Here is a 57,671-nt window from a genome sequence, read left to right on the forward strand (position 1 = left end):
TTTTCAGATCATTCAAACCAAAGCTCAAACAACCCGGAAACCGAAACCACTAAACTCAAAATTTCTTTTGTTTTCAGTGACTTGCTTCGTTGCCCGCCGCCGTCTGGCGCCGCGCTCTGAAGCGATGACCGGGTTCTAGGGCCACCCATCCATTCTGTAAAGCCCCCAAAGCGACAGAACTGTCATTTTGTGCAAAATCGTCCAGCGAGGCTGTGCGGAACCGATGAAAAAGCCCGGACTTCCGGGCTTTCGTCAGCCCAACATTTTTCCACGCGGTGCATCCAGGTCGGCCGGCGCGAACCTCGCCCTGACCGCACATATGGGATTGAGGGGATTATAGAAGGCTCGTCACTGGAATCGCTCTCTTCCTCTCTTCCTCTCTTCCTCTCTTCCTCTCTTCCTCTCTTCCTCTCTTCCTCTCTTCCTCTCTTCCTCTCTTCCTCTCTTCCTCTCTTCCTCTCTTCCTCTCTTCCTCTCTTCCTCTCTTCCTCTCTTGCTAAGTCCCCTCCTTCCCCGGTTCCCACAAAACTGCGCCCGGCCTTTAACGTGATTGCAATGGCGACTGCGTAGCTTGGGGATTGGGGGCTAAGGCATGACTTCTCATAGTGCAGATGGATCGGCATCACTGACGACGACGAAGGGTCGGCATGTCGGCGCATATGAGCGATTCAAGCTGGGTGAGTTTTTGCCCGCGCTGGCGCTTTTGCTGGTCGGCATGACCGCCCTCGTCATCGCCACCCTCTCTCCTTCTGGTGACAACGGCCAATATGCCGTCATCGCGCCGCCCTGGTCGCGCCTCGTCGACACCATCGCGCTGATTCAGAAAGCGGACGGCCGCATCGTCGATATGGGCGGGCCGCCCAATGTAATCATCGCTCACTCCACCAATCCGGACTTCGTACAGGCGCTTTATGGCGCCGGCGCGTGGCTGGTCATCGATCCAATGACGCTGCGCGGATGCGCTGGTCTAGTGCAGGAAACTCTCTGATGTCAGAACTCGACAAGCTCCGCGCCCAGTTTGGCCAGCTCCTGGTCTATCTATTCTGGGCGCATGTTCCGCTGCTGGCGCTCGTCGCCGTGCTTGTCGGCAAGTCGCCGATTGGCGCGGCGCTGGCGGGGGCGGCGCTGGCAGGGGCCTATCACCTGACATGGTGGCGCAGCGGCATTGCGCCCACGACGCGATATCTGTCCGCGGTTGCGTTAATGGGCGAGCCGGCGCTGCTGGTGTTTCTGCTGTCGGGCAATCCCTGGCAGATGGACATGCATATGTACTTCTTCGCCACCCTGGCCCTGACAATTGCCTGGTGCGATCGCCGCGTGGTGTTGATGGCCGCAGCGGCAATTGCCATTCACCACCTGCTGCTCAATCTGGTGCTGCCTTATGCCGTGTTCCCCGGCGGCGGCGATTTGGCGCGCGTTGTCCTGCACGCGACGATTGTCGTTTTCCAAACCGCCGTCCTGGTCTGGCTCAGCAGCATGCTGGTTTCCAGCTTTGATCGCATTGGGGTGATGCGCGACGAAATCATGGCCAAGAACGCAGCGCTGGAGGAGCGCACACGGGAGGCAGAAGCCGCCAACCGGGCCAAAAGCATGTTCCTCGCCAATATGAGCCATGAGATCCGCACCCCGATGAACGCCATTATCGGCTTTTGTCATATTGTGCTGCGCACCGAACTGACGCCCAAGCAGCATGATTATGTGTCAAAGATCAGCGGCGCCGGTGCCTCCCTGCTGCGCCTGATCAATGACATCCTTGATTTCTCCAAGAATGAAGCCGGCAAGCTCTCGCTGGAGCGACGCTCGTTTGATCTGCGCGCCGCGCTCGAGACGCAGATGCGTCTGGCGGCAGGCGAGGCCGACAAGAAAGGCGTGGCCTTGCACACGGTCATCAGCGATGCCGTGCCGACGACACTGGTGGGCGACGACCTGCGGTTCAATCAGGTTGTGCTCAACCTGGTCAGCAACGCCATCAAGTTCACCCAGAGCGGCTCGGTGACCCTTGCGGTCGATCTGCTCGGCCAGCCCACCGATCAGGTGACGCTGGAGGTTTCGGTGACCGATACCGGCATTGGCATGACCGAGGAACAACTGGCCGCCCTGTTTACCTCCTTTGCGCAGGCCGACAGCTCGACCACGCGCCGCTTTGGCGGCACGGGGCTGGGCCTGGCGATCAGCAAGCAGATCGTCGAACAGATGGGCGGCGCAATTCGCGTAGAGAGCATTCCCGGCGCGGGCAGCACCTTCACCTTTACCGTCGTCATGCAGATCGACGAAAGCGGGGCCGCGCTGCCGCTCGAACCCTCAAGGGATATCCAACAGCTGCGCGTCCTTGTGGCCGACGACAATCCAGCATCGCGGGAAATCCTGCGCGAGATTTTCGCGTCCTGGTCCATGAGCGTCGATCTTGTGGTGTCCGGTGCCGAAGTGCTGGGGGCACTGGACGCGGCCGGTCAGACAGGCATGCCCTATGACCTTGTGCTGCTGGACTGGAAAATGCCGGGGCTCGATGGCATCGAGACCGTCGAGGCAATGCGGGCAAACAAGCGCCTCGCCAAATTGCCGATCGTGCTGTTCGTCACGGCCTATGGGCATTCCGAATTCAAGGCAGAGGCGGAGCGCGCCGATGTTGCCGCCTTCCTCACCAAGCCGGTCGACCCCAAGACCCTGCTCGAAACCATAACCACGCTCTTTGCCAGCGATGACAAGGCCAGTGCGCGCCCTGTGCCGGCCATCGCGGCGATCCCCATGGTTGCCGAGCCCCTGCGCGGCCTCCACGTGCTGCTCGCCGAGGACAATGACATCAACCGCGAGATCGCCATCGCCCTGCTGACCGACGCGGGCCTGACTGTCGACATTGCCGAAAATGGACGGCTCGCCTGCGAGCGCATTGCGGCAGCGCCGATTCTCTATGACGCTGTGCTGATGGACGTGCAAATGCCGGAGATGGACGGCATCGAGGCAACGCGGCGCATCCGCGAGGCCTGGTCTGCACAGGACCTGCCGATCATCGCCATGACCGCTCATGCCTATGAGGTGGAGCGCCAGCGGTGCCTCGCGGCTGGCATGAACGACCACATCGCCAAGCCCGTTGACCCGACCGTGCTGGTGCAGACGCTCGATCGGTGGCTAAAGCCGCGGTTGGTCAAGGCCGCCATCACGCCGACTGCGGCTCCCGCGCCGAAGCCGCTTGACGATCTGCCCGATAGCCTGCCCCCGTTTGACATTGAGGCGGGTCTCAAGCGCGTCAACGGTAAGCGCGCCCTGCTGCGCAAGTTGATCACTGGGTTTGGCGAGCAGTTTGCGGACGTGGTGCCTACCTTGCGCCGCCAGATCGCCGAAGGCGCATTGAACGATGCGCGCCGCCTCGCCCACACCCTCAAGGGCGTGGCCTCCTCACTCGAGCTGGTCGCGGTCTCAAGAACCGCGGCAGATGTCGAGGCCGCCGTGGCCAATGAGGACCTGGACCTGATTAGCGGACAGCTGAACGCGCTGGAGCAGGCTCTGGCGCCCGCACTGGCGGCAGCAAAGCGCCTCGCTCCGCCGGAGATTGCCGCCGCCGTCCCCAAGAAGGGTGCCGCTGATGCCTTTACGGCTGTGCTGGAAAAAGACGAATTCCGGGCTTTGCTGAAGCGGCGTAGCCTTGGGGCGCGAGCTGGCTTTGAAAAGCTGGTCGCGGCCTCGGTTGTTATCGGCGACACCAGCCGCATGCAGGCCATCAAGGCGGCGCTCGACCGGCTGGATTATGATCGCGCTCTGCTGCTACTGGATGAAGCGGACGGTGTGGCAACACCACAGATGGAACCCAGCTCATGATCAAACGCTCAGTCATCCTGATCGTCGACGACGAAATCTCTAATATCGAGATCATGAACGCGACGCTCGAAGACACCTATGAAGTGTGTTTTGCCATGTCTGGCGAGCAGGCGATCGACGTCGCCCGCAAGGTGCTGCCCGACCTGATCCTGCTCGACGTGATGATGCCGGAAATGGACGGCTATGAAGTGTGCCAGACGCTCAAGAATGACCGGATGCTGGCCGACGTGCCGATCATTTTCACGACCGGGCTGAACGATCAGGAGGCCGAAGCGCGCGGCCTGTCGCTGGGCGCCATCGACTATATTACCAAACCCATCCAGCCCATCTCCCTGCGCGCGCGCGTGCGCAACCATATCGAGCTCAAGCTGCTGCGCGATCAGCTGGCCGAGCTGGCCGTGACCGACGCGTTGACTGGGCTCAGCAATCGTCGCCGCCTCAAGCAGACGCTCGATATCGAAACGGCGCGGTTGGCGCGGACGGGCGACTGGTTGTCGGTCATCATGCTCGATATCGACTTCTTCAAGGGCTTCAACGACACCTACGGTCACCCGGCGGGAGACCGTTGCCTGGTCCTGATCGCGGCTGCGCTCAAACGTGCGGTCAATCGCGCTTCCGATCTGGCAGCACGCTATGGCGGTGAAGAGTTTGCCTGTGTCCTGCCCGGTGCTGATGCCGAGACCGCGCGCAAAGTGGCCGAAGACATTCAGGTTCAGGTCCAGTCCCTCGCCATTCCCCATCGAGGCTCCACCGTCAGCTCCTATGTGACCGTCAGCGTCGGCATCACGACGGCGCGCTGCCTGCCCGGGCTGACTGCCGACCTGCTGATGTCCCACGCCGACCGCCAGCTTTACCTCAGCAAGACCGGCGGTCGAAACCGCATCGTAGGCGGCAATTTCACCGTCGGCGAGGCCTCTGAACCCGGCCATCTGGAAGAAGGGCACGCCGACGCATAGCGCGAACGGCCCCCTTTGCTCACGTTAACCGCATCGGCACGTTTACAGCGGCCGAGCGGCGTGAAGTTATTAATGTGATCGCGTTTATCAGCTAAATGCGCCCCACGAATCCGTTTGAGCCTGCCCTGATGCCGTTATCCGCCTATCGCGACCTGACCCTGATTTCCCATAGCGCTGCAGGTGTTCCCGCGCTCAAGGGACTGCAGGTGTGGCACGCCCGAGCCGATGGACAACCGCTGCCTGACCAGCTGGAGGACGGCGTGTCGCGCGTGTTCCAGGGCGGGCGCAACTGGCTGGCGGAATTTGTCCACGAAGGCGATCGAGCTCGGGTGACAGAACTCTGGCGCCAAGCTGTCGCAAACGGAACCGATTTCGAGGCGCGCTACCGTTACAGCCAGGATGGTGATGGCTACCGCTGGGTCCTGGGGCGGGGAAGCCCGCTCCGTGATGCGTCGGGCACCGTGTCCGCCTGGGTTGGCACAATTCTCGACATTGATGGACTAGCTGCGGCAGAGGCCTCGGTGGAGATTGCCGAACGGCAGCTCGCCCTTTTGCTGGACCAGGCCGATTACGGCACCTGGGAATACGACCTTGCCTCTGGACGGGTCCGCACCCGAATCGCCGGGAACCGCGACACGCAATCCCTGACTGAATCGGCATACTCGGCACTGCTCGCCGGCATGGATGACCAGGCAGCCACCGCCATGCAAAGCGTCGTCGCCGATATCCTGCATTCAACCGTGCCGACAAGCTTCTCCATGACCTTCCGATGGCAGGATCCCGACCGCCGTGAGGTTTGGTACGAAAGTAGCGGCACCTCGATTCTCGACAGTACCGGCAAGACGACTTTGCTGGCCGGCGTGTATCGGCAGGTCAATAGCGGCGTGCTCGAGCGCCCGTACCCCCACTTCAAGTTTGAGCGTCAGCCGCAAAACCGGATGGCGTCGTGGGAAAGCCTGGAACCCCTGCTCGCAGGCGCAGACGCTGCGGCGCTCGGGCTCATCGTTGCCAACGAAGTCCCTGAAGTGCTGGCAACGTTTGGTCTCGAGACGGTTGAGGGCCTGCTCGACCAGATGACGGCGCGCCTGCAGGGTGCCTGCCCCAACGGATTTCACCTCTGCCGCTGGGAGGCAGGTTTTGTCGTGGTGCAGCTGGGAGCCATCGAGCAGACGGGCATAACCAAGGTCACCGGATGCCTTCAGGACATCTTGCGCGCGCCCTACCGGATCGGCGGTCACGATGTCGCCCTGACCGTTCATGCCGGCACGGTGTCTGCCGCATCCCCCATCTCGGCGAGAAGCCTGCTGGTCTGCGCGGATCTGGCCGTGATTGAAGCGCGGCAGGAGAAAAGCGACTGTCCCATCGCGTTCGAGCCACGCATGCGCGAGGCGGTGCAGCGCAAGCACAATCTGCTGGCAGAGATCAGCCGGGCGACCTCCAGGAACGAATTTACACTCTTCTATCAGCCGCAGGTTCGCCTGAGCGACGGGCAGATCGTTGGTGTCGAAGCCTTGCTCCGTTGGCAACACCCGGAGCGCGGCCTGCTCACCCCCGCCGATTTCCTGGCGCCACTCAAACAAAGCAGTCTGGCCATTGAAGTTGGCAATTGGGTGCTCGGCACGGCGATCGCAGACGCCGCCAATCTGGCGCGCCAGTTCGGCGACATCCGAACTGCCGTCAATCTGTTCTCCAAACAGTTTCGCGCCAGCAATCTGGCCGAGGAGATCAGCCAGCACCTGACGGCGACCGGGCTGCCCCCGACGCTTCTGGAGCTGGAAATAACCGAACAGGTGATTCTCACCGGCGACGACGTCGCGCTCGGGCCGACCTTGAGCGCCATCCGTGCGCTGGGCTGCACGCTCTCCTTTGATGACTTCGGCACTGGCTATGCGTCCCTGTCGGCGCTCAAGCAATACCCGATCGACCGCCTGAAGATCGACCGCAGCTTTGTGCAGAGCTTTTCCGAGAACGCCCGCGACGACGCCATTGTGGACATGATCCTGTTGCTCGGCGAGAAGTTCGGTCTCTCCGTGATTGCCGAAGGCATCGAAGACGAGACACAGGCCCAGGCCCTTCGCGACAAGGGATGTACCGAGGCGCAAGGCTACCATTTTGGCCGCCCCATGCCGTTCGAGGACCTGGTCACCCACATGCGCAATCAGAGAGCGGCAGTGGCAGTCTAGTCCGCTGGTAAACCCATCACGCATGTGCGCGTTGGTGGAGCGGCGACTTTTTGATAAGACGTGGCTGTCCAAGCACTCTGGAAGACCGCCGTGTACCAATCAGCCGCTTTCGATCACACCACGCTCAGCAAATCCGAACTCTATGAAGATGTGCTCCTCAACCTCAGGGGCCTGCTGGACGGCGAAACCGACCGCATTGCCAATGCGGCAAACTTCGCGGCGCTGATTTTTGATCGCCTGCCCGACCTCAACTGGGCGGGATTCTACTTTTTGAACGCCAATGGCGACGAACTGGTCGTGGGCCCATTCCAGGGCAAACCCGCCTGTGTACGCATCGCGGTCGGCAAAGGCGTCTGTGGCAGCGCGGTGCAGGAAAAACGCACAATCGTCGTGCCCGACGTTCACGCTTTCCCCGGCCACATTGCCTGCGACACGGCATCCCGGTCGGAGATCGTTGTCCCCGTCTGGCGCGCAGGCGCCATTGTTGGCGTGCTCGACCTCGATAGTCCAACCCCTGGCCGTTTTGACGATGTGGACAGTGTTCACCTCGAAACGCTCGTCGAGGTATTTGCGCGCAGCTGGTAAGCGCCGCGACATGGCACCCAGCGAATTATAAGGAAGGCGACCGCTTGGTGGAGCGGCCGCCTTTTTGTTATCGGCTGGCGAAATAGGGTTGAACCAGCGGCGTGATGCGGCGGACCGTGACGCGGCGGTTTTGCGGCTCGGCATAGGGCGTGTTGATGCGCAGGTAGCGCTTGCCATAGCCCTGCGTCGCCAGATTTTCCGGCGGCACACCATAGAACCGCGTCAGGATACGGGCGACTGTGCTAGCCCGCTTGTCCGAGAGCAGCAAATTGGATTGATCCGACCCCACCGCGTCCGTATGCCCTTCGATCAGGAAGGTCTCTCCAGGATTCTCGTCCAGCAGCGTGTTGATCGCGTCTGCCAAGCGCTCAAGGCTGCGCACCTGATTGCGCGACAGCTCGGATGACCCCGAGGCGAAGCTGAGATCGGTGACCTCAAGGCGCCGCACGCTGTCGCGCAGGCGCGCGGAGCGCTTGACCTCGTCGATAGAATAGACGCGGCGGGCCGTTTCGACCGGTGGATGGCCAAGGAAAATCGCGATGGCATCCGCATTGGCATAGCGCCAATCCAGCACGTAATCGCCCAGCGAGATCGTCAGGCGCAGCGCCGGCAGATAGTAGCCGGGATCACCCCAATACTGCAGGTCGTCGTAATAGTCGGGGTCGAAATAGGCCAGCACATAGCTGCTGCCATCGGCATTGACGACGTAGCGCTCCAGAATGTTGCCATAGCGATCGCGCGTGGTGACAACAGTGCTGCCATCGGCGCGATAAACGCTCTCGCGAAACTGATTGGGGCCGATCTGGTCGAACCAGTAATGGTCATCCCCACCAAAAACCCGGTAGCGATCCTCGTTGTAGTTGTTGATGATCGTCTGGTTGTTCACCTGATAAATGTAGGTGTTCTCGACGGTGTTGATGATCGTGATGTTCTGCGGCGTCACCACCTCGGGTGCGGCGGCCAACACATTGGTTTCGGGTGGGGCGGCGGCGACAATTGCAGCGGCGGAGAGTGGCGAGGTAACTTGCGCGCTTTCGTCATCCTCAGGCATGACGGTGTCTTCGCCGTCAGCTTCCGTGGCATATTCGCCATCCTTGGCGCTATCGAGCAGAGGCGCGGCTTCGTCTTCCAACATGCCCTCCGCCAACGGTTCGCGGGCGTCCCAGAGGTTTTCCGGCGGCAAGTCTTCGAGTGGGTTGTTATCCTCGATCTCTTCGACATAGGGCTCGTCCTCGACGCTCTCATCGATCAGCCCGGTGCCGTCCACGTCTTCGGCGTCGATCGTGGCGTGATCGGTCGCGTCATCCTCGGGCTGAACCGCCAACTCCTCTTCGACCGCCTGCTCGTCCTCAACGACCTGTTGGTCGTCCGTCACAGCTTCGTCTTCGATGGCCGCGTCATCCTGCTCAACGGCCTCGTCTTCGATGACGTCGTCGGCAGCCTGCTCGTCGTCATAAATCTCTTCATCGTCGCCCGGCACAAGCACGGCTTCATCCTGCTCGTCCTGAGCCGGATCTTCGTAGAGCGGCTCCTCCTCTTCTGGAGCCTCGTAGACAGGCTCATCGTCATCAGGCGCTTGATAGTCTTCCTGCTCTGGCTCCTCGTAGAGGGGCTCCTCATAGGCCGGTTCTTCGTAGACCGGCTCTTCATACATAGGCTCTGCGTAAACCGGGTCTTCTTCCGCCGGTTCCTCATAGATTGGCGCGCCATAGCACTCATCAAGCGAGGTATAACCGGCTTCAATACATTCTTCTGTCAGATCTTCCTGGCCATAGCTGGGCGAACCAGCCAGCGATAACAGCAAGGCTGCAGTCAAGATGAGGCGCAAGTTCATGGGCAGTCCTTGAGACGACGCAGTGTCGGCGCCCCATTAGCCATTTGCGCGCAAAAAACACCACAAGAATCGCAAGTGTACGCTCTGCACTATTCTTCCGACCGGACCGGCCTCGCGTGGGTCATAAACCGCGGTATCCTTCAAATGAGACGGCTCTTCTCTCGTCCGAACGGCGTACAGCGACGACAACCGTGCCGCACGACCGGTCGGAGCACACTGAAACGCAATCGCGTGACATCCTGGGAGGCCCACAGAAACTAAGAGTTTCAGCGATAATTTGGCAGATAGACGCAAGTGCGAGGACGCCCGCTAATGTAGTGTCGATAGCATCCCATAGGGAAATCGGAATGTTGAATCCGAGGGGACGAAGGTTATTTCCACCATGCGGCAACGCGGAATGTTTCAATCGGAACCTGTCTGATAGACACTCCCAATCGGTTCCGTGGGCACAACCGCAACGCCCGGATTCGTGAGACCAGTAAGCGACAGGGGGTCGGGGAGTGATGATGAGTAACCGCTCCAATTTCTTCGGCCTAAGCCTGCGCGATTTGGACATACTGCGGAGCCTCTTGAGCGAACGCAGCGTTTCGAGGGTGGCTGCGCAACTCGGTCAGAGCCAGCCGTCGATCAGCGCCATACTGCGCCGGCTGCGCGACATCTTCGGTGATCCGCTTCTGGTGCGTTCAGGGCAGAAGATGGTTCTCACCGACAAGGGCATGCTGGTCTCGAACCAGATCGACGACCTCATGAATCGCTTCGGCGAGCTGCTGGAGTCGGACGAGACATTTGATCCAGCCACGTCCGAGCGGACTATCCGCATCGCCGCTGCGACATCCTTCGAGTTCTTTCTCGTGCCGCACCTTATCACCGAACTGAATCGAGTTGCGCCGCGGTGCAGGTTGGAACTCTTCGTGCCAACCCTGCAGAGCGGGGTCGAAACAGAACGCGAAACCGGCGGTCTCGACGCCATTGTCGGAAACTGGCCGGTGCCGCCACCTCATCTCAAACATATGCCGCTGGCGAGCGCCAAGCTGGCTTGCCTCGTCTGTGTGTCCCACCCGATCCCCGCGGGCACGCAACTGACGCTGGAGGACTATCTTCGGCTCAGCCACATCTCTCCGTCTTCACCAAAGGACCTCTCCATCAGCCCCATCGACGGCATGCTGGCGCGGCTGGGTCTTGAGCGACGCGTCGTCGTATCCGTCCCGGATTACGCCATCATCCCACAGCTGCTGCCGGGGACACATCATGCCTTCACCGTCGGCCAGCGCTACGCGGAACACGCCACTAAGAACGGCAAACTGAAAATGCTGCTGCTGCCCGAAGAGCTTGGCGTCATGGGCTTTTATCTGCTCTGGCACGAGCGGTCCCAATCCAGCCGCTATCATCGCTGGCTACGCGACACCATCCGACGCCTCGTCCGAGAGGCTGATGTTTTGGCAGTTCCCCTGCCCCAGTCATAAGCGCTGAGTTATGACCCATATACTGGATGGGCAACTTTTCCTGTCTGGGGACCCTGCCTAGTCTGATTCTGACGTGTCTCTGCGAGTGGACACGGGATCAGTGTTATGACCAGAAACAGCAGGGAATCATGAAACGCATCGCCTGTTACGCGGCCTTGACCGCAGTGAGCCTTATCCCGTGCCTGCCTGCCTTTGCGCAGGACTATTCAGGCCGTACTCTCGTCGTCGGCACCTGGGGCGGCGATATCGAACGCCTGCTCAAGGAACATGTTGCCGGCCCGCTGGAGGCCAAGACGGGCGCCAAAGTCGAGTTTCTTCTCGGCGGCAGCGGTGACCGTCTCTCCAAGATGGTGGCCGAGCGCAACAACCCGACCATGGATGTCACCTTCCAGAACATCTATGAGGCCCCTTCCGCTTTGAAGGAGGGACTCGTCGTTGCCCCTGACGCCGCCCTGGTTCCTGCGGCCGCCAACGTCTGGGCCGGCATGAACGATGGTTGCTATGCCATGAGCCTTGTTGGTCTTGGCATTGCGTACAGCAAGGCAGTGTTCCCAGAGGCGCCGGAATGGGCTGACCTGTGGAACCCGGACCTCAAGGGCAAAATGGCCTATGCGCCCTATCCGAGCTCGGAAGGGGACGGCATGCTTGCAGTGGCCGCCCGCATTGCTGGCGTGGATGAGTCTAACCCCGATGTCGCTTTTGCCAAGTTGGCTGAGCTGGGCGCACCCATGCTCACCTACAGCAGCCTCGATGAAGTCCTCACTCTCATGGATGCTGGCGAAATCGCGGCTGCGCCGATGATCTCGGGCTATGTGATTTCCAACCTCGAGAATTACGAAGGCATTGGCTTCGTATTCCCCAAAAATCCGGGGCCAGTACTCGTGCGTGACATGGTCTGCCAGGTTGCTAATAGCCCAGAGCCCGAACTCGCCCAGATGTTCATCGATCTGGCGCTCGGCGTTGAAACCCAGACTGCCTATGCCCAGCAGCTGAACTTCGGCCCGACCAATTCCAAGGTCGTTCTGTCCGATGAAGAAGCCGCCCGTGTGATCAACACGCCTGAAGAAGTCGACAGCCTGCTCCAGCTCGATTGGGACTATGTCATTGCTCAGCGCTCTGACTGGACCGACCGCTGGAACAAGGAAATCCTCGGCCAGTAACCGCCTCGATTCAGGACCCTCCATTGAACCAGACACCGGACATCACCCCGACCACCACGACGCTTCTCATCGCGCCGGCGGCAGTCTTGATGTTCGGTGTTTTTGTGTTGCCATTCCTATTTCTGGTGGTGCTGAGCTTTTGGAGCCAGGTGCCGGGTTCGTTGAGCCTCGACACCAGCCTCACCCTTGCCAATTACGTCCGCATCTTCACAGATAGCTACTATCTCGGCGGATTGTGGACGACACTCTGGCTGAGCGGCTTTGTCACCCTCATCTGCCTCCTTCTTGCCCTGCCGCTGGCGCGCTGGATTGTCCTGCATGCGGGTCGCGCCAAGGGCCTGCTCATTGGCATTTCCATCCTACCGCTGATCTGCGGCGCCCTGCTGCCTACCCTTGGCCTCGTCAATCTTCTGAGCCCGCTGGGGTTCATTAATGGCGCGCTCAAATCCATGGGCGTCATACAGTCGAGCCTGCCGCTGCTCGGCAATATCACGGGCGTCACCATCGGCCTCGTTCAGGCCTTCCTGCCGCTGATGGTGCTCCCGCTCATCAACACGATCGAACGCATTCCGCGTGACTATGAAAAGGCCGCCATGTCGCTAGGCGCTTCGCCACTAGTCGTCTGGCGGCGCGTGCTGTTGCCACTGATGCTTCCGGGCATCGTGGCCGGCAGTCTCCTCGTTTTCTGCGCTGCGCTGACAGCCTTCGTCACGCCACAGATTCTTGGCCAAGGCAAGGTCGTTACTTTTGCTTCCCTTGCCTATCAGCAGGCCGCCATGGTGCTGGACTGGCCCTTCGCCTCCGCACTCGGCATTGTCATGCTGTTATTTCTCGCCCTCGCCGGTCTCGTTGGCGCGCTGATCTCTCGTCGACTTGCGAGGGGTTCATGACGTCGCGCTTCAGCAAGGGGCTGATGCTGGCAGGCGTTATCGCGATCCTGCTCTTCCTGCTTGCACCAATCCTTGTGTTGATCTTCTCGGCCTTCGATGGCGGTAATGTCTTCCGATTCCCGCCGCGCTCATACTCGCTGCGCTGGTTTGAGGAAGCGCTCACGCACACGGAATACCGCAGTAGCCTGTGGGTCAGCACGGTGTTGGGCATCATTTCGACCGCCATTGCCGTCGGGCTGTCCAGCCTTGCCGCCTTCGGCCTTGTGCGTGGTAAGCCTTCCTACCGCCTTGGGCTGGAAGTCTTGCTGCTGGCGCCGCTCACCCTGCCACTCGTCGTCTGGGCGATCGCGCTCTTGTCGATCTATGCCCAACTGGGCATTAACGGCACCCTGCCCGGCCTGATCCTAGCCCATGTCACCATCACCATGCCGTTTGCGGCGCGGATCATGATTGCCACCTTTGATGAGATCGACCCCAGGCTTGAGGCCGCAGCCAAGAGCCTTGGCGCCTCTCCCTGGCATGTCGTGCGCCGTATCACGCTGCCCCTCGCCATGCCGGGGCTGATGTCCAGCACGGCCATCGCCTTCCTCGTCTCCTTCAACGACGTGGTGGTAACCACACTGATCGCTGGAGCGGGATGGATCACCTTCCCCGTCCGCACCTTCTCGCGGCTCCGCACCGAGGGTATTGACCCGACAACCATCGCCATAGCCGCGATGATCGTCGCTTTCACAATCGTGGTGATCGTCCTCGGACAGCGCCTTTTCCAGCTATCAAGGCGGTTCTGATGACCGGATCTCCCTACCTTCGCATCCGCTCGATCAAGAAGAGCTACAAGGGTGCGGTCGCGCTGCATGACATCGACCTCGACGTCGAGCAGGGCGCCTTCGTCTCCCTGCTTGGTCCGAGCGGTTGCGGTAAGTCGACCCTGCTGCAGATCCTGGCCGGCCTGCTTGAGGCCGATGGCGGCGACGTCCAGCTTGGCGGCGAAGACATAACCAATCTGCCACCCTGGCGACGCAATATTGGTCTGGTCTTCCAGAACTACGCGCTTTTTCCGCACCTCAGCATTCGCCAGAACGTCCGCTTCGGCCTCGACATGCTGGGTATGGACCGCACCGAGGCAGAGAAGCGCGTCGACGAGTCCCTTGCCATGGTCGGCCTCGATCCCGCGCTGAGCCGCAAGCCCGGCGAGCTTTCGGGCGGCCAGCAGCAGCGCGTTGCCATCGCCCGGGCCATCGCCATCCGGCCGCGGCTGCTTCTCCTCGATGAGCCCCTGTCCAATCTCGATGCAGTGCTCCGCCACAAGGTGCGCCTTGAGCTGCGCGAGCTGCATGACCGGACCGGCATCACCACGATCATGGTCACTCACGATCAGGCCGAGGCCCTCGCCACCTCAGACCGGATTGCCGTCATGAACGGCGGCCGCATCCTGCAGTACGAGGCCCCCGAGGCCCTGTATCGCGCCCCCGCCACCGCCTTTATCGCCGGCTTTGTCGGCAGCCCGCCCGCCAATCTGGTGCCGCTGAGCGCCCTGGACAACAATAGCTGGACCCTCGCCAATGGTCAGGTGTGGAAGCCCATTGCCAGCCTCGCGCCAAGGGCTGCTGGTGTTCGCGCCGGCGCCGCCTGCATCATGGCGCTGCGCCCCGAAGCCCTCGCCGTGGGCGTTTCCGGCGAGGGTGGTCTCCCCGGCCGCGTCGTCGCCATCGAGTTCATCGGTGGCGATCGTCTCGTCCATGTGGAAACCGGCGGCACCCAGCTCACCGTGCGCGTGTCCGCCGAACAGGCAATGGCCGGTCCCGACATTCTGCTTTTCCCGCCGCAGGAGACCCCTCTTCTGTTCGACGCGAACAGCGGTAAGCGGCTCAAAGCCGACTTCTAACGATGGAGATTGTGATGACCGATCGTGGTCGCTGGGCGGGCCGCAACCCTGCCAAAGACGAGTTGCGCAATGCCATCTGGGACCAACTCGTGGCGGACGGGGTCGCCATTGGCCCCACACGCAGCCATATCCCCAACTTCACGGGTGCGGACAAGGCCGCCTGGCACATGACCCAGATACCCGCCTGGAAGACGGCGAAGGCAGTCAAGGTCAATCCCGATTCCGCTCAGTACTCGCTGCGCCTGCGCGCCCTCTATGAGGGCAAGACCCTGTACTGCCCGGTCCCGGAGTTGGTGCAGAGCGCCCCCTATGTCCGCATCGATCCAGCCGTGCTCCAGGAAAAGGGCATCACCTTCGAGCTCGCCGCCAGCCATCAGGGCTACATGCACCATGGCGAGCGCATCGAATTCACCGACATCCCGGAACTCGACTTCTGCGTATTTGGCACGGTAGCCACGACCCGCCAGGGTGCAAGGACCGGCAAGGGCGGCGGCTTTGCTGATCTAGAAGCAGGTGTCCTCAATGAACTCGGTCGCATCCGACCCGACACCCCCCTTGTCACCAGCGTCCACTCCACCCAGGTCGTACCCGACGGCGATATCGTCATGATGAATTTCGACTGCTGGATGGACTATGTGGCGACCGAGGGCGAACTGATCACCACTGGCAGCACCCATCCCCGCCCGCGGGGAATTTCCTGGGAGCATGTCCAGCCCGACCAGTTCGACTCCATTCCCTTCCTGCGCCAACTGCAGCCAAAATCAAAGTTGTAACCAACGGGGGCCAGACGCCAGCCTCGGCGCTGTCTGATCATGCGAGGACACCAAAACGATACGCTTAGCCCCCCGGGCCGCCGCCCTTGGTGGCCCGGGGGCTGGCTCGAAACTCTCAATAGCCGCTGAGTCGGTCCGGAGCCGCTTGCACTGTTAGTGTAGCAATTCCTCGTCTACGAGCGCTTCCCAGAGGCCGCTAGGGATCTCGCTGCCATACCACGCAACGATCTGGTCCAGCTCCGTCGGCGAGCGCGGACCAGGCAAAATGCAGGTGACGGCAGGGTGGTTCAGGGGGAACTGCAAGGCCGCCGCCGGCAGCGGCACATCAAACCTGGCGCAGATATCGCTGAGGGCTCTCACGCGGGTACGAACATCGTCCGGTGCGCGCATGTAATTGAAGGTGTCCCCACCGGCCAGGATGCCCGAGTTGAAGGGGCCACCGATGACCACCGACGTGCCGCGCAGCGCGCATTGATCGAGCACTGGGGCGCCGCCCTGCTCAAGCAGGGTATAGCGCCCGGCAAGCAAGAAGACGTCCCAATCGCCCATGTTGAGCGCGTCGGACAGGACCTGCGCCTCATTGACTCCAAGCCCTATCGCCTGAACCGTCTTGCTCTCGCGGAGTTCGCGCAGGGCCCTGTAGCCACCCTGCTCAAGTTGGTTCCAATAGTGAGCGTTCTGCTCAGCGCCGTGGGTCATCTCCCCGATGTCGTGGACATAGAGAATGTCCACACGGTTCATACCCAAACGCTGCAGACTATCTTCGAACGACCGCATGATCCCGTCGTAGGAGTAGTCGTATTCCTGATCAAAAGGCAGAGGATCGACCCAACCGATGTTTCGCTGCCCATGAAATGGTCGAAGTAGCCGCCCCACCTTGGTCGACACAATCGCGCTGGGATGGTCCCGCAGCACATCACCAGACAGATGTTCGGAGCGCCCGAAGCCATATTGGGGCGCCGTGTCGAAGTAGTTTATGCCAAGCTCCAATGCGTGCCGAACCGTGGCACGCCCCTGTTCGGACGGCACGCCCGAACCAATCCCCGCCAGCGAAGCGCAGCCAAGCCCCAGAGTGGTGATCTCAAGTTCAGTCATGCCGATCCGGCGCTTATTCAAAACCATTGTTCTTCCGATCCGAAGACTAGAGTGTTCCAAGACCATCCGGCGAACCAATGAAGTGGTTCCTATTCCGGCTCGTGCGATGTTCGATGCGACGGTGGACGAGCGGCGGCTCAGCCCCTGCGTGCAGCGATAGAAGTCGTTCTGAAACTGGAGCGTCTGCCTGCGTGACGCGCTGGCTGTGCCGGACGTATTCCGTCCAAGTGGCGCAATGAAACCGTTCAACCCAGATATTGCTGTCGGACAGGTCACGTTGTAGCGACCAACCACGCGCGCCGTCCCGGCGCCGGATGCGGCGGCGCTCGACCATGATGCGCAGGAATTCGCCGTGAGATTCCGGGCGGATAATGAACGTCACCTCGACAATAACCGGCCCAGATCTTGGATCGATACCAGTCGTGAGGCTGGGTTCACGCCAACGATTGAGTGGATCCAGGTTCGACACGTTTCGAGGTGGGAGGGGAATTAGGAAACCTGCGAGGGCGCCCACGATCAACAGGGCCGATGCGCCGCCAAAGGCAAACTGGAGGCCGAACTGATGGGCAATAGTGCCCCAGATCCAACTCCCGATGGCAAGGCCACCAAAACTTGCGGTCTGATAGACCGAGAGAGCGCGCCCAACCACCCAGCGCGGCGCCGCAACCTGAATGCTGACGTTAAAGAGTGAAAGAGCGATAACCCAGCAGCCACCAGCGCAGATCGCGGCAAGCGCCGTGACCCAGACGCTGGTCGTCAGCGGCAAAGTCCACGCCGCCCCAGCGAACACGAGGAAAGCCAGCTTGACCACGGACTCGTCGCTCATCCAGCGCTGCAGCTTTCCCATCGCGAACCCGCCCAGGACGGCACCAACTCCGAATGCACCGAGCAGCAGGCCATAAAGAGCCGCGTCACCTGCCAGCCTGTCGGAGGCCACAAAAGGCAACAGGGCCAGAACAACGACAGACCCCAGACCGAAAATGAAGGCGCGCAGCAAGACGCGCCGCATATCAGGCGACAGAAAGACGTAGCGCAGCCCCGAAATGACCGCGGATCCCATAGCTTCCCGAGGCAAGTCGTCCTTTGCGTAGCTCGGGCGCCAGCGCATCAAAGCCACGATCATCGCTGAGTAGCAGAGGGCATTTGCAGCAAAGGCTGCAGCGGCACCCAACATGGCAACGACCGCTCCCCCTATTGCCGGTCCAAGGCTCCGCGAGATGTTTGCGCCGATACCATTCAGGGTGATTGCAGCGGAAAGCTCCCTACGGGCGACGAGGTCGCCCATGGAGGCCTGCCAGGAGGGCATATTGATGGCATTGCCGCAGCCCAGCAGAAACGTCATGGACAAAAGCACCCACGGCGTTACCACGCCGAGATAGGTCGCCGTGACCATCGTGATCGACACAACAACCATGAACCACTGTGCCGCCAACATGACGTGCTTGCGGTTGTAACCATCGGCAATCGCGCCGCCGGCCAGTGCGAGCAGCATCATTGGCAGGGACGTGCTGGCTTGCACCAGGGCGATCATGTCGGCCGAGCCGGTCAGCGATGTCATCAGCCAGGCGGCGCCGACGCCCTGAATGAGCGTGCCGAAATTGGCGACAAGGCTGGACGCCCACAACACCCGAAAGGTCTGATTGCCTAACGGGACAAGTGGCGACACGAGATCGGTCGCCCGCGCTGCAGGGGCGGAGTTTAAGGTCGTCATAGATTGTATCTCGTGGAACGAGCGAAGCTCGTGACAGGGGCGGGAGGGCGCACCCTCCCGCGGGTTCGCTAACCCTTTTCGGCACCAGCAAGGGTACCCGATCGCACGAACCGCTGCGAAATGAGGAAGATCAGCATCACAGGCAGGGTGATGAAGATCGACGCCATGATCGCTTCGGGCAGCTTGATCGGAATTGTATTCCCGGCCATCCCGGAATTCAGGGCTCCAGAACTCGAAATGAGCGACGTCAACCCCACAGGCAGACTGTAGAGGCGGTCGTCGGACAACAGCACCAGGGCCAGGAAATAGTTCGACCAATTGGCGAGAAAGCTGAAGAACGCAATCAGCGCGACGATCGGTTTGGCCAGAGGAAGAGCGATATGGAAGAACAGTCCGATCCTGCTGCAGCCGTCAATTTGAGCGGATTCCAAAATCGCCCGCGGCATTGAGGTCGCGTAGTAGATATAGGCCAGATAGACGCCGAACGGGAAAAAGCCCGTTGCCAGGATCAGGCCCAGATAGCTGTTGTTCAATCCAATCAGGTTCATTTCCAGGAAAATCGGCAACACCATCGCGGAGCTTGGCGTAATCATGGCGATCAGCGTCAGCACCAGGATCAGTTTGCGTCCGGGAAAATTGTAAACACCAAGCACATAGCCGGCAGGGATTGCCGCCACGAGCGACAGCCCCACACCGCCCACCGAATAGATGACCGAGTTCCACACCCAACTCATGAGCTTGAAATCATTATAGCTGGAGATGTTGGTCCATGTCTGAAGGAAGGTCGACAAGGAGCCCAGCGCAAAGGGCGACTCGGTCAGCAAGGACTGCTGCGACCGCGTAGAAGCGATTCCCAGCCACAGTAGCGGTATTCCATAGAAGCAGACAAAGAAGGCCAGGCAGGCATAGATCACGAATTGGCCGGGCTTCAGGCGTGATAGTTTTGCAGTGTTCATGGACATGAAAACCCCGCTCAGTTCGTGTGGTAAAATTTGGTGCAGAAGATCAGCAGCAAGGCGATTGTAATGGAGATCGCTAGGACAACCGTGGACAGAGCAGCCGATACGCCGAAGTCACCCACCGCAAAGGCGTATTGATAGGCGAGCTGATTAATCGACCAATCGGGCTGGGCAGCAGATGGCCCGACGAGAGACATCAATTGCGGCTCAACGAAAATCTGCAGGCCCGAAGCCACGGCCAGGATGCCCATCAGCACAATCGTCCGCCACAACATGGGGACCTTGATACGGGTGGCCAGTTGCCAGCGATTGGCGCCATCGATGCGCGCGGCCTCGATAACCTCTCCCGGCAAGCCCGCGACGGCGCCACTCAACACGACAATCCACCCGCCCGAGTGCGCGAAGAACGCCATGACCGCAAAGACGCCGGCAAAACCAACACCGGATAGCACGTTGATGCGATTTTCCCACCCAAAGAGATGGTACAGGCCCTGAAACGGACTGACTGTCGGATCGAGAAGAAACAGCCACAGTACGACGACGGCTGATGACGTCACGGCACCCGGCAAAAAGAACACCGTGCGCAGGACATTGGCGGCACGTTTGTTAATCGCATCCAGCATCAGCGTCACGACGGTGACGCCAACGATCGTCAGCAGCACCCAGATAACGACATACCCTCCAACATTTCTGGCGGCGCGCGGAACGCGGAAATCCTGAATTGCTGAGGCGTAGTTATTGAGGCCGTAGAAGCCCCCTTCGATAGCGTCGGTAAAGCTGAGCCCCAACGCGTAGCAAACCGGGAACACGCCAAACATCAAAAGCAGAACAAGATACGGCGCAATGAAAAGGTAGGACGCGAAGATCTCACGGCGCCTATGCGCCCTTTTCATCTTATCGCGGTCCAGCAAGACGGGCTGAGACATCATCTGTTTCCGGAGGTATCGCTGAGGATAGGGTCGGCCAGACGGCCGACCCGGTCACTTACAGAGGTCTATTCGACCGTATAGCCGTTGAGCTGCGCCTGATTGATCAGCTCTTGCTGGATGCCTGGGAGAGCGTCCACCAGTTTGCCACCGCTCAACAGGATCGGCGTAAACGTCTTGCTGATTGCCTGGTCCACGCTAATGCGCAGGCTGGAATAGCCGGGATGCGCGTAACCCGCCGACTCCACAAGGGTGCCAAATGGGTCTTCGTTTGCGTAATACCCGCTTTCATTGATGCCCTTGCCCCATGCTTGTGATGCGGGCTCGTACGCGGCCATGGTCACGGCAGCAGCGGCATTCTCATTGCTGGTGTCGAGCCAGAGCAGCATATCCAACGCAGCGTCGCGAACCTGCGTATCCTTCCAGATGCCCCAGGCGCCGCCACCCATGCTCCAGGTCATCGGCTCGGTCTGGTCAGCCCATTTTGGCGGAATGGCAATGCCGGTCTGCTTGGGTGCGAAGGCGTAACTGGCCTTGACCACGAATTCGCCATACCAGGTTGGCGCAACCAGCATGACCAGCTTGTTGGCCTGCGCCTTCTGCACAAATGCAGGGGATGGCGGCTCCTCGGGGATCAGTGTCCCGTTGGCAATCATGTTGTCGATCATGCGGGCCGGGCGCAGACACTGCTCGGTGCTCAGGTCGATCTTGAGCGTGTCTTCTTTGCCGTCGACGGGCACAGCCATGTCGCACCCGGCTGACATCATCATGACCCAGAGGGTATATGGATAGCTGCTAGAGCCCATGACATAGCCCTGGTTAAGGGCTGCAACGTCTGCGCTTAGCTGCTCAAATTCTTCCCAGGTGGCAGGGACGGTCTTGCCCAAGTCCTGCAGCAGCGGTGCGTTATACCAGATGACATTTGGCGTGATGTCGTTGCGCAGGCAGACAAGCTTGCCGTTGATCGTGCAGGGACGGTTGGCGTTGTTGTAGAAGTTGTCCTTGGTCGCCTGAGGGATGAGGTCGCTGATGTCCATCAGATAGTTGGACAGACGGGTCGACAGGCGGGAGGCGAAATTGGAGTCTGCCATCCAGATGAGATCTGGAATAGCCCCTTTGGCCCGCATCAAAACCTGCAGCTTCGACACAACCTCTTCCGGAGCAACCGTCTGGACGTCGATAGTGACCTCTGGATGAAGCGCCTTGTAAGCCTCGATCTGCGACTGTCGAACAACGTCAGTCCAAACGGTCAAACGATCTTGCGCCATTGCAGCGGTTGCCGACAATACAATGGCAGCTCCCGCCAATAAGCCAAGGCCGAGCCCGGCTAGCTTTCGATTCAACATCAATCATTCCCCTCCTCATTGCGGACGTTGCCGCTGGTGCAGATTAGTTTCCGACGCGCAGAGCTTCTCCGGCGCCGTCGAAATAGTGACAGCGGGCTGGGTCGATCCCGAGCAGGGCGGTGTCGCCCACTCCAAGGTCCGTTGTTCCCGCGATTTGTGCGGTGACTGGCTCGCTCTGACCAACGTCAAAATAGGCGTAGTTGACGTTGCCCAGCCGTTCGACGCCAACTACTTTGCCTTCAATGACCACGCCGCCCGCGGCGTCCGAGCGATCAGCAAGCACAACGACGGCCTCCGGGCGCACCCCAAGGGTTATGCTTTCCCCCATAGCCCGGTTGGCCAGCGCGGCGTCCAGCGTGGCATCAGCGAGCTTGAGCGTGCTGCTTGTCGCGTCCGAACGCGACACCTGTGCCGGAAAGAAGTTCATGTTCGGCGAACCGATAAAACTCGCGACAAACTTGTTTCGCGGCCGCTGGTAAAGCTCCATCGGCTTGCCGATCTGCTGAATTTCGCAGTTGTTCAGCACGACAATACGGTCAGCTAGCGTCATGGCCTCCACCTGGTCATGAGTGACGTAAATCATCGTGGCGCCGAGCTCGGCGTGTAGGCGTCCGATCTCAAGACGCATCTGGACACGCAAAGCGGCGTCCAGGTTCGATAATGGCTCGTCAAACAGGAACACCCGTGGATTGCGGACAATCGCGCGCCCAATGGCAACGCGCTGGCGTTGGCCGCCCGACAGTTGCCCGGGGGAACGCTGCAGCAGCTCTTCAAGTCGGAGAATCCGCGCAGCTTCATTCACACGCTTTTCAATCTCGGACTTGCTGTGGCGCGACAGTTTCAGATTGAAGGCGATATTGTCGTAGACGTTCATATGCGGATAGAGCGCATAGGATTGGAACACCATCGCGATGCCACGATCCGATGGTTCGGCGAAGGTCACATCCTTGCCGTCAATCAAGATTTCGCCATCAGTTACGCTCTCAAGCCCAGCAACCATACGCAGCAAGGTTGACTTCCCCGACCCTGACGGTCCGACAAAGGCGATGAACTCACCCTCGTCGATGGAAAGGCTCACCTGCTTGATGACTTCAACGTCACCGTAGGTCTTTCGAACATTCCGCAGCTGAACTGCCTGTTTCACTTCTTTCAATCCTGTCGCTCCCCAATCTCGACACGCTTCAGCGCGACCCGATCCAGGTCATCCCAATCATGCTCAAATCCGAGCCCGGGTTTGTCGCTGACCTCCAAATAGCCGTCTTGAATCGACAGTGGGCCCAACTTGTCGAGGCCCCGTATCTGCTCTTCATTGATGACAATCTGCTCGTAGAAATCATTGTTGCGAATGGCAGCACACAGCTGGGCATTGGCATGACCCATCCCATGCACCTGCGCCCTGATCCCAAAAGAGTCACAGAGCTGAGCAATCTTCATCGAGCCGGTGAAGCCGCCCTTGTAGTGGGCACTGATGCGCGCCATCGTCAGCGCGCCAGCTTCGATCCAACTCGCAGCATTCCAGTGGACACCATCGGAAGTTTCAGCCGCGAGCACGGGAATACTCAGTTTCTCGCAGAGACGCGCGTAGGACCCGAGATGGAACTCCCGCATCGGCTCCTCATACCAAAGGTAGCCCAGATCCTGGATAGCGCGACCGAACTCCAATGCGTCGACATAGTCCCATCCAGCGGACCCATCGAACATGAGAGACACATCTGGCCCGACCCACTCACGCAGCTTGGTAGACAGCTCGATGTCGCGCTTCACATCGCCCCAGGCGTGCAGCTTGAACGCGCGGAAACCTAGGTCGCGGCAAAGCTTGATGTGGCGCTCATACTCGTCCAGCGTTGACCACGTTACAGTCGATGCATAAGCCGGAATGCGTCGTTCATTGCCGCCAAGAAGCTGATAGATGGGCAAATTTGCCGCCTGAGACTTGATGCCCCAGCACAATTGATCGAGCAGACCGAGCAGCGAAATCTGGAACTCTTCAATACGGTCCACCTCCCAGATTAGATGCCACATGCGCTCCGTGAGCAGAGGGTCTTCGCCAATGAAGTGGTGGTATCGGCGACTTACAATATCGAAGGCCGCGGCCCCGTTCCCGACCTCGATCGTGGCACGCAGACCAGTATCGGTCTCGAGCCCGATAACAGCCTGAACTTGCCCACGCCCCTTCGCCAGGCCGCCATGAGAACCGGCCAGCCCCTTTCGCCAGGCGAATTTGGGGCCAGCGGGAGCCTCCAGCAACCAGCATGCAAACCGTTCAATGCGCATCCCGAGGCATCCTTGCTGAGTTATCACAAGGCGATATTGAAATACCAATTGGCAAATAGCAAGCCATGCGACCTACGACCTTGGTGCAGTTTCTTGGTTTTTGTGGCAAAAAATGCGGCCAGAATCGTGTAACAGGGCGCATTGGTCGACGTTAACCGGCAAATCGACACTCAATTTTCATTGACCTGAAATATCAATTGCCTCAATTTGAGGTTCACTGAGTGGAGAAAGCACCTGAAAATGGATCAGGGACGCGATGGCGCGGTCTATGCCCGGTTTCGCCGAGCGCTGGAAAACCAACGCCTCACGGCCGGCGCTTTGGTCACACAGGGCGAGTTATGCAAGGCTCTGAATGTGCCAGTGGCGCGCCTTCGCCGCGCCCTTGTGCTACTGGCTGCCTATGGGCTCGTCAAAATCGAACCGAGGATCGGCGTCCGGATCGCCTACCCCGACGTGGCCTTCATTCGTGAAACCTACCAATTTCTGACAATGATAGAGGTCGCGGCAATCCGTGTTGTCCTCCCCCAGATGGATCGCGAGTGGATCGGCCAGATGCGGGGCGAGCACAATGCTTTGCTTGCCAACCTGTCAGCGAATCCGGGCAACGACATTTGGACAGGCGACATCATGCGACTGGACAATGAACTCCACGGCACGATCGTCGCGGCTCTGGGCAACAGAGCGATCAGCCGAACCCATCGATTGCTTCGGGACAATCTGGGATTCGCCCAGCAGGTCCATCACAGCTCGTTCGGCACCGCACAGTATTTGAGCAGCCTCAATGAGCATCTCGGACTGCTCGATGCGATGGAGAGCGGCGATCTCGCCGCCACGATCGCCGCCCTCGAGGCGCATTTCAAAACATCAACGCATCGGATTTTCGGCGGGCAGCATTAGCGGCCGCCTCAACTCAAACATAGGGAGAGAAAAGTGGTTCGTAGATTCGGCCGAGTGATCGGCCTCAAGGAAAAAGACTTGGAGGCTTACAAGGCGCTACATGCCGGACCTGGCGTGCGCGATTTGCTCACTGAAGCCAACATGCGCAACTTCAACATTTTCGTGCATCGCCTTCCCGATGGGCAGCTCTACGAGTTTATGTATGTTGAGTATGTCGGCGACGATATGGCCTCGGACATGGCCCGCCTGTCTGCCAACCCCCGCAATGCCGAGTGGCTCACGCTCTGCAACCCTATGCAAATCCCCCTGCCGGGGCACAACGGGTGGGCAGACATGGAAAGCGTGTTCTTTAACGCCTGAATCAAGTTGCACCCCGGCCCGTGAGCCGGGGTGCTTGTCGATTACAGCTCGCGGCCCTTGATCGCGGGCATCGCATCCACGGCACGAACCCAAGGCGTGTCATAGCTTGGCTTATTGGCGTAGCGCTGCATTCCAAACTCGAGCCTTGTCACTGCGCCTGGCGCCAGCTTTACCGCCACCCACCGCCCGCTGATGCTTTGCTCGGCTTCACCATCAACCGCGACCGTCGTGAAGCTATGCTCGCCGAAGGCTCCAGCCTGCACGATCAGTTCCCGGGCAGTCGTCGCACTCGTATTGACCAGCGTCACGCCGGCCACATCGGCTTCGAGATGATCCACCAACGCGGCTACGTCTTGGGGCAGGCCCGGCCTTTGTTTTTCGGCATCGAAGTAACGGAAACGGGAAAGCTGCAGGCCACCCCGGCCCATATGTGCGGGACCGCCTGTGGTCAGCTGGATCAACCCTTCCATGACCATCGGGGAAATCTGCTGCCACATATGAATACCCATCGGGTGGGCTTCGTGATCCATGGTCAGCGGATCAAAGGCATCGCTGCGGAAACGCTCGATTTGCTGCACTATCGTCTCAAGATTGGAGGCCAGCAGCGTTTCCGGATAAGCCGCGTCGCCGCCCCGGATGAAGCGGAACCACTGCGCCGTGTTGCCATTGAAAGCCATGTGCCCCCCGATGGTCTTGCCGTACCCGGCATAGCGCGTGTCGATGGCCTCGAACTGACCATTTGGCCAGGCGCGCTCAGCCCGCTCGGCATCATCGTCAGACATGGACGCGTTCCAAAGGGTCACCGCATAGACCGGGTGAACGACGCGATAGTCACGCCAGCCTTCATCGAAGTGGCGGTTGGGAACAACCGCCTGGCCGTCTTCATCCCGGCGGAGCGACCACAGCATGTCTAGCTGTGAGCGGGCCAGGTCGAGATGACGCTCATCACCCGTCATCAGCAGACCGTTCAGGCCGGCAATGGTGATTGGATCGAGGATGGAGAACGCACCATGTGGCCACCGCCAGCCATAATATCCCCCCCACCATTTGCCGTCATTGTATTCGCCAATCTGGCCTGACAGACCAATATTGTCGGGCGTGATGCCGCCGTTTTGCTCGGTGCGCTCCACCCAGGCATCCAGATAGTCTACCGTCCACTGACGATGACGATCTTCGCCATCATACATGAACGCATGTGCCATCAGCGAAGTGGCACCAAGATTGAGAGGCACGTCGCCCTTTGCCTGCCGCGCGTTCATTTGCTTCAGGATGAGCTCATAGGTTGCATCGTCCGACCATGGACAGACGCGCCCATACGGATCGATGCCCGGAAGATCCTCGAATGGAGGCGGAAACCGGTCCAGTATCTCACGATGCGTGGACCAATCCTCTCCACTGTGGCTGAAGCGCGGACCTCGGCTGCCCGAAATGGGTGCCCGCATGAGCCGAAGCTGGGCATCATAGTTTTGAACGTCGGGGTCCTCGCCGTTGTAGAAGCCGGCAAACCGTTTCGTGCGCTGCCTATCCTTGAGGCCTGCGGGGCTGGCAAGTCCCAGGAAGTACAGGAATAGCGAGCTTTCCCCGTGGTGCATCCAGTCGTAGTAGGCATCAAATTCGCGATGAATTTGTCCATACTCCGTCCATTGCCAGGTTATGCCATCATAGATCACCTGCGCACGTCGGTAGACCTCTTCACTTCCCCCCAGTGCGTAGAACAGGGGCATGTACATGAAGCCCTCATAGGGATCATCGGACCCATCCATCCCAGGCCAATTGTCTCTCCAGATAAGCGTGCCGTCAGGCCGCGTGTAGCGGTCCGCAAATTCGATGGACGCCTGATCGAGCGTTGAAAAAACCTGGCGCTGGAGCAAGGCCCATCGAGGCATCGGCGCGGTGCGCCCACCTTCAAGCACCGGAATGTCGGGGGAAATCTTCGTCATGGGGTCAACCCGTCCTGATGTTTCAGAGCGACGCTCAGGCGCTTGGCGCCTGGGGCCTCGGTCTAGTCGTTTCCGGGCGATACAAATCGCACAATCTGCTCGCCGTAAAACACTAAATGCCACCGTTGATATTTCACTGCAATAGATTGATGTTGCAGAACGCCGAAACACGCTAATCCGGAGTCGATGCGATGCGGTCTTGATAGCGCGATACCCCCCTGTGCGGCCGCGCAAGACATTTCAAAGGGCTCGCCAGTATGTTAGGGAAGCAAACTTCAGAGCGAACTCATCGCAGGCGTGAAAGGCCGGACGTGGAAGAGCAACAGCACGACAATGTCGGTTATCAAAAATTCCGCGATGCGCTTGAGGCGGGCCGCCTAAAGCCGGGCATGGTCATCACGCAAAATGAACTCTGCGACATGCTTGGCATGTCTCTGTCCCCGCTACGAGAAACACTCGTCTTGCTCGAAGAGTTTGGCCTGGTGGAAATCAAGCCGCGCGCCGGAATCAAGATCGTCTACCCAGAAGTCGCCTTCATTCGCGAGAATTTCCAGTTTCGCATCATGATCGAAGTCCACGCTATGCGGACATTCGTTCACACAGCCACGGACGCCTGGATCGACGACATGCTCAAACGCCACTTGGCGTGCAAGGCGTTCATCGAATCCGGCGCAGATTTTGAGACCGTGAAGCGTCAGGTCGTTGACCTCGACAAGCAGCTGCATCGCAGTCTCGTCGACGTTCTCAACAACGGCGCCATTACCGCAATGCATGAACGCCTGCAGGACAATTTATTGATGGCCCGTCGTGTCCATCAACGCGTCATCAACCGCCACCAGCTGCTCGAGACTGTCGACGAACACCTGCGCATTCTTGAGAGCCTACGCCACCGCGATCTCGACGGCGCCATCGCCAATCTCGAAGCACATTTCCGGGCGTCCACGCACCGCACATTTACGAGCTAGGACCAACGAGGCCATACACGCGCTCCGCGTTACGAGACAGAAGAGCTTCTTTCTCGTCTTGGCTGCATCCAGCAACCAGGCTCAGGGTCGCCTCAACCCATCTCGTCAAGGAACCACCCAAGGTCACAACGGGATGATCGGAGCCCCAGACGACGCGCTCCCACCCAAAGCTCGCTATCATGTGTTCAAAATAGGGGCGCAGGGTCCCCACGGACCAATCAGCCCCTGCATGGGCCGAAATCCCCGATATCTTGCCTACCACATTGGGTCGACGCGCGATCTCTCTTATGGCGCTGTTCCAGCCATCTGAGTTTTCACTAGGGATTTTGGGATTCCCACAGTGATCCAGGATAAACCGGGTGCCAGGACAACGATCCACGATGTCTATCAGCGACGCCAATTGATGGGCATGCGCACACAGATCAAAGCTCAATTGCTGTTTTCCAAGGGATCGCAAATTATCAATGAGGCGATCACTCGCGAGCTGGTCCTGCGTATAGCCGAACAACACATGCCGCAGGCCTTTCACCGCAGGCGTTGCGACCAGATCGTCGACATAGGCCTCAAACCCCGCGTCACCTGGCCTGCAACCCGCAACCACCCCAACAACAGAGGGGTGTATCGTCGACATCAAATGGGCTTCTGCCAGGGTCTGTTCCGACAGCACATCCACTTCCATATGGATCGCCGCCTCGATCCCAAGTTGGGCCGCTTCGGCGAAATAGTCGTCGACCGACCACGCCTGGTTGATCCGTGGCACATGTGTAAGCCACGGGTAGCTCAGATGAGCTGGGTAGACGAGGTGGAGATGGGTATCAACAATGCGCATAATGGCCAGCCAAAAACACGAAACGGCTGCATTGATATACCAATTATGTTTTTCGGTGTATTAAAGTTTGTATTCGCGCCTGACAGACCCGACGCTTAACGGCCTCGCATAATCGCAGCGCCCTGCACCCTGACCAGTCAGCCTTGCGGAGGCGACACCGCAGCCCGACCAAGTTCGGTCAGCCCGTATATGCCTCTGCTCTCGCGGATGAACCACCCGTAGACGTTGTTTCGGAGAATTGCAGGTGCCCTGGCAACCAGCGCTTTAAGCTGCTTTGGACTTTGCGGCCCGGAAAGCAGTGCCTTGGCGCACACAATGCAATCTTGCCTGTAGACGGTCATGATTGGCTTACCGCGCCCTCCACCCACCTGCGGATCGCCCACCCTACGCCTATGCTCATCCAGCAGGCGCGACCGCCTTTTCGGGTCACGACGCGGTGTAGCGGCAAAGGGAGCCACGATGACATCCACGTCTCCAGCATCCGAGACCGCAATGACGCCGAACCCGAGCCGACGGCACAAATTCCGAAACCGGGCATCGTGCTCACGCCCCCGACCAGTCTTCGAGGCTCGCGCCGCCAACCAGACTTCATCACAGAACGATGCCCGCTTTACACCTTGCATCACCAACTCGAGATTGAAGGCGAGCTTCATCTCGCAGACAATGATGACCGGCGGGTCGCCCTCTATGACACCAACCAGGTCGCAATCATTGACCTCGCCTTTGACGGAATAACCGGCTCTTTCCATGTACGCCTTCAAAGGAAGGTAGAGATCCGTTTCTGCCATTTGCTCACTTCGATCGAGATAGATAGGAAACTCGATGCTTACAGCCAGTTGGAAGCGTCAGTGAACTCGTAGATATCCAACAGAGTTTGGCCACGCTACCCCATACGAGCCCTGCCCGTTTCTGCCGAAAGGCGACCGAAACGATGGCTGGCTCGACGCACCGCCTCGGCGTGTCGATCAGGTCGACCGCAACCGACTTGCAGAACCTGAAGACCGGGTTGCACCGTCGGACCAAAGCCATGCTACGCCCGCGCAATAAACGGGCCACGATGCTGCGACTAAAGCCGACTGCGCTCTAGAAATTTCAATGGCAAGATGAAGTGGCGGAGAGAGAGGGATTCGAACCCCCGATAGAGTTGCCCCTATGCCGCATTTCGAGTGCGGTGCATTCAACCACTCTGCCATCTCTCCGCGAGATCGTCACGACACCCTGGGCGGGTGCGGTTGGTCGACACGGGGCGGCTTATGGCATAGCAATCGTGAGCCTGCAACTCCCTTGATGCAACTCAAGCAATCTGGATCGCTGCTTTGGTTTCGCTTCCGCTTTTTGTCTATGGCACGCTGCGTGACGACGACGTTTTGGCGGCAGTGCTCTGCCATGCCGTCGACGATAAGCACGTCAAGTCCGCGACGGCACTCGGATATCAGGCGCTCTGCTATCCGGGGCGGACCTATCCCGCCCTTGTGGCCTCGGCCGGTGCCACTGCAATGGGTCAGCTTTTGGGTGATCTGACAGCGACAGATCTGGCGCGGCTGGACGCATTCGAGGGTGCTGAATATCAGCGTGTGAGAATCACCGTTCTGGTTGGAACGACCCCCCAACTAGCGCTGGCCTATCTGCCCACGATCGACATCGCGGACGACAGTGCCACCTGGTCGCTCGAGTACTGGCGCGCCCATCACAAGGCGGCGATGATGCTCGACCTGACGGGAGCCGCGGGGCAGGATGGGCTGCACCGGCAGATGGAGCTCTAGCGACACAGGGGCAACTTGCACTGCTTCAACGCACAGCTATGGTTCGAGGGAGACGCAGCGATGATCAAGCGACGTAGCGTATTGGCAGCAATGACGACATTCCCCCTTTTGGCTCTGGGTGCTGGCGCGCCCATGAGCGTGTGGGCACAGGAGACACAAAACTTGGACGGCGACAAGATTTCAACCAGCGGCGGCGACGTCACCATTCACCCAGTGGAACACGCATCCCTGCTGCTCGGTTTTGGCGATCAGGTGATCTATGTCGACCCCGTTGGTGGCGCGGCGCTCTATGCCGACCTGCCAGCACCGACGGCAATTTTGATCACCCACGCGCATGGCGATCATTTCGACGTACCGACGTTGGAGGCCATTGCGGGCTCCACACCGATCCTGACCAGCCGGGAGGTGTTCGACAAGCTGCCCGAGGCGCTCAAGGCCAATGCCAAAGCAGTGGCCAATGGCGAAACCGGCGCACTCAATGGCATTTCGATCAAGGCCATTTCCGCCTACAACACCACCGAAGATCGCCTCCAGTTCCACCCCAAGGGCGTGGGCAATGGCTACCTGCTCAGCTTTGGTGACAAGACCATCTATGTCGCCGGCGACACCGAGCCGACGCCCGACATGTTGGCGCTGACCGGCATCGAGGTGGCATTCCTGCCGATGAACCTGCCCTATACCATGACCGTCGAGCAGGCCGCAGAAGCGGTCAATACCTTCAAACCCAAGATTGTCTATCCCTATCACTATGGCGAAAGTGATCTGAATGCGTTCGCCGCAGCCGTGGACAAGGCAACCGAAGTGCGGCTGCGGAACTGGTATGCGCACGCCAAGAGCTAAGCGGAAGTCTTGACTCTTGGGGCATTTGCCCTGATAAGCCGCCTCGGAATGCGTGCCGGTTCGTCCCGGTGCGCTTCCTTTGTTTGAAAACGCTGTTCGAGGCTGCCCGCCGGCAATTGTCGGTAGCATGTTCGAAATCCGCAGAAATTCTGGGCTTTGCCTGCGGTGCCACAGAGCGCGACAAAAAGGGACCGGCGTGTTTGAAGCACCCGGTGCATGAATGACTTTTGCAGTGATCAAGACCGGTGGCAAACAGTATAAGGTTGCCGCCAACGATGTTCTCAAGATTGAAAAGCTCGATGCTGAAGCCGGCACCATTGTGACCTTTGATCAGGTTCTGATGGTTGATGGCGAAGTCGGTGCTCCTCTGGTGGAAGGCGCGCTCGTCGCTGCCGAACTGCTTGAGACCCGCAAGCAGAAGACGGTCATCATCTTCAAGAAGAACCGTCGCCACAATTACCGTCGTCGCAATGGCCACCGCCAGCTGCTGTCGACCGTGCGCATCACCGAAATCCTGACCGGCGGCGACAAGCCATCGATCAAGGCTGCCGGCGTTGCTGCTCCAGCGGCGGCCGCCGTGTCGAGCAAGCCTGCTAAGGTCCGCGCTGCTGCCAAGGCCGCTGCTGCGACTGAAGCAAGCGCAGCTGTCGCGACCGAAGCCAAGGCTCCGGCAAAGAAGGCAGCAGCCAAGAAGGCAGCTCCAAAGGCAGCCGCAACCGATACCGACGCCGCTGAAAAGCCGGCGAAGAAGCCAGCTGCCAAGAAGGCAGCTCCAAAGGCCGACAAAGAATAAGGAGCTAGAGCACCATGGCACACAAAAAAGCAGGCGGCTCATCCCGCAACGGTCGTGATACCGCTGGCCGTCGTCTCGGCGTAAAGAAGTTCGGTGGCGAGACTGTCGTTGCCGGCAACATCATCATCCGCCAGCGCGGTACCAAGTGGCACCCCGGCACAGGCGTTGGCCTGGGCAAGGACCACACGATCTTCGCACTGGTCGACGGCAACGTGTCGTTCCGCACCCGCGCGAACTCGAAGGTCTTCGTGTCTGTCGACCCGGCACTGGCCGCCGAATAATCCGGCAGGTCTAGCGAACCCGGCCGGTGACCCGTTCCCCGGCCGTCTTCGCAAACGCGAAATTGTAAGGGGAGCCGGGTCACCGGTTCCCCTTTTTGCATTCTGAGTCCGCCATGTTGAACGCCAGAAACACGCTGCCAGAGACGCTTGTCACCACCCGGCTTACCCTGCGTAAGCCGGTGTCGAGCGACCTTGCCGATCTGGTGGCGTTGGCGAACAATCCGAACGTCGTCGCGCCGACCGCGACCATGCCTTTCCCTTACCTTGAGGAGCATGCCGAGGCGTTTGTTGCGGGTGTCGATGATCCGACTACGCCGCGCGCCTATGCAATTGCCAATGCTGACGATCGCCTGATGGGCGTGGTCAGCCTCAAATTTGCCCCCGACACGGCGCCTGAACTGGGCTATTGGCTGGGCGAGCCCCATTGGGGCCACGGCTACACGGCTGAAGCCGCCAAGGGCTTGCTCGACGCTGTGCGGCACAATGGCAGCATTCCCAAGGTGCGGGCCCGCGTGTTGCAGAGCAATCCGGCTTCGGCGCGGGTGCTCGACAAGCTTGGCTTTGTCGTCATTGAACGCACGCTGAGCTCGATCCAGCGCCATCTGGGCCAGCCGCTGCTGTTGCTGGAATGGAGGGCTGCATGAGCGTCAGCCTCACCACGCAAAATCTGTTGCTGCGCCAGCCCGAGCTGGGCGATGCCGAACCGATCGCGCGCTTTCTCAACGATTTCGGCGTGGCGGGTAATCTGGCACGGGTGCCATTTCCCTATCACCTGTCCGACGCCAAGGGCTGGCTGCGCACGCGCGCGCCCAATCTGCCGGTGGAAGAGATCACCTTTTCCATCGAAGTGCCCGGCGAGGGCTTTGCCGGCCATGTCGGCTATCACCTGGGCCCGCAAGGCCCCATCCTCGGCTATTGGCTGGGCCGCCCCTTCTGGGGGCGCGGTGTCATGACCGAGGCAGTCATTGCGAGCCTGGACTGGTTTTTTGGCGCTTCAAACCACGACGTGGTTTATTCCGGCGTCTTCCATTTTAATCTGGCCTCACTCGCCATTCAAACAAAGCTCGGGTTTACCCAAACCGGACGCTCCACCCTGCTCTGTCTTGCGCGCGACGCCGAGGTAGAGCATATCGACACAAAATTGACGCGCAGCGTCTGGAAGGCCAGAACACAATGAAGTTCCTCGATCAGGCCAAGGTCTATGTTCGCTCCGGCGATGGCGGCGCTGGTGCCGTCTCGTTCCTGCGCGAAAAATTCGTCGAATTCGGCGGCCCCAATGGCGGCAATGGCGGGCGTGGCGGTGACATCGTCATCGAATGCGTCGACGGGCTCAATACGCTCATTGATTATCGCTACCAGCAGCACTTCAAGGCCAAGACCGGCACCCACGGCATGGGCAAGGACCGCGCGGGCGCCAATGGCGAAGCAACAGTTCTGCGCGTCCCCGTCGGCACGCAGGTGTTTGAAGACGACAACGAAACCCTGATTGCCGACATGACCAAGGTTGGCCAGCGCGTTGTGCTGCTCTCAGGCGGCAATGGCGGCTTCGGCAATGCCCACTTCAAGACCAGCTCCAACCAGGCGCCCCGTCATGCCAATCCGGGCATTCCGGGCGTTGAAAAGTGGATCTGGCTGCGCCTCAAGCTGATCGCTGACGCGGGCCTGGTCGGGCTGCCCAATGCCGGCAAGTCGACCTTCCTCGCGGCTGTGTCGGCGGCCAAGCCAAAGATCGCGGCCTATCCGTTCACCACGCTCCATCCCAACCTTGGTGTTGTCTCGATCGGCGAACGCGATTTCGTGCTGGCCGATATTCCGGGCCTGATCGAAGGCGCCAGTGAAGGCGCGGGCATTGGTGACCGCTTCCTCGGCCATATCGAGCGCTGCGGTGTGCTGATCCATCTCATTGATGGCACTCAGGACGATATCAAGCATGCCTACCAGACGATCCGGACCGAACTGGCAGCCTATGACGAGCGCCTGGGCGAAAAGCCCGAGATCGTCGTGCTCAACAAGGTCGACGCTATCGAACCCGATGATCTCAAGGAAAAGCTCAAGATCCTCAAAAAGATCAGCAAGGCGGACGTGCTGCAGGTGTCAGGTGTGACCGGGAAGGGCGTCGATATGGTGCTCTATGGCGTCATCGAGACGCTCGACGCCGAAAAGGCCGCCAAGCTTGAAGCCGAACGCCGCAAGGCCGAGCCCAACTGGGCGCCATGATCCAACTGGGTGGACCCTTCCCTGTCACCTCTCCCCTGAGGGGAGAGTTCGGCGCGCAGCGCCGGGTGAGGGGTTCAGTCTCAACTGGGGCAACCCAGGACAACGCGGCCACTGAACCCCTCACCCCAACCCTCTCCCCTCAGGGGCGAGGGAGCCAGACCGAGGTCTGATCCAAATGAACGCCCTTGCGCCCTATAAGCGCCTGACCATCAAGATCGGCTCAGCCCTGCTTGTCGACAAGCAGGGAAAACTGCGTGCGGCATGGCTCGCCGACCTGGCGTCCGACATTGCCGCATTGAAGGCAGATGGCTGCGAAGTGGTCATCGTGTCGTCCGGGGCGATTGCGCTGGGGCGCGGTCTTTTAGGGCTCTCGGCAGTGGCGCTGACACTGGAACAGTCCCAGGCCGCTGCCAGCGCCGGACAAATCGCTCTGTCCCAGGCGTGGGCCGAGGCGCTGGGCCGCCACGACATTGTCACCGGCCAAATCCTGATTACGCCGAACATCACCGAAGAGCGGCGCTATTATCTCAATGCCCGCACCACGATTGCGACCCTTCTGGGTCTCGGTGCCATCCCCATCATCAACGAAAACGACAGCGTCGCCACGGCAGAAATCCGTTATGGCGACAACGATCGTCTGTCGGCACGCGTCGCCACCATGATCGAGGCCGATTGCCTTGTGCTGCTGAGCGATATCGACGGGCTCTATACCGCCCCGCCTGCCAAAGACCCCAATGCGACCCACCTGCCTGTGGTCAAGGCCATTACCCCGGCCATCGAGGCCATGGCTGGCGGCGCGGCGAGCCATCTGTCGCGCGGCGGGATGACCACCAAGGTCGAAGCTGGCAAGATCGCGACGCAGGCTGGGACCGCCATGATCATCGCCAAGGGCACCGAGAGCCATCCGCTCAGGGCCCTCACCGAAGACGGCCGCCATACCCTGTTCCATCCCGCCCAGAGCCGGGCACAGGCGCGCAAGCGCTGGATCATGGGCACGCTGGCGGTCTCGGGCTGGCTGCAGATTGACGCTGGCGCTGCCCGCGCCCTGCTCACCGGCAAATCGCTGCTGCCCATTGGGGTGACGCGCGTGACAGGCTCGTTCGAGCGTGGCGACGCCATTGCCGTGCTCAATGAGGACGGCGTGGAAATCGCCCGTGGCCTGGCCGGGCTCGACAGCGAGGAAGCGCGGCTCGTCATGGGCAAGCGCAGCGACGCCGTGCTGGAGCTTCTGGGTGTGGGCAACCGCGCCGCTCTGGTGCATCGTGATAATCTGGTGCTGGTGGGCGCCAAGGAGGACGTCAATGAGCTTGGCTGAGGCTGATCGCTCCATCGCAGATATCATGGCCGAACTGGGCCAAAAGGCGCGCATCGGCGCTAAGGCACTGGCCATTGCCAGCCCCGAGCAGAAGCGGACCGCGCTGATCACGGCCGCTGGCGCCATCAATGCGCACCGCAAGAAGATCCTGGCCGCCAATGCCAAGGATATGGAAGCGGCGCGTGACAAGGGCATTTCCAAGGCCTTTCTCGACCGTCTCGAACTCACCGATGCCCGCATCGATGGCATTATCGACGCGGTAAGAACCATTGCCGAGCTGCCCGATCCGGTCGGCGCCACCATTGCCGAATGGGACCGCCCCAACGGGCTTCACATCGAGCGCGTGCGGACACCCCTTGGCGTTATCGGCGTCATCTTTGAGTCGCGCCCCAACGTCACGGCGGATGCCGGCGCGCTCTGCATCAAATCGGGCAATGCGGTGATTCTGCGCGGCGGCAGCGACAGCTTCCACTCCAGCCACGCTATCGTTGAATGCATGCTGGATGGCCTGCACCTGGCAGGTCTGCCCGTGGAATGCGTGCAGCTGGTGCCGACCACCGACCGCGCCGCCGTGGGCGAAATGCTCAAGGGCTTGAACGGCAATATCGACATCATCGTGCCCCGCGGCGGCAAGACGCTGGTGGCGCGCGTTCAGGACGAGGCCCGCGTGCCGGTCTTTGCGCACCTCGAAGGCATCGTTCACGTCTATATCGACAAATCGGCCGACCTCGAAAAGGCTGTGGCGGTCACGCTCAACGCCAAGATGCGCCGCACTGGGATTTGTGGCGCTGCCGAAACGCTGCTGGTGCACCAAGATGTGGTGACGACCCATCTCAAGCCCATTATCGAGGCGCTGATTGCCAAGGGCTGTGAAATTCGCGGCGATGCGACCGTGATGTCGTTGATTCCGACCGCCAAACCAGCAACCGAGCAGGATTGGCGCACCGAATACGAGGATGCGATCATCTCGGTGAAGATCGTCGAGAGCCTCGAGGCAGCAATCGCGCATATAGAGACCTATTCCAGCCACCACACCGAAGCGATCATCGCCGAGGATCCTGCGGCGGTTGAGAAATTCTTCAACCAGATCGACAGCGCCATTCTCGTGCACAATGCTTCGACGCAGTTTGCCGATGGCGGCGAATTCGGCTTTGGTGGTGAAATCGGCATCGCCACCGGCAAGATGCATGCGCGCGGCCCGGTTGGCGTCGAGCAACTCACCAGTTTCAAATATCGCGTTCGCGGTAACGGCCAGACGAGACCCTGACACTGACCCTGCGCCACCCCATCCGCATTCCAGGTATTACCGAATTGCCGCCCTCCGGGACGGGAATGCGAATTGGGCTTTTCGGCGGGAGCTTCAACCCGATCCACGAGGGCCATGCACTGGTCATCGAGGAAACGCTGCGCCGGCTCGATCTCGATATGATCTGGGTGCTGGTGACGCCGGGCAATCCGCTCAAGGACCACAAGGAGCTGGCGCCGCTGGCTGAGCGCGTGATCGCCGCCCGCAAGCTGCTCAACAATCCGCGCGTCCGCGTCACCGGGTTTGAGGCCGCCCACGGCTTTACCTATACGTGGCAAACGCTGCGCTTCCTAACCACTGCCCTGCCCGACCGGCGTTTCGTCTGGATCATGGGTGCGGACAATCTGGTGGATTTTCACCGCTGGCAGCGTTGGCGCGATATCGCCGAAATGCTGCCCATGGCGGTCTATGTCCGCCCCGGCTCCGGTCGGCGTGCGCCCGTCTCGCAGGCGGCCTCGGCGCTGTCGCGCTACCGGGTCGATGAGGACGACGCAACCCGCCTCGCCCTGCTGCCACCACCCGCCTGGGTCTACCTTCACGGCCGCCAATCCCCCCTCTCCTCATCGGCGATTAGGGCAAGACGGCAACATGGTAACCCAAAATGACGCCCAATCTTGCGAAAGTGTCACCAAAGGCGCATATTGGTGGTGTGTGATGATAGTCACCAGAACAGGAACTGACTGCTTGCCGTTTGAAAAGACGCCTGCACATTCCGATCAACAACCAAGGATGCTGATCCCTCGCATGACCCATGCACGCGCATGGGCGGAAGGCCTTTGCTAATGGCCTCGCTGCCCGAGAACACAATCACCCCGTCCGATGCCCCTAAGGTCGCCGCGGAACGCCCCATGATCGACGTGATCCTTGAATGCCTTGACGATGCCAAGGCCGAGGAGACCATTGCCGTTGACATCATCGGCAAGTCCTCGCTCGCCGACCACATGGTCGTTACCTCCGGTCGTAGCCAGCGCCATGTCGGCGCCGTTGCCGACCAGCTGGTGAATGCCCTGCGTGAGGCCGGCTTTGGCAAGCCCCGCATTGAAGGCCTGCCCCATTGCGACTGGGTGCTGGTCGATGCTGGCGACGTTATCGTCCACATCTTCCGCCCCGAAGTGCGCGAGTTCTACAACATCGAAAAGATGTGGCAGGCTGACTTCGCCGCTGACGCCAACTAAGTCAGCGACATGCGGATAACCATCGCGGCCATTGGCCGGATGAAGGCCGGGCCTGAACGTGAAATGGTGGCGCGCTATCTCGATCGCGCCATCGGCGGCGGTAAGCCGCTGGCCCTGACGGGCTTCGACGTTATTGAACTCCCCGAATCGCGCAGCACATCCTCGGCCAGCCGCAAGGCTGACGAGGCTAAAGCGCTGCGCGCCGCCTTGCCCGAGGGCATCATCGTGGCGCTCGATGAGCGCGGCAAATCTATCGGGTCAGAACCCTTTGCCAAACAGATCGGCCGCTGGCGCGATGATGGTCGCCCCGCCGCCAGCTTCATTATTGGTGGCGCCGACGGGATCGACCCGGCCTTTGTGCAGGCCGCCGATCTGGTTCTGAGCTTTTCGCCCATGGTGTGGCCGCATCAACTGGTGCGTATCATGCTGGCCGAACAACTTTACCGCACAACCACCATATTGTCCGGGCACCCCTACCACCGGGGCGACTAGGCTGAACCGATCACATCATGGTTAAGCAACGTTAACCTGTGGTTTGCAGGCGCTTTGCTATGGTGGCCCGCAATGATTCGGGTGCGCGGCCCGTGCTGGAGTGGTCATGGCAGTGAGGCCGGGCAAGAAACTGGGATTGATACTGGCCGGGGCCCTCCTCGCCAGCGCAACGGCCCTGCCCTTGCACGCCCAGACCGAGACGGTAACGCCGGAGGCGGCGCCAGCTGCGGCGCCCACGACCAATGAGCAGGATTTGGCGACGGTTGAGGCCTCGCTCGATCTCAGCCAGGAGCGCATCGACCAACTCAAGGCCGAGATTGCCGAGCTCGAAGGCGATCGCACCAAGCAGAACGCCGCCCTGATCGCCGCCGCCCAGCGCGTCAAGCTCGCCGAAATCGAGGTCGCCGACGTCGAAGACCGTCTGTCCGAGCTGATTGTGTCCGAGCTTGAAGTGCGCGGACGTCTGGACGGGGCCGACGCGGAAATCGCCAATGTGCTGGCCGCGCTCGAGCGCATCTCCCTCAATCCGCCTCCGGCGCTGATCGTTGATCCCGACGACGCTCTGGGGTCGGCTCGTTCGGCCATTCTGATCGCAGCGATTGCCCCGCAACTGCGCGCGAAGGCCGACGCCGTGACCGCCGACCTCAAGGCGCTGACAGATATCAAGACGGCCGCGCTCGCCGAAGAGGCGACACTCAAGGCCAACCATTCTGTGCTCGAAGAAGAGCAGCTGCGCATCGCGACGCTGATTGCCGCCCGCAAGCAAGGGATCAGCGTCCGCACCGCCGAGCTGGATGCCGAGGTGCAGGAAGCGGTCGCCCTTGCCGCGCGCGCCACCACGCTCAAGGAACTGGTGGATGCACTCTCATCGCGGGTGAACTCCGTCTCGACCGCGGCCGCCGCGTCGGACGCGTCGAACGATCCCAATGCGATCCAGCTCTCGCCTGAGGCCGTGCATCTGGCGCTGTCCAACAGCGCACGCACCGAGCCCGGCATCCCCTTCAGCGCCGCCAAGGGCTATCTGACCATTCCCGCCAATGGCACCAATGTGGTCAATTACGGCTCGAGCGACGGCTTTGGTGGCATCAGCCATGGCATTTCGCTGGTCACCCGCGCCGATGCGCAGGTGGTGTCTCCAGCCGATGGCTGGGTGCTGTATAAGGGCCCTTACCTCAATTACGGCCAAATCATCATTCTCAATACGGGGCAGAGTTACACGACCCTGCTGGCTGGGCTTGATTCCGTGACGGTCGATATCGGCCAGTTCGTGCAGATGGGTGAACCCCTGGGCACCATGGGATCACGGACAAGTGGGCGCACCGTCACCACCAATGCTGGAAACGACCAGCCGACCCTTTATATTGAACTCCGCCATAACAATCAGCCCGTCGACCCAACCGGATGGTGGGCCGCCAATCAACAGACTGGATAGAACCCCGATGCGCTTTACCACCCTTCGCGCAGCTGCCGTGACGCTGGCCCTGCTGGCACCGGGTTCCCTGCTCTATGCGCAGGAAGAACCCGCTCCTGTACCGGCCGAGGAAACGCCCCTGCCGAACCCGGATCAGGCCCCACCGGCCGACATCGCACCGGGTGGCGAAGCGCCAGAGCCAACGGCCGAAGAATCCGCCGCCAAGCCGCGCGATCCGCTGGAGATCTATGCGGACCTCAACCTGTTTGGCGAAATCTTCGACCGCATCCGCGCCGAATATGTCGATCCGCCAGATGAGCAGGAGCTGATCCGGGCCGCCATCCAGGGCATGCTGACCTCGCTTGATCCCCATTCCGGCTATCTGCCGCCGACCGACTACAACGACACCCGCGAGGATATCTCGGGCGAGTTCGGCGGTCTGGGCATTGAAGTCACCATGGAAGATGGTGTGGTCAAGGTGGTCTCGCCCATCGACGACACCCCCGCCGCCAAGGCCGGCATTCTGGCCAATGACTTGATCGTGCAGATCGATGGCACCTCCATTCAGGGCCAGAGCCTGGACGATTCCGTCGCCAAGATGCGCGGCAAGATCGGCACCTCGGTCAAGATCACCGTGGTCCGTGAAGGCGTGCCCGATCCGATCGATTTCGAACTGACCCGCGCCACGATTGCTATGCGTGCCGTGCGCTGGTCGATGGAAGGTGGCGCAGAAGAAGGCACCGGTGACGTCGCCCTGATCCGTCTGTCGCGCTTCTCCGAGCAGGCCTTTGTCGGCATCCAGAAGGCCATCAAGGACATTTATGCCGAGCGTAAGGGCGTGGCGCCCAAGGGCATCATCCTTGATCTGCGCAACAACCCAGGCGGTCTGGTCGATCAGTCGGTCTATGTTGCCGACGCCTTCCTCAAGCAGGGCGCGGTTGTGCTGACCCGTGGCCGTATCGCCGAGGAAAGCGCCCGCTATGACGCCCAGCCCGACGCACTCGATGCGCTGATCGCTGACGTGCCGCTGATCGTGCTGATCAATGGTGGTTCGGCCTCCGCGTCCGAAATCGTCGCTGGTGCCCTGCAGGACCACAAGCGCGCCACCATCGTGGGCACGCGCTCGTTCGGAAAGGGTTCGGTCCAGTCGATCATCTCGCTTGGCCCCGATGGCGCCATGCGCCTGACCACTGCGCGTTACTACACGCCGAACAACCGGTCGATCCAGGCCCTCGGCATCACTCCTGATATCGAGATCAAGCAGACCGTTCCGCCTGAATTCCAGGGTCGTGACGAGATCATTGGTGAAGCCGGTCTTGCCGGGCACATCAAGATTGAAGGCCAGGAAGAAACCACGGTTGGTTCCTCCGTCTATGTCCCTGCCGAAAAGGCAGACGATGCGCAGCTGCAATACGCCATCGGCCTGATCGACGGCAAAGAGACCAACCCGGCCTATCCTGCCAAGGCCGAGTAATCAGCGGTTTGGCTGTGTTATGAAATTGTGGGGGCGAGGCGGCTGATTCGCTGCCTCGCCCCCTTTCTTTGGACGCCATTGGCACGGGACAGATAAGCTATGGCCGATGATCTGAGCACCCCGCTGACCGGGCGTAAGGGCAAGCCGGGCGCCAAGCGCCACCTGCCCATTGCACGCAGTCTGTTTGCCCTTCTGGCGCTCATCGGCGGCGCGTTTGCGCTGCGTCTCATCCTGGTCGATGATCCCGAGGGCGGTCGTCCCAGCCAGGAGGCCTCGGTCGCCTCAACCCGCAGCAACAATGCCGTTGCCAGCGCGGTCGCCAATGGTCCCGTCACCATCACCGCCGACCCACAGCAATACAACGCCGATGGCTCGGTCGCGGCGATTGCACCGACCGGGAGTGGTGCTGCTGGCCTGCCCGATATCTACGGCGCGCTGCCCGACCTCAGCGAGGAAACCAGCGATGGTCCGATCCCGCGCATGGGCGCATCGGGCCTGACGCCCTTTGCTGCCTATGCCCGCCCGGCCAGCGCTGCTGCGGCCAGCGGCAAACCTATGGTGGCCATCATCGTCACCGGCCTTGGCATCAACGAGCAGGGCTCGATGGACGCTATCGACCAGCTGCCCGAAGACGTGACATTGGCCTTTGCCCCCTATGGCAAGACGCTGGACCGGACCGTCTCGGCCGCCAGGGCCGATGGGCACGAAGTGCTGCTCGAAGTGCCGCTGGAGCCGTTTGACTATCCACAGAACGACCCTGGCCCGCAGACGCTGCTGACCGGCGACGCGCCCCGCGCCAATATCGACAAGTTGTTCTGGCTGATGTCGCGGTTTGGCGGCTATGCCGGCATTATCAACAATATGGGCGCGCGCTTCACCGCATCGGCCGCAGACTTTTCCCCCATCATGGAAGAACTCGGCGCACGCGGTCTGGGCTATATCGACGATGGCTCGTCCAATCGCTCGGTAGCGCCGCAGCTGGCGGCCAATAACAAGGTGCCGTTTTCGCGCGCTGATACGATGATCGACACCAATCCGTCGCGGGCATCCATTCTGGCAGCGCTTGCCAGCCTTGAGACAAAGGCGATGGAGAATGGCCAGGCAATCGGTATTGTCAGTGCATTGCCTATCTCCGTCACTGCGGTGACCGAATGGGCCAATGAACTTGCAGCCAAGGGCATCGTGCTGGTCCCGGCCAGTGCCCTGATGAAATAGAGATTCAGTGCCATGGTCGATCGTGAAACCCTGCCCTATCGCGACTGCGTTGGCGTCGCCGTCTTCAACCAGCAGGGTGAGGTCTTCATCGGTCGACGCAAGGCCGATGACAACTCGGACGACACCTCCGAGGTTGATGCGCCCTGGCAGATGCCGCAGGGTGGCATAGACAAGGGCGAGGACCCGCTGAAGGCCGCGCTGCGGGAACTGCACGAAGAAACCAATATCACCTCTGTGAGCCTGCTCGCTGAGGCCCCAGAGTGGATCTACTATGATCTCCCCGATGAAGCGCTCGGCATTGCGCTCAAGGGCAAGTATCGTGGGCAGCGCCAGCGTTGGTTCGCCTTTGCCTTTACCGGCCATGAGAGCGAAATCAATGTCACTGCACCCGGTGGCGGCAAGTTCCCCGCCGAGTTCGATGCCTGGCGCTGGGAAAAGCTGGGCAATACACCCGACCTGATCGTCGCGTTCAAAAAGCAGGCCTACGAAAAAATCGTCGAGGCCTTCCGCGATATCCCGGAGCGGTTTATCTAGGACTAATGCGAACCATCGGTCTTATCGGCGGCATGAGCTGGGAATCAACGGCCCACTATTACCGCGTCATCAATCAAGAAACCGCGGCCCGCCTTGGCGGCCTGCACTCTGCGCCATTGATCGTTCACTCGGTCGACTTCGCCCCGATTGCCGAAATGCAGTCTGCGGGTGACTGGGAGGGCGCGGGCCGGCAGTTGGCTGAGATTGCAAAGGGCCTCGAGAAGGCCGGGGCCGAGGTCGTCGGCCTTGCCACCAACACCATGCACATCGTTGCCGACATCATTACGGCAGGGCTCAATATCCCCTTCGTGCATATTGGTGATCCGACCAGCGACGCGCTGCTCGGCGACGGCTTTAAAACCGTCGGCCTCCTGGGCACCCGCTTCACCATGGAGTTGCCGTTCTATCGCGAGCGGCTCGAATCACGGGGCCTCGCCGTACTGGTTCCCGAGATCGATCGAACGAATCTCAATGGGATTATCTACGAGGAACTGTGCCGGGGCATCGTGCGCGAGGAATCCCGCCGCACCTATGTCACCGCCATCGAGCGGCTGCAGGCGCGCGGGGCGGAAGCGGTGATTCTTGGGTGCACCGAGATTGCCATGCTGATCGACGATTCCAACAGCCCCATCCCGGTCTATGACACGACCGATCTCCACGCCAAGGCCCTGGTTTCGGCAGCGCTGGCTTAAGGCCCGCCATCTGGTTGGTCATCCTCCGGTTCTTCGCTTCCCAGACTTAAGAAACGCCCTCGGGTCGCGCCCGAGGGTGACGACTAAGAGAGTCGAGCTGGACGTTGCACCCCACAAACAAAAAACCCCGCCGGCACTGCCAGCGGGGTTTTGAAATTGCTTTTCGTCCGGGGTTAGTGGACGTGGGCCCCGTTGAGCTGACCGGCTTCGAGAGCCAGGTTCAAAAGGCCGCTGACGAATTCCTGCGCGTAGGACTTGGCTTCTGGCGTTGCCGCCGAGGCCAGTTCCGCTTCAGCAGCCTTGATCTGGGCTGCCAGGTCCGCGTGGTCGAATTCGGAATATGGCGCAGACTGCTCGGCCAGAATGGTCAGACCTTCTGGCGATACGTCGGCAAAGCCACCCTTGACGAAGAAAATCTCGTCACGGCCGTTCAGGCCATTCACGGTGATGAAACCGGGACGCAGCGTCGTCATGAACGGCGCATGGTCGAACATCACGGTGAAGTAGCCTTCGGTGCCCGGTACCGTCACCGAGGTCACGACTTCCGACAGCACCAGCCGCTCGGGCGACACAATCTCGATCTTGAGGCCTTCAGCCATGTTCTTGGTCCCTTAAGGAAGGAGAAGGGCCTGCCGCGCACGGCAGACCCGGATATTGGAAAGCTTAGGCTGCCTGAGCGGCCAGCTTCTGTGCCTTCTTGACGGCATCTTCGATGGTGCCGACCATGTAGAAGGCTGCTTCTGGCAGGTGATCGTACTCGCCAGCCACCAGGCCCTTGAAGCCCTTGATGGTGTCTTCGAGCTGCACGAACACGCCTGGCGAACCGGTGAACACTTCAGCCACGTCGAACGGCTGGCTCATGAAGCGCTCGATCTTGCGGGCACGGGCCACGACCAGCTTGTCCTCTTCGGAAAGCTCGTCCATGCCCAGGATCGCGATGATGTCCTGCAGCGCCTTGTACTTCTGCAGCACTTCCTGAACCTTGCGGGCAACTTCGTAGTGCTCCTGGCCAACAACGTTGGCATCGAGAATACGCGAGTTCGAAGCCAGCGGATCCACAGCTGGGTAGATACCCTTTTCCGAGATCGCACGGTTCAGAACCGTCACGGCGTCAAAGTGAGCGAACGAAGTGGCTGGTGCCGGATCGGTCAAATCGTCGGCGGGCACGTACACGGCCTGCACGGACGTGATCGAACCCTTGTTCGTGGTGGTGATGCGTTCCTGCATCTGGCCCATGTCGGTTGCCAGCGTTGGCTGATAACCCACGGCAGATGGGATACGACCCAGCAGTGCCGACATTTCAGCGCCAGCCTGGGTAAAGCGGAAGATGTTGTCCACGAAGAACAGCACGTCCTGGCCCTGGTCACGGAAGTTCTCAGCAACGGTCAGACCGGTGAGAGCCACGCGAGCGCGGGCACCTGGGGGCTCGTTCATCTGGCCGAACACGAGAGCGCACTTGGAACCGGCCGACGAACCATTGTTCGCTGCAGGATCCTTGTTCACGCCCGATTCGATCATTTCGTGATACAGGTCGTTGCCTTCGCGGGTGCGTTCACCCACGCCAGCGAACACCGAATAACCACCGTGCGCCTTGGCGACGTTGTTGATCAGTTCCTGGATCAGAACGGTCTTGCCCACGCCGGCGCCGCCCATCAGGCCGATCTTGCCGCCACGTGCGTATGGAGCGATCAGGTCAACGACCTTGATGCCGGTGACCAGAACTTGCGATTCTGGGTTCTGCTCGGCAAAGCTTGGTGCGTCCTGGTGGATCTCGCGGGTATCGGTTTCACCGATCGGGCCGGCTTCGTCGATTGGCTCGCCGATCACGTTCATGATGCGGCCCAGGGTCGCTTCGCCAACGGGCACGCGGATAGCGGTGCCCAGATCGATCACTTCGGCGCCGCGAACGAGACCTTCAGTGGTGTCCATAGCGATGGTACGCACTGCGTTTTCGCCAAGGTGCTGAGCCACTTCAAGGACCAGACGCTGGCCATTGTTGTAGGTCTCAAGCGCGTTGAGAATCGCGGGCAGGTGATCGTCGAACACGACGTCGACGACGGCGCCGATGACCTGCGATACGCGACCGGCCTTTTTGTCTGCCATTTGTTCGTCCTCGCTATGCGTTAGAGCGCTTCCGCGCCCGAGATGATTTCGATGAGTTCTTTGGTGATCTGGGCCTGGCGCTGGCGGTTATAGCTCAGCTGCAGCTGTCCGATCATTTCGCCGGCGTTACGGGTCGCATTGTCCATTGCGGACATCTGCGCGCCGTAGAACGAAGCGCTGTTTTCCAGCAGCGCACGCAGCACCTGAACCGCAATATTGCGCGGCAGCAGGTCTTCGACGATCGCTTCTTCGCTTGGCTCATATTCGTAAGGCACGGTGGAGGCAGCAACAGCGCCCTCACCCTCTGGCCGTTCCAGCTTCGCCGGAATGATCTGCTGGGCGGTTGGCACCTGGCTGATCACGCTGCCGAACTTGGCAAAGAACAGGGTCGCGACGTCAAATTCACCAGCGGCGAACATCGACAGCACCTTGTCCGCAACCTGCTGGGCCTGGGTAAACCCGACCTGCTTGACTTCGCGGAAGTTGAAGGTGTCCACGATCAGCTCTGGATACTGACGGCGCAGAATGTCGTGGCCCTTGCGGCCCACGGTCAGGATCTTGACCGTCTTACCCTGGCTGAGCAGCTTTGCAGCATGCTCGCGAGCGAGACGGGCGATCGAAGAGTTGAAACCACCGGCCAAGCCACGCTCGCCGGTCGCAACGACCAGCAGATGCACCTGATCCTTGCCTGTACCGCCAAGCAGCACAGGGGCATTGGTCTGCCCTTCATACACCGCGCCAAGCGCGGCCAGAACCTTGCCCATACGCTCGGCATAGGGGCGTGCAGCTTCCGCTGCGTCCTGTGCGCGGCGCAGCTTGGCAGCTGCGACCATCTGCATGGCCTTGGTGATCTTCTGGGTCGATTTGACCGAGTCGATCCGGTTCTTGAGGTCCTTTAGCGACGGCATGGTGCTGTGCGCTCCTTATGGGGCCTTCGGAGCGTGACCGGCGAAAGGGAGAACCCTTCCGCCTTATGTCACGCGACTACTTCATTACGCCGCGTAGGTCTTCTTGATCTCGTCAAGAGCCGACTTCAGCTTGGCGCGGGTGTCGTCGCTCAGAGCCTTTTCAGTGGCGATCGTGTTCAGCAGCGCAGCATGCTTGCCACGCAGAGCCGACAGCACGGTCTTCTCGAAATCGGCAACCTTGGTCACTGGGATCGAGTCGAGGTAGCCGTTGGCACCAGCGAAGATCACCGCAACCTGTTCTTCCGTCTTGAGCGGGGAGAACTGTGGCTGCTTGAGCAGCTCGGTGAGGCGTGCACCGCGGTTCAGCAGGCGCTGGGTTGCAGCGTCAAGGTCCGAACCAAACTGCGCGAACGCAGCCATTTCACGGTACTGGCTGAGCTCGCCCTTAAGCGAACCGGCAACCTGCTTCATCGCCTTGATCTGAGCCGAACCACCCACGCGGGACACCGACAGACCGACGTTCACGGCTGGACGGATACCCTGGAAGAAGAGGTTGGTTTCGAGGAAGATCTGGCCGTCGGTGATCGAAATCACGTTGGTCGGGATGTAGGCCGACACGTCGTTGGCCTGGGTCTCGATCACGGGCAGCGCGGTCAGCGAACCCAGACCGTGGTCTTCGTTCAGCTTTGCAGCGCGCTCGAGCAGACGGGAGTGCAGGTAGAACACGTCGCCTGGGTAAGCTTCGCGCCCTGGTGGACGACGCAGCAGCAGCGACATCTGACGGTAGGCAACGGCCTGCTTGGTCAGATCGTCATAAGCGATAACGGCATGCTGGCCATTGTCACGGAACCACTCGCCGATGGCGCAACCGGTGAAGGGCGCAATGTACTGGAGCGGTGCTGGATCGGATGCGGTAGCCGCGATCACGATCGAGTACTGCAGCGCGCCGGCTTCTTCGAGCTGACGCACGAACTGAGCGACGGTCGAGCGCTTCTGGCCGATTGCGACGTAGATGCAATAGAGCTTGTCGGTGTCCGACGCATTGGCGTCGTGGGCAGGCTTCTGGTTGAGGAAGGTGTCCAGAATGATGGCCGACTTACCGGTCTGACGGTCACCAATGATCAGCTCGCGCTGGCCACGGCCGATTGGGATCAGCGCGTCGATGGCCTTGAGGCCGGTCGACATTGGCTCGTGCACGGACTTGCGTGGCAGAATGCCAGGCGCCTTGACGTCGACGCGGCGACGTTCGGTGTGCTCGATTGGACCCTTGCCGTCGATCGGGTTGCCCAGACCGTCGACAACGCGACCAAGCAGGCCACGGCCAACTGGGGTGTCCACGATGGCGCCGGTGCGCTTGACGACGTCACCTTCCTTGATCGAACGGTCATTGCCGAAGATCACGACGCCGACATTGTCAGCTTCGAGGTTCAGAGCCATGCCCTTGATGCCGCCTGGGAACTCAACGAGCTCACCAGCCTGCACATTGTCGAGGCCGTAAACGCGGGCAATACCGTCACCGACGGAGAGCACCTGACCGACTTCGGAAACCTGGGCTTCCTGGCCGAAATTCTTGATCTGGTCCTTGAGGATCGCAGAGATTTCCGCGGCTTTGATGTCCATTTATCCGACCTCTTTCATAGCGATCTTCATCGCGGTCAATTTCGTCTTGAGTGAACTGTCGATCATCTGCGAACCGACCTTCACCTGAAGGCCACCGATCAGCGAGGGATCAACGAATTGGTTGAGCGTGACCGTCTTGCCGATCTTGCCCTTGAGCGTCTCTGCGAGCGCCTTTGCCTGGTCGGCATTGAGCGGAGCCGCCGAGGTCACGTCTGCGGTGACTTCACCACGCGCTGCCGCAGCCAGATCACGGAACGCCACAATGATCGCGTCGAGTGCGAACAGGCGGCCATTCCGGGCGATAAGGCGGAGGACGTTTGCCACAAGACCGTTGGTCTTGGACTTGGCGAGCAGCGCATCGAGCGCCTTGGCCTTTTCGTCGGTGGTGATCACCGGCGACCGCAGGAAGCTCGCAAAGTCAGCGCTCTCCCCGATCAGGCGGGAGACGTCGGAAAGCGACGTCTCGACCGATGCCAATTGGTTCTCGCTCTCGGCAAGGTCGAACAACGCCGACGCATATGGCCGGGCGATGTGGGTAAGCACTGAATTCTGCGCTGCCAATGCCGCATAACCCTCTTGGTTGCCTGCCTGCTCAACCGCCCGATTCCTGAAGAAAAACCGGGGGCTCGCTGACGCTTGTTCTGGTCTGGAAAAGGGGAAATCCGGAGCCCCTTCAAAGTCCGGCCCGCTCTAGCACAAGCCTTGCGCGCCTTGCAAGGCTTGGGGGCGCGATTCAAATGCGGCGAAAGTGTCGCAGGGTCTAGCCTGTGCAAAGTCTGGCGCGCCATGATGTGGCCACATCCCCGCAATCGCCGCACACACATGCAGTCAATCGACTGTTCGGCCTGTATATTTCGCGCTGCACACGGGATTTGCCGCTACATGAAGCTCATGGGGTCGATATCGACCTGCACCCGCAGGTTGCCGGTGACCTTTTCCGCTGATGCCAGCCAGAATCGGACATAGCCGGAGAGATCGAAATCCTTGCCCGACTGGGCGAGCAGCCGCACGCGATGGCGACCACGCACCATGGCGATCGGCGCATCGGCCGGCCCGAACAGGCGCACCCCTTCGGCCATCGGTGCGGCCGACAGCAGCTTCTTGGCGTAGTTCATCGCCACATCATGCTCGTTTGCCGAAACGATCAGCGCCGCCAGCCGCCCGAATGGCGGCAAGCCCCCCGCCTCACGGGCCTGCAGTTCATGGGCATAAAACGCCTCGCGATCCCCGGTCACCATGGCCCGCATCACGGGGTGGTCGGGGTGATAGGTCTGAAGGAACGCCTTGCCGGTCTTGGAGGCGCGACCGGCCCGGCCCGCCACCTGGGTCAAAATCTGGAAGGTTTTTTCCCCCGCGCGCGGATCGCCATGCGCCAGGCCCAGATCCGCATCGAGCACGCCAACCACCGATAGCTTTTCAAAATGGTGCCCCTTGGAGACCAGCTGCGTGCCGATGATCAGGTCAAACTCACCGCGCTCGATCTCGGAGAATCGGTCGCGCAATTGGGCATTGCTGCCCATGTCGGATGAGAGGATCACCCGGCGCGCGTCGGGAAACCGTGCGGCCGCCTCTTCGGCGACGCGCTCGATGCCCGGACCCACCGCGATCAGCGCATCAGCCTCGCCACAGGCGCTGCAGACCTTGGGCGTTCGCACTTCATGCCCGCAATGGTGGCACATGAGCACCCCGCGGAAGCGGTGCTCGACCATCCAGGCCGAACAGTCAGGACACTGATATTGATGACCGCAGGAGCGGCACAGGGTCAGGGGCGCATAGCCGCGTCGGTTGAGAAACAGCAGCGCCTGCTCGCCACGCTCAATGGCCGAAAACACCTCACGGGCCAGCTGCGGCGCGATCCACTGTCCCTTTTCCGGGCCATCCACCCGCATGTCGATGGTGGTGATATTGGGCATGGCGGCTTCGGCAAAGCGCGCCGTCAGCATCACATGGGCATAGCGCCCGCCATTGGCATTGTTGCGTGTTTCCACCGACGGCGTCGCTGAGGACAGAATCACCCGCGCATTGGCGAGATGGGCCCGCACCACCGCCATGTCGCGAGCATGATAATTGACCCCCTCCGACTGCTTGTAGGCACCGTCGTGCTCTTCATCGAGCACCAGCATGCCCAGCTCGCGAAACGGCAGGAACAGCGCCGAGCGCGCGCCAACCACCGCCCGCACTGTGCCGTCGAGCACGCCACGCCAAACCCTGCCGCGCTGCACCGGCGTCATTTCGGAATGCCATTCCGCCGGGCGTGTGCCAAAGCGGCGCGTAAAACGATCGAGGAAAGTGTGGGTCAGGGCAATTTCAGGCAGCAGGATCAACGCCTGCCGGCCCGCCCGCAGCGTTTCCGCCACCGCCTCGAAGAACACCTCGGTCTTGCCACCGCCGGTGACGCCATCGAGTAGCGCGACGCCGAACTTGTGCGGATCGAGCGCCGAAATCTGCGCCAGAGCGGCCTGTTGTTCCGGACTGAGTTTGGCAATTGCCGCGTCGGGATCGGGCGGCAGCACGATGGGCGGCGCGGCCATTTCCAGACGCTCCACCGCCCCTGCCCGCTCCAGCCCCTCGATGACCGAGGCCGACACACCCGAGGCGCCGATGAGCGCAGCCTTGGGCCAAGCCATCTCGTCCATCAAGACATCGAGCACCCGCAGCCGCGCCGGGGTGAGCTTTTCCGGATCGCGGCCCGTGCGGCGATAGGCAATGACGGGTTTGGGCGTATCGAGCGCTTCGCTCGAGCGCAGCACGGCGCGCAACACCTGTCCCGGTGGCGCCAGCGTATACCGCGCCACCCATTCGACCAGCTTGAGCAATTCCTCGCTGAGCGGAGGCACATCATAGGCCATCGCGATATCGCGCAGCCGGTTATGCGCCACCATGTCCTTGGGCGGCCCCCAGACCACGCCCAGCGTCAGGCGCGGTCCCAGCGGCACGGCAACGATGGAGCCGCGCACCACCGCCATTCCGGCAGGCACGCGGTAGCTGTAGGGGCCTTCGACGGCCACCCCCACCATGACGGCGACGATGTCTGGACGGTGTTCCATTTGTGCCCGTTCTGTTCGCATCAGACCGTAACGGGCGCAAGTGATTCTGCCAAAGCGACAGCGGTCAGATCACGACCAGCGTCGAGCCGACTCGTACCGCATCGTGCAGATGGATAATGTCCTGCTGCAGCAGACGCACGCAACCGCTCGACACAGCCTGACCGATCGAACGTTCGTCGGGATTGCCGTGAATACGGTAGATGGTGTCGACATTGCCCTGATGGATATAGAGCGTGCGCGCACCCAGCGGATTGTCGATGCTTGGCTCCATGCCGCGACGATACTGTTCCAGCTCGGGCTGGCGTTCAATCATCTCGGATGGTGGGGTCCAGCGTGGCCACTCGCGCTTGTAGGCGATGTGAGCGCGGCCCGACCAAGCATAGCCGGCACGGCCAATACCAACACCATAGCGGGTGGCAAGGCCATCCTGGCCGACGTGGTAGAGGAAGCGGTTTGGCGTATCGACGACCACGGTACCGGGCTTTTCGCCGGTCGGATCGATCACCTGCTGGCGCCAGTAGATGGGGTCAACCAGCGACATATCGGCAGCGCGCAGCGGGAAGGGCTCGTCATAGATCGGGCCATACATCATCTGCACTTCAGGCGGCACAGGATGGCGCGTCTCGGCGACGGGCACCATGCGCGGCTGGGTGGCTGTGGTGGCGCAACCGGCCAGCGCCAAAGCCGAAAGGCTCGCACCGCCCACCAGGAACTGGCGGCGGCCAAGGATAGGAAGAGTCATGACAAAAGCTTTCTTGGTGCGGCCTCAGTGGCCGTCGGAACAGATGCGGGCGAGTGAGATGGACTCAGCCCAGCCTCGGAGGCGGCAGCTCGGCGGTCGGTGACTGCCCCCTCGCCAGGGGAACAATGCGCACGACAGAGCGGGCGGAAAGACTTGGCGGCGCGCTGGCAAGTGCAGGCACCAGAACGCCAAGATCGGGGTGGCATGGCATGACGCGCTTGCCGCCCAGCTCCTTGCATTTCCACACGAAGGCGGCGTGGCCATCTTTGCTGGTCACGCTATGGCCGTGTTGCGGCACGCCATGCAGCCCAAACCCCATTCCGAAGCTCGGGCCGGATAGCGCCACAATGGCGAGCACCAGCATCAATATGGACGACAACCGTTTCATACCCTCGCCTTATCGCGCCAATTGCGGCGCTCGCTAGGCAGGTCACGCCAGCGTGTCCCCCTGTCTGCGCCGCTGCAGCACCAGTGATGCAAGAGCGCAACACTTAGCCCCATGGTAAACGATATGCGTTAATGTCAGCTTCACGCGGCGGGGGCAGACTGGGGGCATGGTCGACTCAGCTTTTGCCACCGATGACTTCATCCGCGCCCAGATTGCCGCCTGGCAGCGCGAGCTCGGCTCCGTGCGGCGGCTCGCCGACAATACGCTCGAAGCCTATAGACGCGATCTCAGCCAGTTCCTCGGATTTCTCGCCGGACATACCGGCGGACCGGTGACGCTGGCGACGCTCAGGGAATTGCGCGGTGGCGATATTCGCGCCTTCATGGCCCAGCGCCGCAATGAGACCCTGGGCTCGCGCTCGCTTGCCAGAGTATTGTCAGCGCTCAAATCTTTCTTCCGCTTCATGGAGCGCGAGGGCGTGGTGGCGACCGAGGCGCTCAACGTGATCCGCACGCCAAAACTGGCCAAGTCCCTGCCCAAGGCGCTGACCGTGATCGAGGCGCGTGCCACCATTTCGGCAACGGAAGAGATGGAGGACCGCCCCTGGGTCGCGGCGCGCGACATGGCGGTGCTCTCGCTCTGCTATGGCGCGGGACTGCGTATTGCCGAAGCCCTGGCGGTGACCCGAGGCGATCTGGAAGGCACGGCCATTCGCGTCAATGGCAAGGGCGGCAAGATAAGGTTGGTGCCGCTGATCGAGGCGGTGCGCCGCTCCATCGAGCTGTACCTCAGCCTTAGCCCCTTCAAATCAGCGCCCGATGAGCCGCTGTTCCGCGGGGTGCGGGGCGGCGTGCTGTCGCCGCGGCTGATCCAGATGCGGGTTGTGCAGCTGCGCTCGGCCCTTGGACTGCCGCCTTCGGCGACGCCGCATGCCCTGCGCCATTCCTTTGCCACCCATCTTCTCGGGCGTGGTGGCGACCTCAGAGCCATTCAGGAATTGCTGGGCCACGCCTCGCTCTCGACCACCCAGATCTATACCGCCGTCGACACCGATCGCCTGCTCGAGAGCTATCAAAAGGCTCACCCACGGGGCTGAATGCGTTAGCACACTGCTAGCCTTTACAGTCGCACTGACGCGGAATATGACAATCGCCATGCACACGTTCGCCGCCAATCTCCTCCTTACGATCTGGCTTTCTGGCTCCCCTCAGGACCGGAACGAACGCTGACGTCCAGCTTTTCGTTGAAACCGGCCCGCCATCAGGCGCTCCGGTGAACTGTGTGGTGGGTCCGAAAAGGAACTCTCCATGACTTCCCCCGCCGCCACCGCAAATGCCGACAATGATCCCTTGGGCTACGCCTTCGCCGTGATGGGCGCGGTGCTGTTTTCCACCAAGGGCATTTTCATCAAGCTCGCCTATGGCGAAGGCGTCTCCGCCGAGATGCTGCTCAGCCTGCGCATGCTGGTGGCACTGCCGGTCTATCTCGTCATTCTGGTCACGGTTTTGCGCCGCGAGGATAAACTGCGCCGCGCGCTGACCCTGCCGGTCGTGCTGGTCAGCATGGCGATCGGCATTCTGGGCTACTACATTTCGAGCTATCTCGATTTCCTCAGCCTGAACTTTGTCAGCGCGCAATATGAGCGGCTGGTGCTGTTCACCTATCCCTTCTTCGTGCTGCTGTTTGGCGTGTGGTTCTTTGGCGACCGCATGGTGTGGCGCGTGGTGCCGGCCATGCTCGTATCCTATGCCGGGCTGTTGGTGATCTTTGGCTGGAACCTGGCCGTCGAGCCCGATGGCCTGCTGGTGGGCACGCTGCTGGTGCTGGGTTCAGCCATTACCTTTGCGTTCTATCAGCATCTGGCCAAGCGGCAGATGCTGATGGTGGGCACCGCGCTGTTCACCTGTATCGGCATGTCGACGGCAGGCGTCTGCGCCATTGCACAAAACCTCATCATATCGGGACCATCGAGCTACCTGACGCTTACGCCCGAGGTCTGGGGATATGGTCTAGCCCTGGGCATATTGGGCACCGTCCTGCCCTCGTTTTTGATGAATGCGGGCATGGCGCGCATCGGCGCGCGGGCAACATCCTCGACCGCCGCCTTCGGCCCGATCGTCACCATCGTCTTCGCCGTTATTGTGCTGTCCGAACCCTTTACCCTCTATCACGCACTTGGTACGGCGCTGGTGTTGGCGGGCTCGGTGCTGTTTACCCGTGCTGAAAAGCGCGCACGGCAGCAGGCACGATCACTTTCTGCCCGCTGAGGGTGTCAGCCGCCGCAAAGCCGCTTTAATGTGCCGCCACGAGTGCGCCAAACTTTTGAGAAGGGACACGTCTTGAACGCATTGAATAAACTGATGGGCGGGACCGTATTGGGTCTGGTTCTGGTCGCCGGTCTGGTGGCCCCGTCTTATGCGGACAAGCTGTCGGGGAACCAGAAAAACCCGCCCTTGGCCCCATCGGCCACCACCACGGCGGTCGGCATTGATTTTGGCGATGACAGCAGCCAATGGGCCAATGACGGGGAGTGCGACGATCCCCGCTTTTCCGGTGCCGGCTCGGCCGAAGAATTGCGCGATGAAGACACCCTGCGCGACGCCACCGACTGCCGCGCTGCCTATGAGGCTGGCACCATCGCCTTTGTCGGCACCGCCACCGAGATTATCGACGATGCCCCGGCGGCCGTTCCTGCCGCAGCGGCAGAGATCGATTTTGGCGATGACAGCAGCGAATGGGCCAAGGATGGCGAGTGCGACGACCCACGCTTTTCCGGCTCGGGCGCTGCATCCGATATGCTCGAATCCGACACCGGTCATGATGCCACCGACTGCAAGGCCGCCCACGCGGCCGGCACCGTGACCTTCAACGGCGACAGCCTGCCCGTTGCCGCGGCGCCAATTAGTGCCAAAGACATCGACTTTGGCGACGATAGCAGCGAATGGGCCAATGACGGGGAATGCGACGACCCGCGCTTCTCGGGCACTGGATCGGCCGCAGAACTGATCGATGCCGACATCCGCAAGGACGCCACCGACTGCCGTGCCGCTTTTGAGGCGGGCACGGTGAGCTTCACCGGCGCCAGCGCGGTCGGTGACATCGACTATGGCGATGATACCAGCAACTGGGCCAATGATGGGGAATGCGACGATCCGCGCTTCTCCGGCACCGGCGTTGCGCCAACCCTGCTTGAAGACGACAAGGGACACGACGCCACCGACTGCCGCGAAGCGGTCGAAGCGGGCACCGCCACCTATAATGGTGAGGACACCGAGGGCGTCAGCACATCGTCCGATCCGGCTGTGTTCGACTATGGCGGCGACTTCAGCAAATGGGCCAATGATGGCGAATGTGATGACCCACGTTTTTACGGCGCAGGCACCAACAAGAAGCTGCTGAGCAACGACATGTATAGTGACGCCACCGACTGCAAGGCACTGGTCGAGGCGGGCACCGTCAGCATCCGCAAGGTCTACACACCGGAATATGCTCAGGGCGCGCCCTATGACAGCACCGGTATCGACTTCGGCGATAACTCTTCAGACTACGCCCATGATGACCAGTGCGACGACCCACGCTTTGAAGGCCCGGGCGCTGCCAGCACGCTGCTGGACAATGACACCCTGCGCGACGCCGCCGACTGCAAGGCCGCGTTCGAGGCCGGCACCATTACGCTGGTGACCGAGTAGTCGTCTGTCTGAGATTTGAAGCTTGAAGCGGCGGGGCAAAAGCTCCGCCGTTTTGTTTGGGGGCACCCCTCAATGCTAGAACCGCTTGGCGACAAAGGTCTGGCTGCGCGTACCGGGGACACTCGGATGATAGGTGCAGCGCAGGGAATTGACCTGGGGCACCAGGACGCGTTCCTTGTTGGCGCCGCCGAAAATCTCGGTGAGGATCTTGTCGAGCAGGCTTTGTGGACGGCAGGTGACGTTGGCGGCGGCCCAGGCGACATTACCGGTGCAGGACTGGCGGCGCAGATCAATGCTCACGTCGCGGCCGGATACGGCCCAATTGAGCCGCCCTTCGCACCGCACATTGCTGGCCCGCGCCTGATAGCTGCCGCGCCGTTCAAGGCAGAAGCTGAAATTGGCGCCATAAAGAACACGGTCGGCGCGGTAGCACCCGGCGATGATGGCACCATTGGGGGCGTCAGGCACAAACACCCGCGTATTGGCATCCTGCGCCATGGCGGCGCCGGAGAAAATGCAGGTGACCAGAAAGGCCAGAATAGCAAAATAGTGAGACATCGTATCATCCCCCTCGGAACTCGTATCGGCAGCTTACTGAGCAGCCAGCGGCCTCGATATAGGGGAATATACGGAGGGCGGTGACCCGCCTCTGCCTATCGCCGCTGCAGCACCAGCGCCTGCAGCATCAGGATCGTCTTGGCGTCGCAGATTTCCCCGCTGCCAACCATTGCCATGGCCGCATCCACTGTCAGCTCGAAGACCTCGATATCCTCGCCTTCCGCTGCCAGCCCACCGCCTTCGGCGACCTTTTGGCCAGGCGTG

At 60.9% G+C, this 57,671-nt stretch carries 55 protein-coding genes and 1 tRNA gene (1 of these 56 running past the window's edge); 34 read left to right on the forward strand and 22 right to left on the reverse strand.

From position 1 onward, the window contains the following. The first annotated feature begins 592 nt into the window (after positions 1–592). The 5 genes from WH87_RS17720 (at position 593) to WH87_RS17740 (ending at position 7,537) form a co-directional block, all read left to right on the forward strand. Entirely contained in the window at positions 593–988 is a 396-nt protein-coding gene (locus WH87_RS17720; protein ID WP_052952338.1) for a hypothetical protein, read from the forward strand. Beyond that, the gene (locus tag WH87_RS17725; RefSeq protein WP_046139680.1) at positions 988–3,813 is read left to right on the forward strand and encodes a response regulator; all 2,826 of its coding nucleotides are present in this window, start codon (positions 988–990) and stop codon (positions 3,811–3,813) included. The genes WH87_RS17720 and WH87_RS17725 overlap by 1 nt, the downstream gene beginning before the upstream one ends. Then, complete coding sequence (locus WH87_RS17730; protein WP_197410849.1) at positions 3,810–4,769, forward strand: diguanylate cyclase; 960 nt, start codon at positions 3,810–3,812, stop codon at positions 4,767–4,769. Before WH87_RS17725 ends, WH87_RS17730 begins: the two co-directional genes overlap by 4 nt. 128 nt (positions 4,770–4,897) lie before the next feature. Continuing rightward, positions 4,898–6,952, forward strand: a complete 2,055-nt coding sequence (locus tag WH87_RS19190) for an EAL domain-containing protein (protein WP_197410850.1) — start codon at positions 4,898–4,900, stop codon at positions 6,950–6,952. A 90-nt stretch (positions 6,953–7,042) separates the two neighbouring features. Then, complete coding sequence (locus WH87_RS17740) at positions 7,043–7,537, forward strand: GAF domain-containing protein (protein ID WP_046139899.1); 495 nt, start codon at positions 7,043–7,045, stop codon at positions 7,535–7,537. Between the two features lie 67 nt (positions 7,538–7,604). On the opposite strand, the gene WH87_RS19195 is transcribed toward WH87_RS17740, so the two are convergent. Further along, positions 7,605–9,371, reverse strand: a complete 1,767-nt coding sequence (locus tag WH87_RS19195) for an OmpA family protein (RefSeq protein WP_052726520.1) — start codon at positions 9,369–9,371, stop codon at positions 7,605–7,607. Between the two features lie 503 nt (positions 9,372–9,874). Between WH87_RS19195 and WH87_RS17750 the strand changes: the two genes are divergently transcribed. From WH87_RS17750 to WH87_RS17775, 6 genes are all read left to right on the forward strand, one after another. Beyond that, positions 9,875–10,834 carry a LysR family transcriptional regulator gene (locus WH87_RS17750; protein WP_046139679.1) on the forward strand — a complete coding sequence of 320 codons (960 nt, stop codon included), beginning with the start codon at positions 9,875–9,877 and terminating at the stop codon, positions 10,832–10,834. A 128-nt stretch (positions 10,835–10,962) separates the two neighbouring features. Further along, a complete protein-coding gene (locus WH87_RS17755; RefSeq protein WP_046139678.1) occupies positions 10,963–11,994 on the forward strand; it encodes an extracellular solute-binding protein in 1,032 nt (343 codons plus the stop codon). A gap of 23 nt (positions 11,995–12,017) precedes the next feature. Then, the gene (locus tag WH87_RS17760) at positions 12,018–12,884 is read left to right on the forward strand and encodes an ABC transporter permease (protein ID WP_046139677.1); all 867 of its coding nucleotides are present in this window, start codon (positions 12,018–12,020) and stop codon (positions 12,882–12,884) included. Further along, positions 12,881–13,672 (forward strand): ABC transporter permease, encoded by a 792-nt coding sequence (locus tag WH87_RS17765; protein WP_046139676.1) that lies wholly within the window; start codon positions 12,881–12,883, stop codon positions 13,670–13,672. Before WH87_RS17760 ends, WH87_RS17765 begins: the two co-directional genes overlap by 4 nt. Next, a complete protein-coding gene (locus WH87_RS17770) occupies positions 13,672–14,769 on the forward strand; it encodes an ABC transporter ATP-binding protein (RefSeq protein WP_052726519.1) in 1,098 nt (365 codons plus the stop codon). The genes WH87_RS17765 and WH87_RS17770 overlap by 1 nt, the downstream gene beginning before the upstream one ends. Before the next feature lie 14 nt (positions 14,770–14,783). Further along, on the forward strand, positions 14,784–15,542 hold the full coding sequence (locus WH87_RS17775; RefSeq protein ID WP_046139896.1) for a 5-formyltetrahydrofolate cyclo-ligase: 759 nt from the start codon (positions 14,784–14,786) through the stop codon (positions 15,540–15,542). Between the two features lie 153 nt (positions 15,543–15,695). Here WH87_RS17775 and WH87_RS17780 read toward each other — a convergent pair whose 3' ends face one another. The 7 genes from WH87_RS17780 to WH87_RS17810 all read right to left on the reverse strand — a co-directional run bounded on the left by WH87_RS17780 (position 15,696) and on the right by WH87_RS17810 (position 23,853). After that, positions 15,696–16,664: an aldo/keto reductase gene (locus WH87_RS17780; protein ID WP_046139675.1), complete on the reverse strand. Its 969-nt coding sequence runs from the start codon at positions 16,662–16,664 to the stop codon at positions 15,696–15,698. Positions 16,665–16,683: 19 nt separating this feature from the next. After that, positions 16,684–18,348, reverse strand: coding sequence for an MFS transporter (locus WH87_RS17785; RefSeq protein WP_046139674.1), 1,665 nt, complete (start codon positions 18,346–18,348; stop codon positions 16,684–16,686). Between the two features lie 68 nt (positions 18,349–18,416). Further along, complete coding sequence (locus WH87_RS17790; RefSeq protein ID WP_046139673.1) at positions 18,417–19,304, reverse strand: carbohydrate ABC transporter permease; 888 nt, start codon at positions 19,302–19,304, stop codon at positions 18,417–18,419. A gap of 17 nt (positions 19,305–19,321) precedes the next feature. After that, positions 19,322–20,200: a carbohydrate ABC transporter permease gene (locus tag WH87_RS17795; RefSeq protein WP_046139895.1), complete on the reverse strand. Its 879-nt coding sequence runs from the start codon at positions 20,198–20,200 to the stop codon at positions 19,322–19,324. A 101-nt stretch (positions 20,201–20,301) separates the two neighbouring features. Next, positions 20,302–21,579, reverse strand: a complete 1,278-nt coding sequence (locus WH87_RS17800) for an ABC transporter substrate-binding protein (RefSeq protein ID WP_082092782.1) — start codon at positions 21,577–21,579, stop codon at positions 20,302–20,304. A 43-nt stretch (positions 21,580–21,622) separates the two neighbouring features. Continuing rightward, positions 21,623–22,723, reverse strand: coding sequence for an ABC transporter ATP-binding protein (locus tag WH87_RS17805; RefSeq protein ID WP_046139894.1), 1,101 nt, complete (start codon positions 22,721–22,723; stop codon positions 21,623–21,625). A 5-nt stretch (positions 22,724–22,728) separates the two neighbouring features. Continuing rightward, a complete protein-coding gene (locus WH87_RS17810; RefSeq protein ID WP_046139671.1) occupies positions 22,729–23,853 on the reverse strand; it encodes an enolase C-terminal domain-like protein in 1,125 nt (374 codons plus the stop codon). Between the two features lie 240 nt (positions 23,854–24,093). Here WH87_RS17810 and WH87_RS17815 point away from each other — a divergent pair, with 240 nt between their 5' ends. Together WH87_RS17815 and WH87_RS17820 are read left to right on the forward strand one after the other, a co-directional pair. Next, positions 24,094–24,750 carry a GntR family transcriptional regulator gene (locus WH87_RS17815; protein WP_046139670.1) on the forward strand — a complete coding sequence of 219 codons (657 nt, stop codon included), beginning with the start codon at positions 24,094–24,096 and terminating at the stop codon, positions 24,748–24,750. A gap of 33 nt (positions 24,751–24,783) precedes the next feature. Further along, positions 24,784–25,110, forward strand: coding sequence for an L-rhamnose mutarotase (locus WH87_RS17820; protein ID WP_046139669.1), 327 nt, complete (start codon positions 24,784–24,786; stop codon positions 25,108–25,110). Between the two features lie 41 nt (positions 25,111–25,151). Here WH87_RS17820 and WH87_RS17825 read toward each other — a convergent pair whose 3' ends face one another. Further along, positions 25,152–27,050: a hypothetical protein gene (locus tag WH87_RS17825; RefSeq protein ID WP_046139668.1), complete on the reverse strand. Its 1,899-nt coding sequence runs from the start codon at positions 27,048–27,050 to the stop codon at positions 25,152–25,154. Positions 27,051–27,361: 311 nt separating this feature from the next. Here WH87_RS17825 and WH87_RS17830 point away from each other — a divergent pair, with 311 nt between their 5' ends. Further along, entirely contained in the window at positions 27,362–28,015 is a 654-nt protein-coding gene (locus WH87_RS17830; RefSeq protein ID WP_046139667.1) for a GntR family transcriptional regulator, read from the forward strand. On the opposite strand, the gene WH87_RS17835 is transcribed toward WH87_RS17830, so the two are convergent. The 3 genes from WH87_RS17835 to WH87_RS17845 form a co-directional block, all read right to left on the reverse strand. Continuing rightward, positions 28,005–28,844, reverse strand: coding sequence for an amidohydrolase family protein (locus tag WH87_RS17835; protein WP_046139666.1), 840 nt, complete (start codon positions 28,842–28,844; stop codon positions 28,005–28,007). The two genes, WH87_RS17830 and WH87_RS17835, sit on opposite strands and share 11 nt — an antisense overlap. 137 nt (positions 28,845–28,981) lie before the next feature. Next, on the reverse strand, positions 28,982–29,632 hold the full coding sequence (locus WH87_RS17840; protein ID WP_046139665.1) for a DUF2161 domain-containing phosphodiesterase: 651 nt from the start codon (positions 29,630–29,632) through the stop codon (positions 28,982–28,984). Positions 29,633–29,953: 321 nt separating this feature from the next. Then, a tRNA-Ser gene (locus tag WH87_RS17845) sits at positions 29,954–30,043 on the reverse strand. Positions 30,044–30,160: 117 nt separating this feature from the next. Between WH87_RS17845 and WH87_RS19200 the strand changes: the two genes are divergently transcribed. The 17 genes from WH87_RS19200 (at position 30,161) to WH87_RS17930 (ending at position 44,352) form a co-directional block, all read left to right on the forward strand. Further along, positions 30,161–30,607 (forward strand): gamma-glutamylcyclotransferase family protein, encoded by a 447-nt coding sequence (locus WH87_RS19200; RefSeq protein ID WP_052726515.1) that lies wholly within the window; start codon positions 30,161–30,163, stop codon positions 30,605–30,607. A 60-nt stretch (positions 30,608–30,667) separates the two neighbouring features. Further along, positions 30,668–31,447 carry an MBL fold metallo-hydrolase gene (locus WH87_RS17855; RefSeq protein WP_052726514.1) on the forward strand — a complete coding sequence of 260 codons (780 nt, stop codon included), beginning with the start codon at positions 30,668–30,670 and terminating at the stop codon, positions 31,445–31,447. Positions 31,448–31,667: 220 nt separating this feature from the next. Further along, the gene (gene rplU, locus WH87_RS17860) at positions 31,668–32,240 is read left to right on the forward strand and encodes a 50S ribosomal protein L21 (RefSeq protein WP_046139664.1); all 573 of its coding nucleotides are present in this window, start codon (positions 31,668–31,670) and stop codon (positions 32,238–32,240) included. Between the two features lie 14 nt (positions 32,241–32,254). Then, positions 32,255–32,521 carry a 50S ribosomal protein L27 gene (gene rpmA / locus WH87_RS17865; RefSeq protein WP_046139663.1) on the forward strand — a complete coding sequence of 89 codons (267 nt, stop codon included), beginning with the start codon at positions 32,255–32,257 and terminating at the stop codon, positions 32,519–32,521. 113 nt (positions 32,522–32,634) lie between these two features. Next, complete coding sequence (locus tag WH87_RS17870) at positions 32,635–33,165, forward strand: GNAT family N-acetyltransferase (RefSeq protein WP_046139662.1); 531 nt, start codon at positions 32,635–32,637, stop codon at positions 33,163–33,165. After that, positions 33,162–33,698 carry a GNAT family N-acetyltransferase gene (locus WH87_RS17875; RefSeq protein WP_197410851.1) on the forward strand — a complete coding sequence of 179 codons (537 nt, stop codon included), beginning with the start codon at positions 33,162–33,164 and terminating at the stop codon, positions 33,696–33,698. The genes WH87_RS17870 and WH87_RS17875 overlap by 4 nt, the downstream gene beginning before the upstream one ends. Beyond that, complete coding sequence (gene obgE / locus WH87_RS17880; RefSeq protein WP_046139660.1) at positions 33,695–34,738, forward strand: GTPase ObgE; 1,044 nt, start codon at positions 33,695–33,697, stop codon at positions 34,736–34,738. The genes WH87_RS17875 and obgE overlap by 4 nt, the downstream gene beginning before the upstream one ends. 175 nt (positions 34,739–34,913) lie before the next feature. Further along, entirely contained in the window at positions 34,914–36,053 is a 1,140-nt protein-coding gene (gene proB / locus WH87_RS17885; protein WP_046139659.1) for a glutamate 5-kinase, read from the forward strand. Next, positions 36,040–37,320, forward strand: a complete 1,281-nt coding sequence (locus tag WH87_RS17890; protein ID WP_046139658.1) for a glutamate-5-semialdehyde dehydrogenase — start codon at positions 36,040–36,042, stop codon at positions 37,318–37,320. The genes proB and WH87_RS17890 overlap by 14 nt, the downstream gene beginning before the upstream one ends. Before the next feature lie 44 nt (positions 37,321–37,364). Then, complete coding sequence (locus WH87_RS17895; protein WP_342667193.1) at positions 37,365–37,964, forward strand: nicotinate-nucleotide adenylyltransferase; 600 nt, start codon at positions 37,365–37,367, stop codon at positions 37,962–37,964. A gap of 177 nt (positions 37,965–38,141) precedes the next feature. Further along, positions 38,142–38,534, forward strand: coding sequence for a ribosome silencing factor (gene rsfS, locus WH87_RS17900; RefSeq protein ID WP_046139656.1), 393 nt, complete (start codon positions 38,142–38,144; stop codon positions 38,532–38,534). Between the two features lie 9 nt (positions 38,535–38,543). Continuing rightward, entirely contained in the window at positions 38,544–39,026 is a 483-nt protein-coding gene (gene rlmH / locus WH87_RS17905; protein ID WP_046139655.1) for a 23S rRNA (pseudouridine(1915)-N(3))-methyltransferase RlmH, read from the forward strand. A 106-nt stretch (positions 39,027–39,132) separates the two neighbouring features. Further along, positions 39,133–40,458 (forward strand): murein hydrolase activator EnvC family protein, encoded by a 1,326-nt coding sequence (locus WH87_RS17910; protein ID WP_052726513.1) that lies wholly within the window; start codon positions 39,133–39,135, stop codon positions 40,456–40,458. Positions 40,459–40,465: 7 nt separating this feature from the next. Further along, on the forward strand, positions 40,466–41,911 hold the full coding sequence (locus tag WH87_RS17915) for a S41 family peptidase (protein ID WP_052726512.1): 1,446 nt from the start codon (positions 40,466–40,468) through the stop codon (positions 41,909–41,911). Between the two features lie 99 nt (positions 41,912–42,010). After that, the gene (locus tag WH87_RS17920) at positions 42,011–43,126 is read left to right on the forward strand and encodes a divergent polysaccharide deacetylase family protein (RefSeq protein ID WP_046139654.1); all 1,116 of its coding nucleotides are present in this window, start codon (positions 42,011–42,013) and stop codon (positions 43,124–43,126) included. Between the two features lie 12 nt (positions 43,127–43,138). Next, positions 43,139–43,660, forward strand: coding sequence for an RNA pyrophosphohydrolase (locus tag WH87_RS17925; RefSeq protein WP_046139653.1), 522 nt, complete (start codon positions 43,139–43,141; stop codon positions 43,658–43,660). 5 nt (positions 43,661–43,665) lie between these two features. Continuing rightward, on the forward strand, positions 43,666–44,352 hold the full coding sequence (locus tag WH87_RS17930) for an aspartate/glutamate racemase family protein (RefSeq protein WP_046139652.1): 687 nt from the start codon (positions 43,666–43,668) through the stop codon (positions 44,350–44,352). 173 nt (positions 44,353–44,525) lie between these two features. On the opposite strand, the gene WH87_RS17935 is transcribed toward WH87_RS17930, so the two are convergent. The 8 genes from WH87_RS17935 to WH87_RS17970 form a co-directional block, all read right to left on the reverse strand. Continuing rightward, positions 44,526–44,951: a F0F1 ATP synthase subunit epsilon gene (locus WH87_RS17935; RefSeq protein WP_046139651.1), complete on the reverse strand. Its 426-nt coding sequence runs from the start codon at positions 44,949–44,951 to the stop codon at positions 44,526–44,528. A 64-nt stretch (positions 44,952–45,015) separates the two neighbouring features. Further along, on the reverse strand, positions 45,016–46,455 hold the full coding sequence (gene atpD / locus WH87_RS17940) for a F0F1 ATP synthase subunit beta (RefSeq protein ID WP_046139650.1): 1,440 nt from the start codon (positions 46,453–46,455) through the stop codon (positions 45,016–45,018). Positions 46,456–46,475: 20 nt separating this feature from the next. Then, on the reverse strand, positions 46,476–47,363 hold the full coding sequence (locus tag WH87_RS17945) for a F0F1 ATP synthase subunit gamma (protein WP_046139649.1): 888 nt from the start codon (positions 47,361–47,363) through the stop codon (positions 46,476–46,478). A gap of 84 nt (positions 47,364–47,447) precedes the next feature. Next, complete coding sequence (gene atpA / locus WH87_RS17950) at positions 47,448–48,983, reverse strand: F0F1 ATP synthase subunit alpha (protein ID WP_046139648.1); 1,536 nt, start codon at positions 48,981–48,983, stop codon at positions 47,448–47,450. Then, on the reverse strand, positions 48,984–49,544 hold the full coding sequence (locus WH87_RS17955) for a F0F1 ATP synthase subunit delta (protein WP_046139647.1): 561 nt from the start codon (positions 49,542–49,544) through the stop codon (positions 48,984–48,986). Positions 49,545–49,861: 317 nt separating this feature from the next. Then, a complete protein-coding gene (locus WH87_RS17960) occupies positions 49,862–52,030 on the reverse strand; it encodes a primosomal protein N' (RefSeq protein WP_082092785.1) in 2,169 nt (722 codons plus the stop codon). Positions 52,031–52,094: 64 nt separating this feature from the next. Then, positions 52,095–52,772, reverse strand: a complete 678-nt coding sequence (locus tag WH87_RS17965) for a L,D-transpeptidase (RefSeq protein WP_046139645.1) — start codon at positions 52,770–52,772, stop codon at positions 52,095–52,097. A 64-nt stretch (positions 52,773–52,836) separates the two neighbouring features. After that, a complete protein-coding gene (locus WH87_RS17970) occupies positions 52,837–53,160 on the reverse strand; it encodes a hypothetical protein (protein WP_156458289.1) in 324 nt (107 codons plus the stop codon). Between the two features lie 166 nt (positions 53,161–53,326). Here WH87_RS17970 and WH87_RS17975 point away from each other — a divergent pair, with 166 nt between their 5' ends. The 3 genes from WH87_RS17975 to WH87_RS19205 all read left to right on the forward strand — a co-directional run bounded on the left by WH87_RS17975 (position 53,327) and on the right by WH87_RS19205 (position 56,849). Further along, positions 53,327–54,256, forward strand: a complete 930-nt coding sequence (locus tag WH87_RS17975) for a tyrosine recombinase XerC (protein ID WP_046139643.1) — start codon at positions 53,327–53,329, stop codon at positions 54,254–54,256. 211 nt (positions 54,257–54,467) lie between these two features. Continuing rightward, positions 54,468–55,427, forward strand: coding sequence for a DMT family transporter (locus tag WH87_RS17980; RefSeq protein WP_046139642.1), 960 nt, complete (start codon positions 54,468–54,470; stop codon positions 55,425–55,427). Positions 55,428–55,499: 72 nt separating this feature from the next. Beyond that, positions 55,500–56,849: a hypothetical protein gene (locus tag WH87_RS19205; RefSeq protein WP_156458290.1), complete on the forward strand. Its 1,350-nt coding sequence runs from the start codon at positions 55,500–55,502 to the stop codon at positions 56,847–56,849. A gap of 75 nt (positions 56,850–56,924) precedes the next feature. Here WH87_RS19205 and WH87_RS17990 read toward each other — a convergent pair whose 3' ends face one another. After that, a complete protein-coding gene (locus tag WH87_RS17990) occupies positions 56,925–57,407 on the reverse strand; it encodes a hypothetical protein (protein WP_046139641.1) in 483 nt (160 codons plus the stop codon). A gap of 95 nt (positions 57,408–57,502) precedes the next feature. Further along, positions 57,503–57,671: the 3' end of an NUDIX domain-containing protein gene (locus tag WH87_RS17995; protein WP_046139640.1), read on the reverse strand. 416 nt of this gene lie beyond the right edge of the window; the window shows 169 of its 585 coding nt (coding positions 417–585); the start codon falls outside the window, past its right edge — the gene reads right to left on this strand; the stop codon is at positions 57,503–57,505.

The organism is Devosia epidermidihirudinis (assembly GCF_000971295.1).
Taxonomy (GTDB): Bacteria; Pseudomonadota; Alphaproteobacteria; order Rhizobiales; family Devosiaceae; genus Devosia; species Devosia epidermidihirudinis.

Coding starts and splice junctions, on each gene's coding strand:
- WH87_RS17785 (WP_046139674.1), bottom strand. CDS start 18,348: ATGACGACCTTAAACTCCGCCCCTGCAGCGCGGGCGACCGATCTCGTG.
- atpD (WP_046139650.1), bottom strand. CDS start 46,455: ATGGCAGACAAAAAGGCCGGTCGCGTATCGCAGGTCATCGGCGCCGTC.
- WH87_RS17840 (WP_046139665.1), bottom strand. CDS start 29,632: ATGGCAGAAACGGATCTCTACCTTCCTTTGAAGGCGTACATGGAAAGA.
- WH87_RS17825 (WP_046139668.1), bottom strand. CDS start 27,050: ATGACGAAGATTTCCCCCGACATTCCGGTGCTTGAAGGTGGGCGCACC.
- WH87_RS17935 (WP_046139651.1), bottom strand. CDS start 44,951: ATGGCTGAAGGCCTCAAGATCGAGATTGTGTCGCCCGAGCGGCTGGTG.
- proB (WP_046139659.1), top strand. CDS start 34,914: ATGAACGCCCTTGCGCCCTATAAGCGCCTGACCATCAAGATCGGCTCA.
- WH87_RS17855 (WP_052726514.1), top strand. CDS start 30,668: ATGATCAAGCGACGTAGCGTATTGGCAGCAATGACGACATTCCCCCTT.
- WH87_RS17990 (WP_046139641.1), bottom strand. CDS start 57,407: ATGTCTCACTATTTTGCTATTCTGGCCTTTCTGGTCACCTGCATTTTC.
- WH87_RS19195 (WP_052726520.1), bottom strand. CDS start 9,371: ATGAACTTGCGCCTCATCTTGACTGCAGCCTTGCTGTTATCGCTGGCT.
- WH87_RS17725 (WP_046139680.1), top strand. CDS start 988: ATGTCAGAACTCGACAAGCTCCGCGCCCAGTTTGGCCAGCTCCTGGTC.
- WH87_RS17765 (WP_046139676.1), top strand. CDS start 12,881: ATGACGTCGCGCTTCAGCAAGGGGCTGATGCTGGCAGGCGTTATCGCG.
- WH87_RS17835 (WP_046139666.1), bottom strand. CDS start 28,844: ATGCGCATTGTTGATACCCATCTCCACCTCGTCTACCCAGCTCATCTG.
- rsfS (WP_046139656.1), top strand. CDS start 38,142: ATGGCCTCGCTGCCCGAGAACACAATCACCCCGTCCGATGCCCCTAAG.
- WH87_RS17775 (WP_046139896.1), top strand. CDS start 14,784: ATGACCGATCGTGGTCGCTGGGCGGGCCGCAACCCTGCCAAAGACGAG.
- WH87_RS17755 (WP_046139678.1), top strand. CDS start 10,963: ATGAAACGCATCGCCTGTTACGCGGCCTTGACCGCAGTGAGCCTTATC.
- WH87_RS17730 (WP_197410849.1), top strand. CDS start 3,810: ATGATCAAACGCTCAGTCATCCTGATCGTCGACGACGAAATCTCTAAT.
- WH87_RS17815 (WP_046139670.1), top strand. CDS start 24,094: ATGGATCAGGGACGCGATGGCGCGGTCTATGCCCGGTTTCGCCGAGCG.
- WH87_RS17800 (WP_082092782.1), bottom strand. CDS start 21,579: ATGTTGAATCGAAAGCTAGCCGGGCTCGGCCTTGGCTTATTGGCGGGA.
- WH87_RS17750 (WP_046139679.1), top strand. CDS start 9,875: ATGATGAGTAACCGCTCCAATTTCTTCGGCCTAAGCCTGCGCGATTTG.
- WH87_RS17875 (WP_197410851.1), top strand. CDS start 33,162: ATGAGCGTCAGCCTCACCACGCAAAATCTGTTGCTGCGCCAGCCCGAG.
- WH87_RS17970 (WP_156458289.1), bottom strand. CDS start 53,160: ATGAAACGGTTGTCGTCCATATTGATGCTGGTGCTCGCCATTGTGGCG.
- rplU (WP_046139664.1), top strand. CDS start 31,668: ATGACTTTTGCAGTGATCAAGACCGGTGGCAAACAGTATAAGGTTGCC.
- atpA (WP_046139648.1), bottom strand. CDS start 48,983: ATGGACATCAAAGCCGCGGAAATCTCTGCGATCCTCAAGGACCAGATC.
- WH87_RS17810 (WP_046139671.1), bottom strand. CDS start 23,853: ATGCGCATTGAACGGTTTGCATGCTGGTTGCTGGAGGCTCCCGCTGGC.
- WH87_RS17960 (WP_082092785.1), bottom strand. CDS start 52,030: ATGGAACACCGTCCAGACATCGTCGCCGTCATGGTGGGGGTGGCCGTC.
- WH87_RS17890 (WP_046139658.1), top strand. CDS start 36,040: ATGAGCTTGGCTGAGGCTGATCGCTCCATCGCAGATATCATGGCCGAA.
- WH87_RS17925 (WP_046139653.1), top strand. CDS start 43,139: ATGGTCGATCGTGAAACCCTGCCCTATCGCGACTGCGTTGGCGTCGCC.
- WH87_RS17920 (WP_046139654.1), top strand. CDS start 42,011: ATGGCCGATGATCTGAGCACCCCGCTGACCGGGCGTAAGGGCAAGCCG.
- WH87_RS17780 (WP_046139675.1), bottom strand. CDS start 16,664: ATGGTTTTGAATAAGCGCCGGATCGGCATGACTGAACTTGAGATCACC.
- WH87_RS17965 (WP_046139645.1), bottom strand. CDS start 52,772: ATGACTCTTCCTATCCTTGGCCGCCGCCAGTTCCTGGTGGGCGGTGCG.
- WH87_RS17770 (WP_052726519.1), top strand. CDS start 13,672: ATGACCGGATCTCCCTACCTTCGCATCCGCTCGATCAAGAAGAGCTAC.
- WH87_RS19190 (WP_197410850.1), top strand. CDS start 4,898: ATGCCGTTATCCGCCTATCGCGACCTGACCCTGATTTCCCATAGCGCT.
- rlmH (WP_046139655.1), top strand. CDS start 38,544: ATGCGGATAACCATCGCGGCCATTGGCCGGATGAAGGCCGGGCCTGAA.
- WH87_RS17720 (WP_052952338.1), top strand. CDS start 593: ATGACTTCTCATAGTGCAGATGGATCGGCATCACTGACGACGACGAAG.
- WH87_RS17930 (WP_046139652.1), top strand. CDS start 43,666: ATGCGAACCATCGGTCTTATCGGCGGCATGAGCTGGGAATCAACGGCC.
- WH87_RS17910 (WP_052726513.1), top strand. CDS start 39,133: ATGGCAGTGAGGCCGGGCAAGAAACTGGGATTGATACTGGCCGGGGCC.
- WH87_RS17795 (WP_046139895.1), bottom strand. CDS start 20,200: ATGAAAAGGGCGCATAGGCGCCGTGAGATCTTCGCGTCCTACCTTTTC.
- WH87_RS17870 (WP_046139662.1), top strand. CDS start 32,635: ATGTTGAACGCCAGAAACACGCTGCCAGAGACGCTTGTCACCACCCGG.
- obgE (WP_046139660.1), top strand. CDS start 33,695: ATGAAGTTCCTCGATCAGGCCAAGGTCTATGTTCGCTCCGGCGATGGC.
- WH87_RS17790 (WP_046139673.1), bottom strand. CDS start 19,304: ATGAACACTGCAAAACTATCACGCCTGAAGCCCGGCCAATTCGTGATC.
- WH87_RS17945 (WP_046139649.1), bottom strand. CDS start 47,363: ATGCCGTCGCTAAAGGACCTCAAGAACCGGATCGACTCGGTCAAATCG.
- WH87_RS17915 (WP_052726512.1), top strand. CDS start 40,466: ATGCGCTTTACCACCCTTCGCGCAGCTGCCGTGACGCTGGCCCTGCTG.
- WH87_RS17980 (WP_046139642.1), top strand. CDS start 54,468: ATGACTTCCCCCGCCGCCACCGCAAATGCCGACAATGATCCCTTGGGC.
- rpmA (WP_046139663.1), top strand. CDS start 32,255: ATGGCACACAAAAAAGCAGGCGGCTCATCCCGCAACGGTCGTGATACC.
- WH87_RS17975 (WP_046139643.1), top strand. CDS start 53,327: ATGGTCGACTCAGCTTTTGCCACCGATGACTTCATCCGCGCCCAGATT.